The sequence below is a fragment of the Capnocytophaga endodontalis genome (assembly GCF_002209445.1).
Taxonomy (GTDB): Bacteria; Bacteroidota; Bacteroidia; order Flavobacteriales; family Flavobacteriaceae; genus Capnocytophaga; species Capnocytophaga periodontitidis.
Window position 1 is genome coordinate 403,367 of record NZ_CP022022.1, and the last position, 57,671, is coordinate 461,037.

The 57,671-nt window shown below is 39.2% G+C and carries 57 protein-coding genes and 1 pseudogene (2 of these 58 running past the window's edge); 31 read left to right on the forward strand and 27 right to left on the reverse strand.

Features of this window, described 5'->3' with window-relative positions:
• The 12 genes from CBG49_RS01935 to CBG49_RS01990 form a co-directional block, all read left to right on the forward strand.
• On the forward strand, nucleotides 1-92 hold the 3' portion of the coding sequence (locus tag CBG49_RS01935; RefSeq protein WP_088593149.1) for a Sec-independent protein translocase subunit TatA/TatB. It extends 115 nt beyond the left edge of the window; 92 of the gene's 207 nt are visible here — the last part of the coding sequence; its start codon lies beyond the left edge, outside the window; it ends in the stop codon at nucleotides 90-92.
• 60 nt (nucleotides 93-152) lie between these two features.
• Complete coding sequence (locus CBG49_RS01940; RefSeq protein ID WP_088593150.1) at nucleotides 153-587, forward strand: DUF417 family protein; 435 nt, start codon at nucleotides 153-155, stop codon at nucleotides 585-587.
• A 266-nt stretch (nucleotides 588-853) separates the two neighbouring features.
• Entirely contained in the window at nucleotides 854-1,171 is a 318-nt protein-coding gene (locus tag CBG49_RS01945; protein WP_009414299.1) for a heavy metal-binding domain-containing protein, read from the forward strand.
• A 107-nt stretch (nucleotides 1,172-1,278) separates the two neighbouring features.
• Nucleotides 1,279-2,244 (forward strand): A/G-specific adenine glycosylase, encoded by a 966-nt coding sequence (gene mutY, locus CBG49_RS01950; protein ID WP_236854625.1) that lies wholly within the window; start codon nucleotides 1,279-1,281, stop codon nucleotides 2,242-2,244.
• Nucleotides 2,245-2,347: 103 nt separating this feature from the next.
• Entirely contained in the window at nucleotides 2,348-2,809 is a 462-nt protein-coding gene (locus CBG49_RS01955; RefSeq protein ID WP_088593152.1) for a hypothetical protein, read from the forward strand.
• Between the two features lie 151 nt (nucleotides 2,810-2,960).
• Nucleotides 2,961-3,638 (forward strand): hypothetical protein, encoded by a 678-nt coding sequence (locus tag CBG49_RS01960; protein WP_157668347.1) that lies wholly within the window; start codon nucleotides 2,961-2,963, stop codon nucleotides 3,636-3,638.
• A 124-nt stretch (nucleotides 3,639-3,762) separates the two neighbouring features.
• Nucleotides 3,763-4,479, forward strand: coding sequence for a hypothetical protein (locus tag CBG49_RS01965; RefSeq protein WP_088593154.1), 717 nt, complete (start codon nucleotides 3,763-3,765; stop codon nucleotides 4,477-4,479).
• Between the two features lie 163 nt (nucleotides 4,480-4,642).
• Nucleotides 4,643-5,209 (forward strand): hypothetical protein, encoded by a 567-nt coding sequence (locus CBG49_RS01970; RefSeq protein ID WP_088593155.1) that lies wholly within the window; start codon nucleotides 4,643-4,645, stop codon nucleotides 5,207-5,209.
• Between the two features lie 7 nt (nucleotides 5,210-5,216).
• Nucleotides 5,217-5,759 (forward strand): hypothetical protein, encoded by a 543-nt coding sequence (locus CBG49_RS01975; RefSeq protein ID WP_088593156.1) that lies wholly within the window; start codon nucleotides 5,217-5,219, stop codon nucleotides 5,757-5,759.
• On the forward strand, nucleotides 5,756-6,976 hold the full coding sequence (locus CBG49_RS01980; protein WP_088593157.1) for a DUF2931 family protein: 1,221 nt from the start codon (nucleotides 5,756-5,758) through the stop codon (nucleotides 6,974-6,976). The genes CBG49_RS01975 and CBG49_RS01980 overlap by 4 nt, the downstream gene beginning before the upstream one ends.
• A gap of 63 nt (nucleotides 6,977-7,039) precedes the next feature.
• On the forward strand, nucleotides 7,040-7,690 hold the full coding sequence (locus CBG49_RS01985; RefSeq protein WP_157668349.1) for a hypothetical protein: 651 nt from the start codon (nucleotides 7,040-7,042) through the stop codon (nucleotides 7,688-7,690).
• Nucleotides 7,691-7,755: 65 nt separating this feature from the next.
• Nucleotides 7,756-8,424, forward strand: a complete 669-nt coding sequence (locus CBG49_RS01990) for a hypothetical protein (protein ID WP_088593159.1) — start codon at nucleotides 7,756-7,758, stop codon at nucleotides 8,422-8,424.
• A gap of 247 nt (nucleotides 8,425-8,671) precedes the next feature.
• Here CBG49_RS01990 and CBG49_RS01995 read toward each other — a convergent pair whose 3' ends face one another.
• Nucleotides 8,672-9,517 (reverse strand): hypothetical protein, encoded by an 846-nt coding sequence (locus CBG49_RS01995; protein WP_088593160.1) that lies wholly within the window; start codon nucleotides 9,515-9,517, stop codon nucleotides 8,672-8,674.
• 157 nt (nucleotides 9,518-9,674) lie between these two features.
• On the opposite strand from CBG49_RS01995, the gene CBG49_RS02000 reads away from it, so the two are divergent.
• The 5 genes from CBG49_RS02000 to CBG49_RS02020 are packed head-to-tail and all read left to right on the forward strand — an operon-like array spanning nucleotide 9,675 to nucleotide 12,365.
• Nucleotides 9,675-10,097: a single-stranded DNA-binding protein gene (locus tag CBG49_RS02000; RefSeq protein WP_009414311.1), complete on the forward strand. Its 423-nt coding sequence runs from the start codon at nucleotides 9,675-9,677 to the stop codon at nucleotides 10,095-10,097.
• A gap of 56 nt (nucleotides 10,098-10,153) precedes the next feature.
• Nucleotides 10,154-11,446: a gliding motility-associated protein GldE gene (gene gldE, locus CBG49_RS02005; protein ID WP_088593161.1), complete on the forward strand. Its 1,293-nt coding sequence runs from the start codon at nucleotides 10,154-10,156 to the stop codon at nucleotides 11,444-11,446.
• Nucleotides 11,447-11,459: 13 nt separating this feature from the next.
• Nucleotides 11,460-11,798 carry a MerR family transcriptional regulator gene (locus CBG49_RS02010; protein ID WP_009414313.1) on the forward strand — a complete coding sequence of 113 codons (339 nt, stop codon included), beginning with the start codon at nucleotides 11,460-11,462 and terminating at the stop codon, nucleotides 11,796-11,798.
• Nucleotides 11,799-11,849: 51 nt separating this feature from the next.
• Nucleotides 11,850-12,077: a hypothetical protein gene (locus CBG49_RS02015; protein WP_009414314.1), complete on the forward strand. Its 228-nt coding sequence runs from the start codon at nucleotides 11,850-11,852 to the stop codon at nucleotides 12,075-12,077.
• Nucleotides 12,078-12,080: 3 nt separating this feature from the next.
• The gene (locus tag CBG49_RS02020; protein ID WP_009414315.1) at nucleotides 12,081-12,365 is read left to right on the forward strand and encodes a Txe/YoeB family addiction module toxin; all 285 of its coding nucleotides are present in this window, start codon (nucleotides 12,081-12,083) and stop codon (nucleotides 12,363-12,365) included.
• Between the two features lie 190 nt (nucleotides 12,366-12,555).
• On the opposite strand, the gene CBG49_RS02025 is transcribed toward CBG49_RS02020, so the two are convergent.
• The 16 genes from CBG49_RS02025 to CBG49_RS02100 all read right to left on the reverse strand — a co-directional run bounded on the left by CBG49_RS02025 (nucleotide 12,556) and on the right by CBG49_RS02100 (nucleotide 31,763).
• On the reverse strand, nucleotides 12,556-13,950 hold the full coding sequence (locus CBG49_RS02025) for a leucine-rich repeat domain-containing protein (RefSeq protein WP_088593162.1): 1,395 nt from the start codon (nucleotides 13,948-13,950) through the stop codon (nucleotides 12,556-12,558).
• Nucleotides 13,951-13,998: 48 nt separating this feature from the next.
• Nucleotides 13,999-14,907 carry a hypothetical protein gene (locus tag CBG49_RS02030; protein ID WP_088593163.1) on the reverse strand — a complete coding sequence of 303 codons (909 nt, stop codon included), beginning with the start codon at nucleotides 14,905-14,907 and terminating at the stop codon, nucleotides 13,999-14,001.
• Complete coding sequence (locus CBG49_RS02035) at nucleotides 14,904-16,019, reverse strand: DUF4856 domain-containing protein (RefSeq protein ID WP_088595236.1); 1,116 nt, start codon at nucleotides 16,017-16,019, stop codon at nucleotides 14,904-14,906. Before CBG49_RS02035 ends, CBG49_RS02030 begins: the two co-directional genes overlap by 4 nt.
• Nucleotides 16,020-16,023: 4 nt before the next feature.
• Nucleotides 16,024-16,566 carry a hypothetical protein gene (locus CBG49_RS02040; RefSeq protein ID WP_088593164.1) on the reverse strand — a complete coding sequence of 181 codons (543 nt, stop codon included), beginning with the start codon at nucleotides 16,564-16,566 and terminating at the stop codon, nucleotides 16,024-16,026.
• Between the two features lie 186 nt (nucleotides 16,567-16,752).
• Nucleotides 16,753-17,733, reverse strand: a complete 981-nt coding sequence (locus CBG49_RS02045; protein WP_088593165.1) for a DUF4302 domain-containing protein — start codon at nucleotides 17,731-17,733, stop codon at nucleotides 16,753-16,755.
• Between the two features lie 33 nt (nucleotides 17,734-17,766).
• Entirely contained in the window at nucleotides 17,767-18,846 is a 1,080-nt protein-coding gene (locus tag CBG49_RS02050; RefSeq protein WP_088595237.1) for a putative zinc-binding metallopeptidase, read from the reverse strand.
• A gap of 114 nt (nucleotides 18,847-18,960) precedes the next feature.
• On the reverse strand, nucleotides 18,961-20,394 hold the full coding sequence (locus CBG49_RS02055; protein ID WP_088593166.1) for a RagB/SusD family nutrient uptake outer membrane protein: 1,434 nt from the start codon (nucleotides 20,392-20,394) through the stop codon (nucleotides 18,961-18,963).
• Nucleotides 20,395-20,445: 51 nt separating this feature from the next.
• A complete protein-coding gene (locus tag CBG49_RS02060) occupies nucleotides 20,446-23,799 on the reverse strand; it encodes a SusC/RagA family TonB-linked outer membrane protein (RefSeq protein ID WP_088593167.1) in 3,354 nt (1,117 codons plus the stop codon).
• A 2-nt stretch (nucleotides 23,800-23,801) separates the two neighbouring features.
• Nucleotides 23,802-26,114, reverse strand: a complete 2,313-nt coding sequence (locus CBG49_RS02065) for a TonB-dependent receptor family protein (RefSeq protein ID WP_088593168.1) — start codon at nucleotides 26,112-26,114, stop codon at nucleotides 23,802-23,804.
• Between the two features lie 249 nt (nucleotides 26,115-26,363).
• Entirely contained in the window at nucleotides 26,364-26,894 is a 531-nt protein-coding gene (locus tag CBG49_RS02070; protein WP_088593169.1) for a hypothetical protein, read from the reverse strand.
• Between the two features lie 38 nt (nucleotides 26,895-26,932).
• Entirely contained in the window at nucleotides 26,933-27,463 is a 531-nt protein-coding gene (locus tag CBG49_RS02075) for a hypothetical protein (RefSeq protein WP_088593170.1), read from the reverse strand.
• A 236-nt stretch (nucleotides 27,464-27,699) separates the two neighbouring features.
• A complete protein-coding gene (locus CBG49_RS02080; RefSeq protein WP_040361704.1) occupies nucleotides 27,700-28,614 on the reverse strand; it encodes a glutaminase in 915 nt (304 codons plus the stop codon).
• Nucleotides 28,615-28,650: 36 nt separating this feature from the next.
• Nucleotides 28,651-29,424, reverse strand: coding sequence for a DUF695 domain-containing protein (locus CBG49_RS02085; protein ID WP_088593171.1), 774 nt, complete (start codon nucleotides 29,422-29,424; stop codon nucleotides 28,651-28,653).
• A gap of 114 nt (nucleotides 29,425-29,538) precedes the next feature.
• Nucleotides 29,539-29,769 (reverse strand): hypothetical protein, encoded by a 231-nt coding sequence (locus CBG49_RS02090; RefSeq protein ID WP_088593172.1) that lies wholly within the window; start codon nucleotides 29,767-29,769, stop codon nucleotides 29,539-29,541.
• 91 nt (nucleotides 29,770-29,860) lie between these two features.
• Entirely contained in the window at nucleotides 29,861-30,613 is a 753-nt protein-coding gene (locus CBG49_RS02095) for an ankyrin repeat domain-containing protein (RefSeq protein ID WP_088593173.1), read from the reverse strand.
• Nucleotides 30,614-30,788: 175 nt separating this feature from the next.
• Nucleotides 30,789-31,763, reverse strand: a complete 975-nt coding sequence (locus CBG49_RS02100) for a M23 family metallopeptidase (protein ID WP_088593174.1) — start codon at nucleotides 31,761-31,763, stop codon at nucleotides 30,789-30,791.
• A gap of 109 nt (nucleotides 31,764-31,872) precedes the next feature.
• Between CBG49_RS02100 and CBG49_RS02105 the strand changes: the two genes are divergently transcribed.
• Together CBG49_RS02105 and CBG49_RS02110 are read left to right on the forward strand one after the other, a co-directional pair.
• Nucleotides 31,873-32,133, forward strand: a complete 261-nt coding sequence (locus CBG49_RS02105) for a Sec-independent protein translocase subunit TatA/TatB (RefSeq protein ID WP_002681286.1) — start codon at nucleotides 31,873-31,875, stop codon at nucleotides 32,131-32,133.
• 319 nt (nucleotides 32,134-32,452) lie between these two features.
• Complete coding sequence (locus CBG49_RS02110; RefSeq protein ID WP_088593175.1) at nucleotides 32,453-33,244, forward strand: hypothetical protein; 792 nt, start codon at nucleotides 32,453-32,455, stop codon at nucleotides 33,242-33,244.
• A gap of 239 nt (nucleotides 33,245-33,483) precedes the next feature.
• On the opposite strand, the gene CBG49_RS02115 is transcribed toward CBG49_RS02110, so the two are convergent.
• From CBG49_RS02115 to CBG49_RS02125, 3 genes are read right to left on the reverse strand one after another with little or no spacing between them, the layout of a single operon-like run.
• Nucleotides 33,484-34,461 (reverse strand): LuxE/PaaK family acyltransferase, encoded by a 978-nt coding sequence (locus tag CBG49_RS02115; protein ID WP_472266234.1) that lies wholly within the window; start codon nucleotides 34,459-34,461, stop codon nucleotides 33,484-33,486.
• A 39-nt stretch (nucleotides 34,462-34,500) separates the two neighbouring features.
• Nucleotides 34,501-35,034, reverse strand: coding sequence for a DnaJ domain-containing protein (locus tag CBG49_RS02120; protein ID WP_088593177.1), 534 nt, complete (start codon nucleotides 35,032-35,034; stop codon nucleotides 34,501-34,503).
• Nucleotides 35,035-35,051: 17 nt separating this feature from the next.
• A complete protein-coding gene (locus CBG49_RS02125) occupies nucleotides 35,052-35,438 on the reverse strand; it encodes a hypothetical protein (RefSeq protein WP_088593178.1) in 387 nt (128 codons plus the stop codon).
• 188 nt (nucleotides 35,439-35,626) lie between these two features.
• On the opposite strand from CBG49_RS02125, the gene CBG49_RS02130 reads away from it, so the two are divergent.
• The 10 genes from CBG49_RS02130 to CBG49_RS02175 all read left to right on the forward strand — a co-directional run bounded on the left by CBG49_RS02130 (nucleotide 35,627) and on the right by CBG49_RS02175 (nucleotide 49,636).
• Entirely contained in the window at nucleotides 35,627-35,806 is a 180-nt protein-coding gene (locus CBG49_RS02130; RefSeq protein ID WP_009412052.1) for a hypothetical protein, read from the forward strand.
• Complete coding sequence (locus tag CBG49_RS02135; RefSeq protein WP_088593179.1) at nucleotides 35,793-36,350, forward strand: GNAT family N-acetyltransferase; 558 nt, start codon at nucleotides 35,793-35,795, stop codon at nucleotides 36,348-36,350. Before CBG49_RS02130 ends, CBG49_RS02135 begins: the two co-directional genes overlap by 14 nt.
• A gap of 22 nt (nucleotides 36,351-36,372) precedes the next feature.
• On the forward strand, nucleotides 36,373-39,015 hold the full coding sequence (locus CBG49_RS02140) for a transglycosylase domain-containing protein (protein WP_088593180.1): 2,643 nt from the start codon (nucleotides 36,373-36,375) through the stop codon (nucleotides 39,013-39,015).
• Nucleotides 39,016-39,068: 53 nt separating this feature from the next.
• Complete coding sequence (locus CBG49_RS02145) at nucleotides 39,069-40,115, forward strand: endonuclease/exonuclease/phosphatase family protein (protein WP_088593181.1); 1,047 nt, start codon at nucleotides 39,069-39,071, stop codon at nucleotides 40,113-40,115.
• Between the two features lie 9 nt (nucleotides 40,116-40,124).
• Entirely contained in the window at nucleotides 40,125-41,285 is a 1,161-nt protein-coding gene (locus CBG49_RS02150) for a 5-(carboxyamino)imidazole ribonucleotide synthase (protein WP_088593182.1), read from the forward strand.
• Nucleotides 41,286-41,343: 58 nt separating this feature from the next.
• Entirely contained in the window at nucleotides 41,344-42,321 is a 978-nt protein-coding gene (locus tag CBG49_RS02155; protein ID WP_088593183.1) for a FecR family protein, read from the forward strand.
• 209 nt (nucleotides 42,322-42,530) lie between these two features.
• Nucleotides 42,531-46,061 (forward strand): SusC/RagA family TonB-linked outer membrane protein, encoded by a 3,531-nt coding sequence (locus tag CBG49_RS02160; protein ID WP_088593184.1) that lies wholly within the window; start codon nucleotides 42,531-42,533, stop codon nucleotides 46,059-46,061.
• 4 nt (nucleotides 46,062-46,065) lie between these two features.
• Entirely contained in the window at nucleotides 46,066-47,433 is a 1,368-nt protein-coding gene (locus CBG49_RS02165; RefSeq protein ID WP_088593185.1) for a RagB/SusD family nutrient uptake outer membrane protein, read from the forward strand.
• Nucleotides 47,434-47,444: 11 nt separating this feature from the next.
• Nucleotides 47,445-48,338: a glycerophosphodiester phosphodiesterase family protein gene (locus CBG49_RS02170; RefSeq protein WP_225883697.1), complete on the forward strand. Its 894-nt coding sequence runs from the start codon at nucleotides 47,445-47,447 to the stop codon at nucleotides 48,336-48,338.
• Nucleotides 48,335-49,636 (forward strand): MFS transporter, encoded by a 1,302-nt coding sequence (locus CBG49_RS02175; protein WP_009412065.1) that lies wholly within the window; start codon nucleotides 48,335-48,337, stop codon nucleotides 49,634-49,636. The genes CBG49_RS02170 and CBG49_RS02175 overlap by 4 nt, the downstream gene beginning before the upstream one ends.
• Nucleotides 49,637-49,721: 85 nt before the next feature.
• Here the strand turns inward: CBG49_RS02175 and CBG49_RS02180 are convergent, their stop codons facing one another.
• Both CBG49_RS02180 and CBG49_RS02185 read right to left on the reverse strand, forming a co-directional pair.
• Nucleotides 49,722-50,279 carry an RNA polymerase sigma-70 factor gene (locus CBG49_RS02180; protein WP_227002932.1) on the reverse strand — a complete coding sequence of 186 codons (558 nt, stop codon included), beginning with the start codon at nucleotides 50,277-50,279 and terminating at the stop codon, nucleotides 49,722-49,724.
• 88 nt (nucleotides 50,280-50,367) lie between these two features.
• Nucleotides 50,368-51,663, reverse strand: coding sequence for an MFS transporter (locus tag CBG49_RS02185; protein WP_009412067.1), 1,296 nt, complete (start codon nucleotides 51,661-51,663; stop codon nucleotides 50,368-50,370).
• A 688-nt stretch (nucleotides 51,664-52,351) separates the two neighbouring features.
• Between CBG49_RS02185 and CBG49_RS02190 the strand changes: the two genes are divergently transcribed.
• Together CBG49_RS02190 and CBG49_RS02195 are read left to right on the forward strand one after the other, a co-directional pair.
• Nucleotides 52,352-52,834 carry a hypothetical protein gene (locus CBG49_RS02190; protein ID WP_088593188.1) on the forward strand — a complete coding sequence of 161 codons (483 nt, stop codon included), beginning with the start codon at nucleotides 52,352-52,354 and terminating at the stop codon, nucleotides 52,832-52,834.
• A gap of 171 nt (nucleotides 52,835-53,005) precedes the next feature.
• Nucleotides 53,006-53,233: pseudogene (locus tag CBG49_RS02195) on the forward strand (IS1595 family transposase); the annotation flags it as partial.
• Between the two features lie 55 nt (nucleotides 53,234-53,288).
• Here CBG49_RS02195 and CBG49_RS02200 read toward each other — a convergent pair.
• From CBG49_RS02200 to CBG49_RS02220, 5 genes are all read right to left on the reverse strand, one after another.
• Nucleotides 53,289-54,029 (reverse strand): hypothetical protein, encoded by a 741-nt coding sequence (locus CBG49_RS02200; protein WP_088593189.1) that lies wholly within the window; start codon nucleotides 54,027-54,029, stop codon nucleotides 53,289-53,291.
• Between the two features lie 21 nt (nucleotides 54,030-54,050).
• A complete protein-coding gene (locus tag CBG49_RS02205) occupies nucleotides 54,051-54,563 on the reverse strand; it encodes a hypothetical protein (protein ID WP_088593190.1) in 513 nt (170 codons plus the stop codon).
• A gap of 87 nt (nucleotides 54,564-54,650) precedes the next feature.
• Nucleotides 54,651-55,553, reverse strand: coding sequence for a histone deacetylase family protein (locus tag CBG49_RS02210; RefSeq protein WP_088595238.1), 903 nt, complete (start codon nucleotides 55,551-55,553; stop codon nucleotides 54,651-54,653).
• The gene (locus CBG49_RS15985) at nucleotides 55,553-56,875 is read right to left on the reverse strand and encodes a hypothetical protein (protein WP_227002933.1); all 1,323 of its coding nucleotides are present in this window, start codon (nucleotides 56,873-56,875) and stop codon (nucleotides 55,553-55,555) included. The genes CBG49_RS02210 and CBG49_RS15985 overlap by 1 nt, the downstream gene beginning before the upstream one ends.
• Nucleotides 56,876-56,967: 92 nt before the next feature.
• Nucleotides 56,968-57,671, reverse strand: partial view of a YggS family pyridoxal phosphate-dependent enzyme gene (locus tag CBG49_RS02220; RefSeq protein ID WP_088593191.1) — the 3' portion only. 25 nt of this gene lie beyond the right edge of the window; only the last 704 of its 729 coding nucleotides appear in the window; the start codon falls outside the window, past its right edge; its stop codon occupies nucleotides 56,968-56,970.

A 57,671-nucleotide genomic window follows, 5' to 3' on the forward strand; every position in this document is an offset into this window, starting at 1 on the left:
GTGGCATCCGCGAGTTCAAAGATGCCGCTAAAGACCCCAACGAAAAGAAACCCGAAAACACTGAGAAATCAGAAATTGAGACGTCAAAATAATTTCATATAACTCAAATTCAATAGGTATCTCAGTAATTTTTACTTAAAAAATCGCAAGAAATGAAAAATAGTAGTATCTCCCTATGTTACAAAATAGGGTATTACATCAGTCTTTTTGGAGTGGCAACTATTCTACTTTGGATAGGCGCATTCAAGTTTACACATGCCGAGGCAGAGGGAATTAAATCCTTGGTAGAACAAAGTTTCCTGCTATCATGGCTTTATAAAATTCTAAGTTTGCAAGGAGTTTCCAATCTCATCGGCGTAATAGAGATAGCTATAGCAGTAGCACTGATAATAGGGATATTCTCTCCGATAGTGCGTAAATTAGCCTTTGTAGGTTGTACAATTACTTTTCTTATTACTTTGAGTTTTCTTTTTACTTCTGCTAAAACCTTTTACTATATAGAAGGAGTTCCCGTTACTGATTTCTTTATTTTAAAAGATATTCCTATGTTAGGCTTTGGAATGATAAGTATGAACAAGCCTAAGTAGCTTCTTTAAAATGGAAAGAAGGATATTGCTGTGGCAAATATAGTCATAAAAAATATCAAGTCAGAAAAGATTTTTATGGATTTGATACAGAAAGTCCTACTGCAGGAACACTATTTTATGCAAAAAGTCCGCAAAGCTATGAAATCCAGTGAATTGCACAAATTGAATGATAGCGTTTAGGTTGATGAATTTACCATAGACCGATATTTAGCGGAATACAGTTTTAGAATTAATTGCTCACAAAATAAAGTTTACAATTTAACACTATGATTTTAACAACAACCCCCACTATCGAAGGACAACCTATCAAACAGTATTTAGGTATCGTTACCAGTGAAACTATCATCGGAGCAAATGCTATTAAAGATTTTATGGCTGGACTTACCGACTTCTTCGGCGGACGCTCCTCTACCTACGAAAAAGTCCTTATCGAAGCTAAAGATTCAGCCCTTGCTGAACTCCAACAACGCGCTGCCCAAAAAGGCGCTAATGCGATCGTTGGCATCGACCTCGATTATGAAACCGTAGGCGCTAACGGCGGTATGCTAATGGTTACTGTTAGCGGTACAGCTGTAGTTATCTAATTAGCAAATTCACCAATGAGTAGCAACACTCTCTAACACCTAAAACCTAACCCCTGAAACCTATTTCCGACAAATTAGAAAATTGGTATGCCACCGCCCAGCGCGAATTGCCTTGGCGTGGCACTACCGACCCCTATAAGGTGTGGCTCTCCGAAATTATCCTCCAGCAAACACGTGTGGTACAAGGGCTGCCCTACTATCAGCGCTTTATTAGCAACTACCCCACCATCACCGATTTGGCAAAAGCCCCCGAAGAAGAAGTCCTCAAATTATGGCAGGGCTTAGGCTACTACTCCCGCGCCAAAAATCTGCACCACACCGCCCAATATATCGCTATCGAACTGGGCGGTATCTTCCCCAAAACCTATAAAGAACTCGTAAAGCTCAAAGGCATAGGCGACTATACAGCCAGTGCCATCGCCTCTTTTTGCTATAACGAACCCTGCCCCGTAGTCGATGGCAATGTATACCGCGTACTCTCACGTGTGTTTGGCATCGCAACCCCTATCAACAGCACTCAAGGAGCAAAAGAGTTTAAAGCCTTGGCACACGAGTGTTTAGACAAAGCCAATGCGGGTGTTTACAACCAAGCAATAATGGAGTTTGGCGCACTGCAATGCACTCCCCAGAGTCCCGATTGCGCTAATTGCGTATTGCGCGACCATTGTTGGGCATTCCACCATAACAAGGTAAACGAATTACCCGTAAAACTCAAGAAAATCACTATCAAAAAACGCTATTTCAACTACCTCGTATGGTTAAACCCCTACGGACAAACCCTCTTGCAAAAGCGTGAAGGCAAAGATATATGGCACGGACTCTATGAGTTCCCGTTACTCGAAACACACACACCAGCCACTGCCGACACCATAGCTGCCGCTCACCCCACAGCTACCGTGAGTTTATACAACGAAACACCTGTAATCCACAAACTCACACACCAGCATATCTACACTTCTTTTTGGATTATCACCACCCCCGAACCCCTTGACAACAGCATACCCATCACCGATATACACCGCTACCCCGTATCGGCACTCACCGCAAATTTCATCACCAAGTTTTGGAAGTAGAAAAAATAGAAATTATTTTATACCTTTGTAGGCTGAATAAAGTCCTATTTTTTTATTTGATGGTCATTTGATAGAAATGTAAAAATATTAAAACTTATACTCTATGAAATTAACACTCTTACTCGTTATTGCTTGTATTGCCAATACCTTTGCCCAACTCTCACCACAAGCCTTAGACTCCTTACAGCAAGTGAAGTACATCAAAGCAAAGTATGTATTGCTCGCCAATCAAAACATCTCTTCAGCTCCAAGCAGACTCTATACGTTAAAAGGTGAGAAATATTATGGCGAATATGTAACCAAATACAACCACCGAGGCAGCGCTCTGGAGTTTTACAGCGGAGGTTCAGAAGGTTATATATCTCACAAACGCTATAATACCTATGGCAAAGACCTGCCTTTTGAAGCCGATATGTACGAATTCTATATCAAAATAGACAAAAAGCACGGCACTATCATCGACAATGGGGAAACACATCGCAATTTCCACTTCATCAAAGGCGAAAAGAAAATAAAAGTCCCCACCAACTCCCAAGGTCGCTTTATCATTTATGAGTATTTATGATAATCAATCACTTTTAGAGTATGTTGTGTAGGAAAGCCAGCGATAGCTGGGTATGTGCTGCAAACGCCCCCTAAAAAACAAGCCTATTTATTCGAAATCTATTTTCGTTTAACTATAAATCAAGAAGTATAACTCTAAAAACCTTATAAAGATGATAAATCTTCTAATTAAATTTGTTTTTTATTTCTTTATGATGTCTGCTTTTTTTAAGAGCATTTATCCTATCAAATTTGATAAGGAATTAAACAAAGGAGTAAAAATCGAAAATATAGATACTATTTTTGCTCCTAAGGATATTTTTAAATATAATTGCAACTATGATGTAAAGCAATATGAAAAGCGTTATAATTATCATATTTCTAAATTTTACATTATAGGAGATGAGAATGTATTGTCTAACAATGATAGTTTAGCCACATTAACCCCTTTTTATATTGAAGGTTTGGGAGATTGTTACCCTGAGAAAATCCACAAAAAATTACTTATTATACAGCGTAAGAACATAAAAAACCAAAATAAAACAAAAATCTACAATGATGTCTTATATCCTGATATACATCAAGAAATATCTAAATATAAAGAGGGATTTGTAATAGAAGTTTATATGTCTGGCGTTAGTGGTTTTCGGTCGGATACTTATGTAAATTCTCAATATTGTATAGACAGCATTCATATTGAATCGTGGGGAAATCATCAATATGAAAAGACTTATAAATACAAGAATTTTTCATTGGATAATTTTACCTATCATCACATTGATAATCTACGCAAAAAAAACGACAAAATGGATAATATAAGGCGTAAAAAAGAAGGACTTCCTATATTATAGAATTGGTTATACTAAATCCACATCGCCACACCCCCGATAATCAATCACCTTTACAGTGCGTGGTGTACAGGCGTTTTGCAAACGCCCCTTAAAAACAAGCCTATTTTCGTTTAACTATAAATCTATGAAAAAGATTTTTTATATATTAGTAAGTATTGCTTTTATAGTTTTGGCTATTATTTTTATAAGCAAAAAGAATTCAATAAAATTAGATAACAATACCTACAAGAACCTTATTCTTGCAACTAAAAAAGTTAAATCAAACGATAAATACGATACGATTATAACTCCAAAAGATTATGATTGTAAGGAAGATTTTCACAGATATTCTAATTACCAAAAAAGATTTAATCTTTATATCTCTACTTTTTATGAAATTGATGAAGCTATAAAAACCCCCAATAATGATAGCATTGCTATATTGAGACCTTATTATTCTACACTTGGAGCAACAAATTGCCTTCCTAACAGAGAGTATGAATGGTTACTTTTGGCGAAAAAAGGCAATGATGAAGCTAAGTATAAAATCTATAAACAAGTTTTATATTCTGTTGGTTATCATAGTGTTCATTCATTATCAACTTATGAAAATGGATTTATAATAAATGTAGATATGTCTGGCAATAATTATTTTGGTTCAAAAATCTATGTAAATTCTCAATATTGTATAGACAGTATTCATATAGAATCGTGGGGACATCATCAATATGAAAAGACTTATAAATACAAGAATTTTTCATTGGATAATTTTACCTATCATCACATTGATAATCTACGCGAAAAAAACGACAAAATGGACAATAAAAAACGCAAAAAAGAAGGACTTCCTCCTATATTATAGTAAATCAATCTCTTTTAAAGTGCGTGGTGTACGGGCGTTTTGCAAACGCCCCCGTTAAACCCTAATATACAAAGTGATATGCAAAATATTTTTTTGTTTTTTCATTAGGTTCTTTACTGCTTTTTATTATCTTTGCACTCAAAACAAAAATACTTTATTAGATATGAAAAATAACCTGTTTTTAACTATTTCCCTGCTCATAGCATTCTCTTGCTGTGCACAAAATAGTATTAGAAGAGTGGATGATAATTATTATTTTATAGAAATTCCTTCTGAGAATGGTAATTTTGACTGTAGAGAAGATAGTACAAAATTGTGTAATAGGTATTATGTGCTTGAAGAAACTTTCTTTAAAGATAAAATAAAACTTTTTATGGCAGAAGATAATGACTATTTCAATGAGAAATCTTCTCCCTTTGCTCTCCTTGATGCAAATCTTAAAGAAGAGCTTTTAAAGTTAGGTAAAAAGAGAGCAAAAATTCAGTTTAACGACCAATTTGTTATTTTAGATACTACACACATAGAGACTATTCAAAAATGTGTTCCTATGCAAATTAAGTATCAAAAACGTAAGGACAAAACGCTTGTAAAAATAGCATTTACAAATGTTTCTCATTCAACTTTTGGAAATTATGAGTATTATATCTATCTTGAATATAAGAATAATAAACTATCTCTTTCAAAGATAGAGGAAATACCTTTTTCTGAATTGAAATTACATAAGTTTTAACAAGAATATGAGAACAATCACAACATTAGTATTCGTTTTTATCAGTACGTTTTCTTTGTTTTCACAAACATCAATAGAAAAACGCATTGATTATTGTAGAATTATAGGAAAGCAAGATAGCGTAGTGTATTATGTTTCCTATATGAAAATGGGGAAAGATAGCATCAATGTATTTATAAAGAGCGATAATGTATTAGAACAGTTCTTAGGAAGACCAAGTACTGACAAAGAACTCAAACAGTTCAGAAAGGATTTCTTAAAATTGGAAAAACAAAATCCTATTATAGAAATTAATAGACAACAAATTCCTTTAAATGTAAAATTATTAGAATCTATAAGAACTTGTACCCCAACCTTTATTCTTTATAAGAAGAAAGGAGATAAAATTTTTGTAAGAATCCAATTAGAAAATTTTTCTTATGCAACTGCAGGTGAATATGATTATTTTATTAGTTTAGAATTTAAGGATAATAAGTGTATTTCCTCAAAGATAGAAGAAGTGCCTTGGTCAAACTTAAATAAATATAAAAAAGGTGAAAAACAGCAATGAAAAATATAATCATAACCCTATTAGTTTTATTTTCATCATTAACTTCTTGTAAGGAGAAAGAAAAAGAAAATATAAATAAAAAATATCATTGGGTCGCTTATGTAAAACCTGTATCAGGATATCCTATAAGAGTTTATCGTGGAGTAGTATATGGAAAAGATGGAGCTAGTAGGTTCGGAAATGGACAATCTAATCTATTTGAAGATGATGAACCTTTCCCTCATTTTTCTATAGGAGCAGGTACATCAGGTGTTTTTGGCTCCTCAGAGGAGGAGGAAGCTAAAGGGGTTCCTACTCACTTAGATGTTTCTTGGCTTTCGTATGTAGAAAAATGTCAATATCTCTTAGAAAATCAGCCTTTAGACAGCGTTAAGATAGCAGAACTTTTAAAAGATAAGGTGTATACTCTTTCTCTTAATGAGAATGATACTGCTCCAAAAATAGAAGAGTATAATATATCTGTAGGTTTAGCCCCTGGGGGAGTGGTTTTTGTTTGGTTACACAACTATGGTAGGGTTGTAGAAGTAGGGCGTTACCAAGCAAAAAAGACAAAAGATATTGATTTTGTAACTAAAGAAGAAGCAAGTCAATATTATAAAAGAACAGGAAATGTTGTTTTGGATGAGCATACTATAGAAAATAGAGATTATGCTATAAAATTAGGACTCCCAAAAGAAAAAATACGAATGCAGTATCAACAGTGTGGGACACCTGTTACTGAACCTCTTGTTATAGATGATGTTTTTAAGATTCCTTATGGATTATGGGATACCTTTAGAAAACGTTATCCTTGGAAGATGACACTTATTACCAAAGACAGAACAAAATTCATTCACTCTTATTATTACCAAGGTCTTAATCGTGAAATAGAAGAATTATTTGGCGAAAGAATATGGGGTGAAAATCAAATAGAAAAATATAGTATCCCTGAAAAATTTCGATACACAACCATTGCTCAAAGGTCAGTACCCTTTGTTGTATATATTAAGTTTTATGATGAAAAAGGCATTATTTATAAAGCTTCTATCAAGTTCAATGTAAAAGAAGCAATGGATGTTTTTGAGAAAGCATTTAAGGGGCAAGAAGATAAGGCAGGAGAACTTATTATAGAAGTCAATGAAACAAAGACAGATATCAATGTTCGTTTAAAAGTGGGAAAAAGAGAAGTAGAGATTTGCAATGGTAGTTTTTCTATATCTGAAGATGATGAATGGTAATTATAAAAAATAATTTTCAAGATATTCCGGCTGGTTATGATTTGATTAAAAAATATATTTCAGATGAAACATCTCATATCTTTATTATGTTTGCTAACAATAGCTTGTAATCATCACAAAAATCTTGTTGATACAGAAAATTTTGTAGTAGATTATGATCGTGATTCTATTTTCTATCTCTTAGATGTAAAAGAAGATGATCACAATAGTAAAGAGAGGCTACTTGTAACACGCCAAATTATGGCAGGTGATTCTATTTTTGGATATAATGGATTACAACAAAATAGGGATAGAGCGTGGGATTTCTACTATGCAAATGGAGAGGAAAGTAGGTTTCGCCCGCGTTATCTTTATACTATTTTTATCGAAGAAGACAATGTTTATAAAGAAATTGTACAAATAGGCTATGTTGAATTAGAATATACAATAATCCTCAGACAAGGATATGTTTATGACCGTTTTAACAATAGACCTGAGGATTGTTGTAGTCAAGGACAATATTTGCGAATAATGAGAATGAATGAAAATGATATGAATAGCAAGAGTATAAATGTTTGTTATAATAACGGAAGATGGAATGTTTTTTCAGAAGAAGAGATAAAAGTAGATTATTTCAATGAAAAACAAGATAGGAAAGTTCAATACTATATAGATTCCACTTGTGCTGGAGCTGAAGAAATCAATAATGTTTATGATTTATCTGATGGATTCTAAAAACCTGAAAAAAGTTTTAGAATAAAACTGTTTGAATATGAATAACTATAAACACAATTGTTCAGATGAAACATCTCATATCTTTATTATGCTTGCTAACAATAGCTTGTAATGACAGAAAAACTACAAATACTATCGTTTTTGATGATGAAGACAAAAAACTAACTAAAGATACAACTTACATCAGTGAAGTTTTATCGTGGCGTTCAGAATATGACAATAAATCAACTGGAAGACCTACTTGCGAAGAGGATTTAGTAAAACTAACAGTGAATGACAACTACCCTCATTATTATTTAGAGTACAAAAAACAACGCTATCCCTTATATAGTTATGCTGAAATATTAAGTGTACCTATAGTATTTTGGTATGATTTATTTGAAAATAGAGGCAAAAGTTGTTCTTTTGTGTTTTTTAATGGCAGCAATATAGCAGAAGGGCGATATAGTTATACCATTTTTGATATAGCTTCTAATGATTCTTTAACAGTTTCTGGGTTTTACAGAATCAATGAACGAGTGCCTGCAAATAGTAAGCAAACAAACAACGACACTCTTGCTATAATGGAATATGCAAAAATATCGTATAAAGCAACTGATTTTCTTTCCTCTTCTGATAAATTTCCCGACACAAAGGCAATTCACTATTTTTTAAGAAATGATAAATGGACGAGCCAACCAAAAAACAAAGAAGAATATCTGATAATGAAACATTATGAATTTGTAAAGGAATAATTTTTCTATCATTGTAATTGAATGTTTTCAACTTCTCAGTCTCAAGTCTCATCTTATAAATAACATCTACTCTCCACAACAAAACACCAACTTACAACCATATTTGCACCCCATTCCGTGTCAAAATCCGTGTAATTCGTGCAATCAGCTTTATTTGACTAATAAATATTTAACCATACATTTCTCACATCAAACTCACCTTAATTAAGTTTGAGAGTGATGCCTAAGATGAACTACAATTAGGATTTCAATAGTAGGTTATTTCTCTTTTTACAGCAGCCATTGCCTTGCCGTTCACCACAAAGCGCTTTTCCGTCCAATTGCCTTTTGCATCCCATTGATATTCATAGCTACAACGCGTAGGGGCTCCTCCATCAATAACCGTTACTTGTTCTGTTGGGAAACCCATTTTATCAGTATAAGCAAAAGTTCCCTCTAATTTATAAATTGTACTACCGTTTTGGGTTACTTCAGTAAGTTCCTTTACAATTTGGTTCTGAGCATTATAAGTAAGGAACGTGTTAATCACCACACTCCCGTTCATTCGTTCTTTGATGTTGGCAGTTATTTTGCCAGCAGCGTTGTACTCAAAACGCTCTTTTTGGATAATATCCTTCTCATTAGGAAAATAATCAGTGATTTCTATAGGGCGTTTACGCTTGTCGAACACATATTTGGTAGGATAAACCGTATGCATTTCGGCAACGACAAATCGTTTGGCTATTGCCTCAGTTTTTTCTTTGTTGTACACCAGTGTACGTACCTCATTAGCAAGCAGATTGTTTTTGTTAGTAATCTTCACTTCAGTTAAAAAACCCTTCTTATCAAACGAAAACACCTGTGTACCATCTTCTTGACCATCATCTTTATATAAAGTTCTACTAACAACTTTTCCTTGCTCGTCAAAATACACTTTTTGGTGTTTGTACAAATCGTTGTTTTGGTCTAATGTAATTTCAGGGTTTAAGGACTCAATTGTAGTATAGAGCATTTTCACTTTGCCCTTGAGCTGAAAAGGCACTTCTTTCGTAAACGACTGAGCCGAAAGCGCCCAGCAACAACACAAATGTAAAAAGAGAAGAATTATTTTCATTTTATGAGGTATTATCAAGCGACAAAGATATTGAAAAATTCACAAATTAGCAAATCAATAAAAAATAAATTTCATCTCCAAATTTTGGTAAGTAGAAAAAAAGTTGTACTTTTGAAAAATATTTTGATTATCAACTCTATATTTATATATTTTATCAATGAACGGAACTTTAAATAAAGTTATTCTCATAGGTCGTATGGGAGATGTTGTAAAACTTACGTATTTCAGCGAAGGCAACTGCATCGGTCAGTTCCCCTTAGCCACTGATGATGAGTATACTAACCGCGCTACTAACGAGCGTATGAGCAGTACCGAATGGCATACCATCATCGTGCGCAACAAGCTCGCTGAACTCGTAGAAAAATACACTCACAAAGGCGATCTTATCTATGTGGAAGGGCGCATCAAAACGCGCAAATGGCAAACGGAAGACGGCGTAATGCGCTATATGACTGAAATCCACGCTACCGATGTAACTTTCCTACCAAACCCCAAACGCGACGGGCAACCTAAACCCGCCCCAAAAACGGCTGAACCTAAGGCGTATGAACCGCCCGTAAGTACCCAGCCGCCTTTCTAAATGTGTAACGAAATAATAATATTTTGGAAACAGAACCTTTGTCGGTACTCCCTTTGATGTCCTTTTTAGACATCAATTGGGGGCTCATTATTCAATTTGTTGTATATATAGTATTATTGCTGTGCTCGGCTCTCATCTCAGGAGCCGAAGTAGCCCTCTTTTCGCTCACCCCTGCCGAGATAAATACCCTCCGCGACGAAAAAACCGCTACCAGCAATATCATCGTCAAGCTCGTTGATAACCCCAAAAAACTATTGGCAACGGTGCTTATTGCTAATAACTTGGCAAACATCTCCATCGTACTCCTCTTCGTCGATTTAGGTAACTTCCTCTTTGGCGGCATCACCACCCCTTGGGTGCGTGTCGTGCTTGATGTGGGGGTAGTTACTTTTGTACTCTTGCTCTGCGGCGAAATCCTGCCTAAAATCTATGCCAATCGCAACAACATACAGTTTGCACAGCGCGTCGCCTACTTCATCTATACGCTCGACACTTTCTTTACGCCCATCAGCGCACCGATGAAAGCCTTTACGGTATGGATTCAGAAGAGTTTAGGCAAACAGAAAAGCAATATTTCAATAGGACAACTCTCACAAGCCTTAGAACTTGCCTCGGAAGAAGATACCACCAATGAAGAAAAGAAAATATTGGAGAGCATCGTATCGTTTGGCAATACCGAAACGCGCGAAGTAATGGTGCCCCGCGTAGATATCTTTGCCCTCAGCGAAGATCTCTCTTATCAGGAGTTGCTCAACGAAATTGTAGTCATAGGCTATTCGCGAATCCCCGTATATCGCGAGAATTTAGACAATATCACAGGGGTGATTTACATAAAAGACCTCTTACCTCACTTAGATAAAACCGACTTCGACTGGAATAGTGTAAAACGCAATGCCTTTTTCGTTCCCGAAAACAAAAAACTTGACGATTTGCTCAGCGAGTTCCAAGAGAAGAAAATACACCTCGCCGTAGTGGTAGATGAGTATGGCGGCACTTGTGGAGTGATTACCTTAGAGGATATTATCGAAGAGATTGTAGGCAGTATCAACGATGAGTTTGACGACGATGATATCACCTACTTCAAAGTAGATGATAACACCTTTATTTTTGAAGGAAAAACAGTGTTAAAGGATTTCTACCGCATCCTCGATTTCAACGATGAAGAAGAGGCTCTTTTTGACGAAAAACGCGGTGATGCCGAAACTCTTGCCGGCTTCCTTTTAGAGATAGCAGGTAATTTCCCTCAAAAAGGCATTCCCATTCTTTTCAACAACTACAAATTCATTGTAGAAGCCTTTGATAAAAAACGCATCAAGCAAATCAAAATCATCAGAACCCCTAACCCCTAATCCCTATCCCCTAATGCCTAATATTGACTTACCCGAAAAACTCTATTATAGTATCAACGAAGTGGCGCAGGCATTTGGCGTAAATGCCTCGCTGATACGCTTTTGGGAAAAGGAGTTTGAGATTATCAGTCCGCGTAAAACAACCTCAGGCAGTAGGAAATTTTCAGCAGACGACATTCAAAAACTCAAGCTGATTTATCACTTAGTAAAAGAGCGCGGCTTTACCCTTGAAGGAGCGCGCCAACGCCTGAAAGAAGAAAAACAAAAAACACTCGATAATTTCGCCCTTATAGAGAAATTAGAACATATCAAGCAAACACTCATCAATATCAAAGAGAGTTTAGGGGAATGAAACATTATTGATTGAAAAATAATTATTACCTTTGCAAAAAAATAAACATTTATGGATACAATCAGAATAAAGTTCAATAATGAGACAGACTTTTACATTTTTGAGCCATTGTTCAAACAGTTCAAAGTAAAGGTTTATAATGACACAAAGGACATTAAAGAAAAAGACGACTCTTTAATGACCAAGAAGGAGTATTTTGAAATGATTGATAGAGCAAGAGCTGGAAAAAAACACGAAATCAGTCGTGAAGAAATGAGAAAGATGCTTTTAGAAGGGTAGAAAATGGAAGAGGAAACTTACAAATTAAAATACTCTGATGAGTATCTAAACCACTTAGAAAAACATCTAAAATCTGGACAGAAGAAACTACTTGTTAAAATAGACAGCTTACTTGATGAATTAGAAGTTCATCCAACGACAGGAACAGGACAAGTTGAACCACTAAAAGGGTATGGTGAACGCAATGTTTATTCTCGTAGAATAGACAAAAAACACCGATTAACTTATGAAGTTTTTGAAGAAGAAAAGTATATTGAAGTTCTAGCTGCATACGGGCATTATGAGTAAACTGTATAGAAGTTTACAAAATTTGTATAGAAAATCAATTTCATTAAGAATGTACCTGCTCTATATGATGAACATTCAAACAGATGTCCAGCAAGTAAAATAGAAACATTAATAACTATTTTTTAAGCCCTTAAGAAACAGAAAACGGAGCCGCAGGATTGCGACTCCGTTTTTTATTTGATGAATTAGATTATTGTTCAAGCTCTTTGATTTCTTTAAATTTATTCTTCCAATTGACTTGTGCTTCATAAGCAGTTTTAGCTCCTTTAGGAACATAAAGAATTGCATTGGCATTAATATTATCAAAAGTATTAGCCTTTATATTAGGTGGTGTAATAGATTTTACAGTTACTTTTACAAGTTTATCACACCCCATAAAAGATGAACGTCCAATAGAAGTGACAGTAGAAGGAAGTGTAATTTCAGTAAGACCTGAAACTGCAAAAGCATTTGTTCCTATAATTTCAATTTTATTGCCAGAAAAAGTTTTAAGACTTCTTGTATTTTGAAAAGAGCTTACTCCAATTATTTTAATATTATTAAAATCTACAGAAGTGATATCTCCTTCAGCCATAAAAGCACTCGCCTTTATACTTGTTCCTGCATCGGGTATTTTGATAGCTCCTTTAGCAGTAGCTCCTGCTTTGAGGGTTACTACACCGTCATTACTTACTTCAAAAATATCGTCTTTAGCTTTTACGGTTACAGTGATAGCTACTGTTTTGTTTTGGCTGTCTTTAAGAGTGATAGTGGCAGTACCTGCAGCTACTCCTTTGATAATCACATAGTGGTGAGTATCCTTTTTACCTGCTACTTTTTCAGTTTTCTCTTTTACTTCAGCAGTTGCAATATTATCAGCTGAAGAAGTAATGGTATAATTAGGGTTACCAGTGTTGATACGGATTTCTACTGTAGCTTCGGTTTCTACCTCAGCAGCAGTTTTAGCAATGGTAAGCTCGGCAGCGGTAACAGTTACTTTGAAAGAGGTAGTTTGATTGTTAGTATTATCTTTTACCGCTACTTGAGCAGTACCTACATTGAGGGCTTTTATACGTAGGTTTTTACCGTCGGGGTTACCATTTACAATGCGGTCTTCTACAGTGATACTCACACTTCCCGCAGGACTGATTGTGAAAGAAAGATTGATATTGCCATTGTGTTCGGCATTGAAGATTCTGTTCACTTCTTCTTCTCCGTTTACAAGGGTGAGTGTTTGTTTTTCTACCGAAAGTCTTTCGCTAGGGTCAATATTGCTTTCAACAGTTACGGCTATAGCAGCTTTTTGTCCTTTAGCATCGGATACTGTGAGAGTGGTTTGTCCTTCGGCTATTGCTGTGATTTTCACGTTGTTTTGCTCAATTGCTGCTGTAGCAATGTTTTTATCGACGCTCTCTACCTTATAACCGCCATTGCCCGCTGTGATGCGCACGATAGCGCTTTCAGTTTGCTTTACGGTTACTGCCGATTTCTCTAAAGTAAGTCGCTGAGGGGCTTGTTCGCCACCGTTGTTGTCATCTTTTTTACAAGCTGTAAAAAGAAGGGCTATCAAGGCAAGCCCTAAGGTTAAAAATCTGAGGTTTTTCATAAAAAATATATATAAAATTAAAATTAGACTCTATGGGTTTGTTTTTTGTCAATTGTAATAGGGCACTACTATTTTTAAGGTTTTACCGCGCAAAACCACTTGTTGGGTAGCGGTGCGCACTTCTTCTACGTAAAATTTAAGGTTTTCACGAGTAGCTACTCCGCCTAACTTCTTGTATTCGATAAGCAAGTTGATATGAGTGCCCGCTACCGGATTCTCAATAGGTGGAATTTTGTAATACCAATTGTTAAGCGCATTGACGTTTTCTTTTCCCGAAAAGAAAGTGCCTGTAGTGCGCTCACTTACAATACGCGCTGGGGTAATAGCTCCGTTAAGCGAACGACTGGTATTGTAGTATACTCCTAACTGATTGAGAAAGCCTTTTTCGTCTATACAACGCACTTTCACTTTCAGCTCTTTTGGGGCGAGTCCTGCTGAGGTAGCGGTTAGGGTGGCTACCCCTTCGGCTTTGCCTCTTATCTCTACAATCCCACTACTGCCGTTCCAAGTAACTTTCATCACCTCATCGGGGTCGGTAGTGGTGAGGCTCACAATATCACCGCCTCCTAAGCGTATGGTTTTATTGATATCGGTAGGGGCAAGGGTTACTTCTTCAGCTGAAAAACTGAGTTCGTTAGGGCGGACGTTAATCTCCAAGCGCGCGGTTTGGTCGTGTGAATGAATGATTGCATAAGTAGTTCCTTGTTCTTGAAAACTCTTTATTTTCAGGGTATCCTGACTGATAGAAGCACTTGCCAAACGACTATTCGCAACATTCACCGTATACTTGTGGTTGCCCCCTGAGAGCAAGAGATCGTGCTGACTCTGAGGGTAGAGTGTGAGCTGAGTGAGCGAACTGCTCTCGGTGCCTATTTTGATAGGCTCGGAGGTATCTGTTTTATCTTCGCAGGCGCATAGCACTATGGCAAAGAGGCATAAGAGTATTTTTTTTGTCATAACTGGTAACGTTCAGCGATTTGTTGTGTGATGTTTTTAAGTGACCCTACAATTTCGGCAGGGGCTAACAAGCGGGATCTATTCCAGAGTCCGGTGCCTGCTATAAGTTGGTTTTGGAGGGCTTTTACTTCGTCGTAAGTGAAATAAAGACTGCCATCGGGTTTGCGAGTGAATTGTAACGCGTATATAAAGCCATAGCCTTGCGACAAGTATTTGAAAGCTTGCTTAGGCGATTCGCTGTAATTGGCAAGGGTATTTGCCCCCGTAAGGGTATGAATGGTGCGAATAGCCATCACTTTGGAGAGTTCTTTGCGAATGATGCGCATTTGCTCATATAAGGCTTCATAGCGATAGCGCCCTAACTCTATGCGCCCTTGTACAAAAGCATTGCGGATTTTGCGCTCAGCACCTGCCAAAGCCGCTACTCCATCGGACTGGGTGAGCGATTGCAGATGCAGGAAATAGCCATAAGCCAAATCCCAATGATGTTCGAGTTGGGTGTAGTTCTCACCGGCGGGCAAGACTACGTTTTGATGTTCGCGGCGCAAGGCAGCATCGGAGAAAAAACGCTCGTCTAAGTGGTACAAGAGGATTTTATCTAAATAGAGTGCTCCGTTTATAGTGTATATGAATACTTGTGCAGGGGCAACACCTTTTTCGTCAACATACACGCGATCGGCATCGCCTACCCTTCTGCCAGCATCACCCGAAACGCCTTGTTGGGCTTCGCGTAGCGGAATGCTTTTGGCTACGAGAAAGAGATTTTTTACATCTTCTCTCACTTGAGCAGTAGCAGCCAAAGGTGAGGAGGCTACTTCATCAGCGGGTTTTACGTAGGAAGTCCCCTCATTGTAATAACGCAAAATTTCGTCGTAAGTAAAATTAGAAATAGCACCGTTGAGCAAACGCCTTTCGATAATATCCAAAGGTTCGCGCAACAAGCTCACGCTGTGTTCATCAACACTCGACTGCCCATTGCGGCTGAAAGTGTAGGGGATATCGGCTTGCGGACGCAAGATATTAGCAGTCTCCACTGTCTCACCTTCGCCTTTTTGGCAAGCTATTGCAATCAACAGCAGTGAAAAATATGATAGTATATGTTTTGTTTTCATCATCTTAAGGCAATACTATATATTCGCAATAAGGGGTTATATTATCGGTACCATCGGTGTTTTGGGCTGCGATGTACTGCAAGGTGGGGATATTCACCACTCCTTGGGTATCGACAGCGGTGAGCTGGGCACTCACGCGTGATTCTCTTTCTCCCCCTCCATACACGCCGAGATACAGCGGATATCCTGAAGGGAGGGTAAAGGTAAGCGTTTGTGTAGTAGTGGTGGTACTGAGCACCACGCGCTCTTTATTGGCATTTACATAACACACATAATAACGCGGCTCGCGGGTATTACCTTCTCCTCGCTGACATTGATAAGTGAGGGTTACCGTATACTCACGTGCTTCTTGGGGGGCATCAATACTTGGGTATACAAAATGTTCGATATCACATTGTTTATGTACGAGGTCTTCGTAGTTGATGGTAGGTTTTTCAATTCCTTTGAAAGGGAATAGCTTTTGGTAATCCTCTGGAGCAGGATCTTCTTCTTTGCTATTGCAGGCTATGAGTAACAAGGCTGCAATGATAGTGTTTAGATATTTCATTCCAATTAATTAATTTGTCAATTTGGTACGAGCTGCACGAGCTTTTATTTGCTAATTTGCCCCCGAACCCCCGAAGGGGGACAATCCTCTAAAAGTGATTGTAATTTGGTGATTACCCACAAACATACTCTGCTCAGAAAGAGGACAATCCATACTCATTAGCTAATTTACTAATCTGCTAATTTTTTAATTCTCAAATATTTCAGCAGTGTAGCCAGTGGCAATTCCTTTGCTATCGCGATGATGGGCTACAAAGCGGTTGCCTTCTCTTACAAAGTCGTAGAATATAATCGACTTGTTGTAGCGCAAGCCTGCTCTAAAGGTGAGTCCGCTTTCAGTGCCTACATAGCCCGAGCCTATAAACTGACTTTTATACCTGCCTGTGGAGGGATCTTCCTGCGGATTAGTGCGGTACTCAAATACGTAATACCTATTGGCAACAAATCCCTCTAAAAAAGGTGTGTTGAGCCCGAAATTATTGCCTTTTAGGTATACATCACTTTGGTAGTAGATTTTGCTACCCCGCTTGATTACTATTTGAGGGTTTTGCATCTGCTCGAAAAAGAGTCGGTTGTTATAGGCTTTTTGCAAGAACTGTCGTTGATCGTCGGCTGTTTTGAGTTTTTCAAACACTATGTACTCGCGGGCAGGGTCGGCATACGAGGCTGTTTTGAAGACCATATTCTGCAAGGTGTCTTTGCCTACATACAGCCAATCGGCAGCCGCGCGAAAGCGGTTGTTTACCAATTGGTGAACGTAGTTATAGGTAGTGAACGAGAGCTGTAACTGCGCCTCTTGGCTAAGGGTGTATTCACTTGTTTTGACGGTTTGCAGCGTTTCGCTATGGGTGTCGGCTTGTATAGCTACTGTATTGTCTTTGTGAAAGGTCATCAGGAAATAGAAACCGCCAAAACCTTGGTTTAAGAGTTTTTCTACATAACGTGAATCACTTCGTTTTTCAGCTTTGGTGGGGGTGGCAAACAGCAATGAATCAGTACGGGGGAAGTAGAGCACTTTCCACCCGTGAGGAGCCTCGGTAAGTTCTTTTTGCAAGGCAATGCGCTGCTGGAGCATTCGCTCTGAGGGCGATTGCTCAAAAACATTGTGGTCTTTTTGGCAAGATGCCAAAAGAAGCGCAATAAGTGCTGTTGTTAAAAGATATTTCATATATGATTCATTTATTTTATAGACTCTTCATTTTTACCTATTATTAAAACGGTTGAGGCGTTGGAGGCTTAAGAGTTGTAAACGCTTCAAGCTGAACCCTACTTTTTTGTTGAAATAATCGGCGATAAAAGCTTCTTTTTTCAGTAGGTTGTTATACGATAGCACTGCGCGTTGTGCTTCTTCATCAGTGCTATCTACAGGAGTCTTCGCAATATTTTTAGCTATCTCTATCTGGGTGTTGAGATTGGTGAGGGGAACGCTTATCATCTCGGCAAAATCGTTTTCGGCTGAAAGCATTGCTTGAAAGGTGATAAATCCGTAGTGATTGGGCGTGCTTTGGGTAAAATTACAATAGTAGCATTCCTCATCTATACCTGCTTGGGTATGTGCATTTTGGCATTGGGTAAGCGATGCAAAATACTGAAAAGGCAAGGCACTGGTACAGATATTCCTATCGCGCTTTTTGGGGTAATACTGCAAAGCATAAAGGGCAGTATCATCATTAGGGAAGCCGTATAGCTGTTTGTTAGAACTCGCGCGATAATCCTTCTGACTGATATTCAAAAACGCCTGACGGTCGTAAGGGTATAGCTCATCGCCCAACAAGCGAGCGAATTGGTGATGTACAATGCGCATCAGTACATATACTTTATTCTTGTCGCGTGGGTCGAAATTATTGATGTTATACAAATGGAATTCACGCCCTACCGCACTGCTATTGATGAGTTCTTGTCCGTTGCCATCAATGTTTTTACCGCCGTAGAGATATATTTTTAAAGGAGCTTTCCCTTTCCAGAAATTAGCCCCTCCTAAAGAGGGCTCACTATAGAGTTCGAGCCATAGGTATTTAATAGCCTCGAGTACCGGTTTTACTTTGCTTACTTCGGGCGGATAGGTATAGGTGCCTTTAGGGGCAGTGTTTTTGTCCCAACGGTATTCCACAGCAATGCCATAAGGCAAGGTGATATTGGTTTCTATCCACTTGTCTAAATCGGTATAGGCTTGCTGAGCGGTTTCGGTTTCTACAACGCTTTGTGTAGAAAGTTTTTCACGCTGACAGCTCACTATAAGGATTAATACCGTAATGAGTGTTATTTTTAAAAGGTTTTTCATATAAGTTTTATTTATTACTTGTCGTGAATGAATAGCCCCCGTTCCCCCGAAGGGGGACAATCCGCAAAAAAGATGCTTTATTTATTGTAACACTTTTCACTATTCACTTTTCACTTATCTCGGGTTTGCAGGCAAACCGCGGTTGATGGCTTCTATGGGGAGTTGTATCACTTTGCGCAAATCCTCTTTTTGGAGGGGTTCATTAGTGCGATTTACAGGGGTATAAAAACGCCTAATATCTAACCAACGCATTCCCTCGTGCATAAATTCCCATTGACGCAGAAAAGCGATATTCTTGATTGCTCCTAACTGACGAATGCTAAGCCCATAGAAAGGCGAGTAGTTGCGATAATCGTCATCGGTAGAGGCGATGAGGTCTTCCACGGTGATATTGCGAGGATTATCGAACTTTATTTTTTGAAATTCGCGATATTCTAAGAGCAGTTGGTTGTAGTTTTTGAGCATTGCATAAGCTTCCATACGGTTGAGCATCACCTCATCGGTGGTGAACAGTACGTTCGACACGTACAAATCAGTAGGTTTGCTACCAGTGCTACCAAAGAGCGACAACTCATCAAACTTGGCGATATACATCCCATTGTACACGGGAGTAGGCGAGGTTGCTGGCGTGTAGTAGGCAGCGTTATTGTTCATCAGTTGGGTAGTAAATCCGTACTTAGCTGTAGGGAGCTCTCTTGCCCAACGCGATTGCACAGTGGTGATGAGCAGGTTAGCTTCTTCCTCAGGCTGTGTATAACGCTGATAGAGATACGGGCGGTTATTGAAAGCATACACATCGTAATAGTCTTTTTTCCAGTGACGCAACTGTGTTTTAGGTTGCGTAAGTACATAGTTGGCATAGTCTATCACGGTTTGCCATTCGCCTTTAAACAGATAGAAACGCGAGGCAAAAGCATAAGCAGCACGCTTGTTGAAATGAAACTTAGGTTTGGCGTAATAGGCATCACTCACTAAAGAAATACCCAACTTGAGGTCTGTTTCTATCTTCTGATAGACCTCATACACAGTGCCTCTATTGTACTGTACCAAAGCGTTTTTCTCGGGCGTAGTGAGGTAAGGAATCCCCATATCGTTTTTAGAGGCTTCGCCTTTGTAGGGCTCTGCCCAAATATTCACGAGCATAAAGTGCAGGTAAGCCCTGAGCAAGAAAGCCTCGCCATAAAGTGCTTTTACGCGTTCGGTTTTGGGGTAACGGGCTAAAAGTTCTAAGGCTTTATTGGCTTGTGCAATGCCTCGGTAGCAACTATTCCAATAGAACAAAGGCGCATCAAGGTCTTCTTGGTCTTCATCTTCCCAGCGGTACATCGCTTCGTTCAAACGGGTATGCACACCATTTTCGCGTTCGGCTACATTATCGGTGCGGGTTTCGAGGAAAGGGAAATAGCTCGCATCGGGGTAAGCCCCCGTAAGAAGCTCGGCTATTTTTTCTTCCGAATCGAGGGGAACATTTAGAGAGGCATCGGGGTCTTTGTCTAAATAGTTGCAACTTAGCAATAACAAAGAAAATATGTAAATTAAATGTTTCATTCAGTTTATAAGTTAGTATCTGTTAGCTATTAACTGTTACTTGTTACCTAATTAAAATCCTATTTGGAATGACAAGGTATATTGTTTGGGGGTAGGTAATGATACCCCTCCAGACTTGTAATACTCAGGGTCTTGACCGTTAAGTTTGCTATCGGAATAGATAAGGAATGGATTAGTGGCTTGCGCTCGCACGGTGAGGCTGTTCATACCATAGCGTTCCAAAGCCTTTTTGGGTACGCGGTAGCCCAATGATATGCTCTTCATACGCACAAAGCTGCCGTCGGCTACGCGATTTTGAGAATAGTTGTATGTATTATAAGCGCGCTCTATATTCTCCTTGCCAATGAGGTTAATAAGACTCTGTGAAGGCAATGAGGGCACCTCGGTACGGAGTTCATCGTAAGGATGCAACCAGCGATTGTAATATTCTTTAGAAAAGACATTCAAATCGCCAAAAGCGGGATCGAAAGTAGGGTTCAAACGGATTTTATTCCCCGCTTGAGCCGAAATAAAGAAAGAGGCTTCCCAATTTTTATAAGTAAAAGTATTAGAGAGCCCTGCAATCACATTGGGTTCTACCGAGCCGTGATAGATAAGGTAAGATTTTGAGTACTGCGCGTCGAGAAAATCAGCACCTACTACATTGGCATTCGCGCGGTTGTTGAGCGGATAGAGTCCGAAATCAAAGGTAGGTAAGCCTTGATGGTTCACCCCTTGATAGTTGAACGAAAACAAAGATCCTTTAGGGTAACCCACGATATTGCCGCGCCCTGTACCCGATACCATATCGAAAGTGTTAGGGGTGTTGAGCAAGCGGGTAATCTTTTGGTTCATATAGCTGAACGAGATAGTAGTTGTCCATTGGAAATCTTTCTGCTGTATGTTTTTGGTATTCAGAGAGAGCTCTATGCCGCGGGTGCGCATATCGCCAAAATTCGCGTACTTATAGTATTCACCGCCTATGCCAGAGGTGCGAATCAGGTCGATAAGGTCGAATGAATTGCGCTGATAAATATCTACCGACATACTGATGCGATTGTTGAAAAATCCTGCATCGACACCAAGGTTCAGCTCGTACATCTTCTCCCAAGTGAGGTCGCGGTTCTCTAAGTGCTGCAAGCGCAAAGCGTTCTCTCTATCACTAAAGCGGTAACGGTTTTGCACATAGTTTTGGAATACACTATAAGAATTTATCGCTTGCTCGTTCATTTTGGCAGTAAGTCCGTAGCTGGCTCTCAAATCAAGGGTACTGATGTTTTTGCTTTCAAAGAAAGGTTCATCGTCTATATGCCATTTCAGCCCCACATTCCACGTAGGCAACCAGCGAGAGCGCGTACCGCGACCGGCAGTATTAGACCCTTCGTAGTTCAGCACGGCATTGGCAATATATCTGCCTTTATAACCATAAGTCGCACTGCCCGAAAAGGTAATGCCTCGGTCGTACTTTTCGGTAAGCGCAAAATAGTTGTTGCCCTCGTTGAGGAGCTTTTGAAAAATAAGCGGATTGGTAAACACCTGATTGCCGCGGTCATACTGAATGCCGTAGCCTTGGAAAGGCGTAACAGTACGGTCGGCATAGCGGATTTCGGCAAAGCCAAAGGCTTTGAGGTCGTGATGCTCGTGCAAGGTGCGATGATAATCAACAGCGAATCGCCCCATATAGCTTTTGAGAGAGGTTTCAGTTTTGTTAAAAATACCCCCATTGGTGAGCGCTATTTGCGGAGGTGCTAAAGGATTGTTCTTATTTTTGAGCAAATAGATATTATCATTGGCTACCTGAGGGGTTTCATTGGCGCGAAACGCCTTGATAACATTAGAATTTTCGGTGATGTAATGTGATGATTGGGTTTGTGCTTGGCGCGCTGATACTAAGGCAGTAACTTCTAAATGCGGATTGAGCTTGTAAGAGGTTTCGGCTTGTATTTTGAAGTCGAGTACATCGATTTTCATATAGTTGTTGCGATATTCCTCCAAAATATTGAAAGGCGCCCAATTGTTGCGGTAGTACTCCAAATTGCCCTGCGCATCTTTAGGTCTCAAGGTGCGTGAGGTACCTAAAGCATACGAAAAGGGGTTGATATCAAAATCGCGCTCGAAAGCACCTACCGCTGTGTTTTTACGCTGTGCAAAAGTGCCAGGGGCTTTCTGACTGCGTAAATTCCCCACGGCAGTAAAGGTAGCTTTTAGTTGGTCGTTGATATAAAAAGTATTTTTGAGGTTAGCAGTAATGCGTTTCACATTATCGGTAATCGTCCAGCCACTGTCGTGATAATAGCCCAAAGAAGCATAACTTGTACTGTTTTTGCCTCCTCCGCTAAATGTAATAGTGTGGCTGCGTATAGGGTTGATAGAAAAAAGATGTTTGAACCAATCGGTATTGGCGTATTCGCGTTCTCTCATAAAGGCAGCTTGAGCTGCTGGCGTATTGGGGTAGTAGTAGTTGCCAGTGTTGGGATTGATGGTACTCACGCCCTTATACCATTGGTAGTAAATGCCACTGCGCCTGCCGTAGAGGGTGTTTTGCAAATTGAAATAGCCTTTGCTGTTCATCTCTTGCAAAAGTGACATCGTTTCTTGCGAGTTCAGCAAGTCAAAATCTTTATACGACGGAATGGTGCGGAAGCTCTGTTCGTAGCTATAAGTAATGCGGTTAGGCGTATCGCGTTTGCCCGATTTGGTTGTAATAACAATCACCCCATTGAGGGCGCGCGCTCCATACATAGAAGTAGCCGATGCATCTTTCAGCACTTGTATATCCTCTATATCAGTAGCGTTGAGTCCGGCAATAGCCGAGCTCACTAAGGTAACCGCATCACCCGAAACCAATTGGTCAAGACTGAGGGACACCAAATCTTCATAAATTGCCCCATCGATTACCCAAAGCGGTTGTACATTTCCTATGATAGAAGCCCCCCCGCGAATGTTGATGCGCGGCGCCGAGCCAAAAGAGCCCGTTACATTTTGGATAGAAAGCCCAGCCACACGCCCTTCGAGCATACGCGATATATCGGCAACACCTTCCATTTTGATATTGTCCATTTTCACCGAAGCAGCTGCCCCTGTAAATACACGGTTTTGTATTTTTTGGTAGCCCGTGAGTACTACCCCCTCTAAGGCTTGGGCTTCTTCTTGGAGTATGATTTGCAGGGTTTCCCCTTTGATTTTGAAGCGTTGGGTTTTCATTCCCACATAACTCACTTCAAGAGTTTGCCCTACCTGCGCTTTGATGCTGAAATGCCCCTCCATATCGGTACTGGTGCCTATATGTGATTCTTTCACCACTATCGTCGCGCCCAACAGCGGAGTGCCATTGGTTTCTTTTACCGTTCCTTTGAGGGTAAAGGTTTGAGCGCTAGCAGATAGGCTTACGAGGAGAAAAAGAAATATGTATGACAGTTTGTTCATCGTTAATTTACTTTGTAAATGATACCGCCAAAAATACCTAAAGGATGCCCTGGGCGCAATCCTGAAGGGTGACGGGATACCAAATAAGTGCGATTGGTAAGGTTGATAGCATTTAGGGTGAGGGTAAAATGGCGTGCAAAATGCGCTTTAGCAGCAACATCGATAATGGTATAGGCAGGAATTTTATGGCGTTCGGCAATAAGTCCTTGTCCTGGTTCAGTGCGCACAGCACCATTATAGCGAATACCTATATTCAGTTCGTATTTTTTGTACTCGGCTCCTATACTCAAGTTGAGGCTATGGCGGTTGATATAAGGAATTTCGTCACCAGCAATCACTCGCCCCCAAGAGTTGCTCTCGAAAGAGTTTTTCATCTCGGTATCGGTGAAGGTGTAGGAGAGTTGTAAGGGGGTTTTTATAGGAGATTCCTCAGGGAATGGCTGATATTGTGCGATAAACTCAGCTCCTTTCACAACAGCTTCTCCCACGTTGAACTGTTCGAGGGTACCTGTGCCGCCCATAGCTGCAAGGTCGCTGCCCAACATATTGCTGTAATGGTTGTAAAAACCTATCACTTCAGTTTTTAGCTGTTTGTAATTCACACGCAAGCCCACTTCAAAGTTGATACTGCTTTCGGGTTTTTGGTTTTCGGTGAGTAGGGTGATATTGCCATTCCTGTCCATCACGCGCTTTTCTTTACTTACCCCTGGAGGTGAAAAGCCCTTGTGTACACCAGCAAAAGCAGACAACCAATCGGTGAGGTTGTAATGCAACCCCAAACTGGGTATTACGGCATTGGCTACATTAGTGGTTTCTATGCGTTTTTGCCCTGTACGGCGGGTATCGGCAGTAGTATAATCTTTTTCTAACAATTCTATATGCTCAAAACGCAAGCCCGCAGTTACAGTGAGCTGTTTGTAAGTCAGTTTAGAAAGCCAATAAGCCGCTAAGGCATTGGCACGGGTTATCTTATTTGACTGACTACCCTGCACCCCTTTCCAAAGGAGTTGCATTTGCTGTTTTTTCATTGCATAGATATCATCCCACTGGTTGCGGTCTTCTTCATCGGTGTGGTAACGCAGCCCCCACTCGTTGTCTAAATAACAATTGTCCCATATCGCTTTGTATTCAGCTTTGGTTTGCACGCCACGAGAGAAATAATTGCGGTAGTTGGCGCGCACAAAGAGTCCAGGGTTGTCCTTCAAGCGTTCGTAGTCGTTGTAGAACACGCGACTATCGGTTTTACCTGAAAGTATATCAAAATAAGGAGCATTAGTTTCGGGGTCGGAGAGAATTTGCCCAATGGTGCGTTTTTCGTTGGCTGAAGTGCCGTATTTCACCGATTCAAGTTTGTACCAATTGCGGAAGAAGGTATTGTAATAGAAGTGAGTAGTAAATTTTAGTCGGTTAGAAAACTGAAGTAAGTAAGTGCCCACCCACTGAGTGTGGCGAGTTGTGAGGTGGTCTTTTTGAGAGCCTACATAGCGCAGGAAAGGCGTTCGGGCAAAATCGGATTGCGTAAGACCTACATAAGTTTCATTAGAATCCTCATCGGCATAGCCCGCTTTCAGCTCAAAAGAGTGGTTAGCCCCTTCGGTTTTAGCCGTATTCACTTTGAATTTGGCAACCCAATCGTTGCGTTTGAAGCCTGCATTTTGTTTGTTTTCAAAATGTTTGAAGCCATCGGACTGGTAGCGGAGGTATTCCACCATATAGCCAAAGTGTTTTTTACTGTCGCCTATATTGATGTGCGTTTTAAGGGTATTGTTAGTTCCACCGGAAGCACTTAGCTTGGCTGAAAATTTGGTTGGGATAGCCGTGGATACCATATTGATAGCCCCACCAGTAGTAAACGGACCATATTGCACTTGGCTACTGCCTTTCACCACTTCCACCGCTTGCATACGAGCTGCATTAGGAAAATAGTAAGCCGCAGGGGCAGCATAAGGAGCAGGAGCTGCCAAAATACCGTCCTCCATCAAGGTGATTTTCTCACTTCGCTCTGCTTTAGTGCCTCGCAAACTGATGTTAGGTCGCAAGCCATAACCATCTTCTTCGTACACATTCACCCCAGGGACAGCTTTGAGCATACGGTTGATATCAGTATAGCCCATTTTTTGGATTTCTTGAGGAGAGATGTAATATGCTGAGCCTGTACGGTTGCGCGCCTGAAACTTGCTACCTAATATTTGCTGAGCCGATACCGTTACTTCGTCTAATTTTTGAATGGTATCTTTCTGTTGTTCATTTTGTTGAGCAAAAGCAAAGGAGGTTGATAGCCAAGATAAAAGTATAAAAACACCTAATGCTTTCATATAGAAATCTTAAAATCGGGCGCAAAAGTACGTATTATTTATAAATAAAACAAATAAGGGATTGGGAATTACGAGTTACGAATTACGAATTACGAAGAAAATCGGCTATCTATAAAAGTTTTATTTTATAAGAGGATGTCCAAAAATGTTTTATTTTATAATAAAAAATTAAAGACTTTAGCTACTATTTTTGTGGGAGATTAAAAATATTTTACTGATTGTTAAATAATTACTTACGCCGAACTCACGTTACTTAGGGTTATAATGCCCTTCATTTTTATAAATAATCCAATTAGAACGCTGAATAAACTTTTCATCTCGATTCACATATTTGAACCAAATGGCAGCACGCATTTTTATGTTGGGTTCTGTTATTTTAAAAATTTCCTCACATTCTCTCATTACAGCCATAGAAGAAAGTGTTTCTATTTTAGCATTAGGAGCTAAAATAGTATCATATTCTCTTATGTTAATGGGACGCATAGGTGGAGCTAGACAAGTCATTTCTCTTATAGTATCATTTGCCTGAAATTCTAAAACCAATATATCTGTACCTATCACAAACATATTTGTGGAAATAGGTTCGTCTAAGTAATTAGTAATTGTTAGTTTTGCCTCTTTGTTATTGATTTTATCTAATTGTACCACCACTTCTTTTTTTAGGTGAGGAGCAGGAGTAATAATCACATTTTCTTGTTGCTTAGGTGTGTTGTTAGTGCAATTAGCTCCCCCTAATAGTAAAAACAGAAGTGCACTAAATTTATTTATAGAATTTTTCATATCCGAAGCTGTTTAAATAAAGTAAAAGTCCACATTTGTTATTTTTGAGGCATATTCAATTCTTCTTCTGTAAAAACATCTTGATTCAAATAATATTTACCATCAGAATAAAGATAATATCTGCAATTTTTCCAAATGAGTTTATATTTATTGGGGTCTTTGCTAATAATATGTAATTCCCATCTGTCTGACCACTCTTTTAATAGGTATAAGAATTGCTTATCTTTTGAAAAACCTGTATCTGCTAATTTTTCATACGTATCTCTATCTACAATGTCCTTTATTTTTAATTTATCAGAGTTCATAGCATAAAGCTCTGATATGTATATTGGACGAGAATAGTAAAAGATCATATTGTTAGTTCCTTGTATATACAAATTCCCTTGTTTATCTTCAAAAAGATTATCTTTCACTTGCTTATAATCTTCTGTTATCTTTATATATTGACAACCTTGACTGTCTATATATACATCATTTTCAAAAAAACTATTACCTACTTTTTTTATATTTACATTTTTAGAGCAAGCTATAAATATTAGTAATAAAAGGAAAAATACAATTCTTTTCATAGTTCTATTTTTATATAGTCAAACAAAAAAAATTACCAACAGATTGATAATCAGAGTAGTCAACTTTGCCTAAGTTTCCAGCCTGTGCGGCTCGCACCTTTGGCAAAGTGTAGCGATAAGAGGATGTTCGAAAATGTTTTATTTTATAAGAGAGTGTCCAAAAAGTTTTATTTATGTGGGCGTTTGCAAAACGTTTTATTTTATAAGGGCGTTTGCAAAACGCCCCTACAATGTAACTAAAAAATAGAGGTATGCGTTTGGGCGGTAAACATTTCTAAGAACTTCATTCCTCTATACGAATTGCCTTTGTCGTTGAGTTTGGGACTCCATACCGCTATGCTGTAATGATTGGGCAATAGGGCAACAATCCCCCCTCCTACTCCACTCTTCCCTGGTAAACCTACTTTAAAAGCAAACTCCCCCGACTCGTCATAAAATCCGCAGGTTTGCATTATGGCGTTTACGCGCTTGGTACAGGTTTCGGTAAGGATTTGTACGCGGTCGTGCATACGGATACCATCGTTGGCAAGAAATGAGAATATATACGCCATCGATTTGCAAGTGAGTTCCAAAGAACAGAGTTTGAAATAGAAGTTAAGCACCTCGATAGGGTCGTTTTCTATATTTCCGAGCGACTTGATGTAATAACACAAGGCAAAATTGCGATACCCTACTGATTTTTCCGATTCGGCTACTAAAATAGAATAGTTGATGCTATCGTCGTTAGCTAATTCACGTACAAAAGTAAGAAAATCGGCTTCGGCATCTTCTAAAATAGAGAGCAAAATATCACACACTACTATCGCCCCTGCATTGATGAGCGGATTACGCGGAATACCATTATCGGCTTCTAATTGGACGAGAGAGTTGAACGAGGTACCTGAGGGTTCTACATCTACACGTTTCCACAATTGGTCGCCTATAATGCTATACGCCAAAGAGAGAGCGAGCACCTTGGCGATACTCTGCGCCGAAAATTTTACATCGCAGTCGCCTATGCCATAGGATTGCTTGTTGAGGCTATAGAAATAGACTCCAAACTGCTCGGGGTTTACTTGTGCTAATTCGGGGATGTAAGTAGGGACGGTACCAGCATTTTCGCCCTTTAATACTTCCTCATAAACAGCATCGATTATTTTAGAATATTTCATTTTTCAATTAACAATTGACAGTTAATAATTAATTTTTTATTGTACATTTACACAGCCCCAGCCGTCGTAATTACCTTCAAAAGGAGAGGCGAGTTCTAACAAGTCCCATACGATATCATCGATAGCCAACGGACTGTCCTCACGGGTGGCTTCTACCATATAGGGATATTCTTTTCCTTCTGCTTTTCGATCTTCCACAAATTCATCATCGTTAAAACGCACTTTAAAACCTTTGTCTTCAGCTTCTTTGGCAAAAGCCTGTTGTTGATCCGCTTCTTTGAAGTAGATAAAATGGTCGATTTCGCGAGGCACTTCCATCTTATCGCCATTCTTTTCGAGTTGCATTAGCACTTTGCGGTTTTGCATCGTTTGGTAAGAAAACTCATCAGGGTAGAGGAAACCAAAATAATCTTCCCACTCGGGGTCTTCGGCTATATTATACCCCGACTGATAGCCCTCAAAAGCTTGTAATGCTTCTTCACAAGTTTTTGCCAACGCCTCAGCATTTTGGGTATAAAACCACAATTCTAAAAACCCTTCCGATTTCACCACCCCTGCTAATACAGCCCCTGTAGCTCCCGCTTTTTCGCCTATAGCGTCCTCTATATCACAGAGGATAGGATATTCTTCATTGGAAGAAAGTCCGTCGGGTCTAGGGTTTTGCATTTTGATATAGAACTGCAAGCGCTGTGTGAGTCCTTCAAGAGGTGCTATATCAACTAAGGCTAAGTTGGTGCGTATAGAGGCAGGAGCGCCTTCAATACGGCACATAAAGAAATCCCAATTTTTGGGGAGATTTTTATGAGTCATCTATGTTTAATTTATTATTAGTTGCTACTATAAATATGGTTTTGCCTAAGGCGCGTGCCTGAAAAGGCTTGTTGTACGATGTGAATGAGGTGTTGAGGGTTGCTCATCATAGATTTATTTATCAGTAGGTTGATTTGACAATACTTTGCGCAACTCTTCTATATTAGGTAATACACGCTGAAACTGTTCAGGCATTTCGGCAGCCGTAGCTACCGAATTTGTTTCTAATTTGCCAACCGCGGTTGGCAAATTAATAAAGTCTTTGTTATCAGGTATTTGCAATTTGGAAATTGCAATTTCCAAATTAGTATCTAACTCCTGCCACGCCTCATAAAAGGCGCACATATTTTTAATTTCAATTCGCTACAACCTCTAAGTCCTGATGGTTCTTTGTGGAGTTTTTGGGAGTATTCATCATAAAGATTTGCTGATTTTCTCATTTGCTGATTACTTTTTCTATTGTATATAAGTTGTTTTCATCTAACAATCTATCTAAAAAAGAACTCTTGAGAAGGTACGTACTGCTTTTCTTTATTATTTTTATATAATCCTCATTTTTCAAATCTACAAATGAAATTTCGTTGTTTTTTTCTCCTTTAAAAACATATTCCTTATCATTACTTTTATCATAAGTTTCTATCTGTAAATGAGCAATATTATCATCTATTTTTACTAAGATTTTTCCCTGAGCACGAGGGTCTGCCTTTTCTTCTTTTAAATATAAAAAATGACCTGAGTATGTTGCCAACCAATCTGAAGAGTACTTAATTGCATCTTGTTTTATAAGATACGAAACAATCTCTTTGTCTCCTATTTTACGAGCTAATCCAAGAGGTGTTAGTCCTTCTTCTGTATATATTTGATTTATATCTACTTTGTTTTCTACAAGATATTTAACAATAGGCAAATGACGATTTTCTATAGACACAAACAAGGCATCATATATCAAATAATCATCTTTTTTTTCAAATCTACTATTTGCTCCTTTAGCAAGAAGTTGTTTTACATTGTCTAAATTTCCTCTTTTACACTCTATACCCAGCTGAGTATATTTAAATACATTTTCTTTGTGATAAAAAGAGTCAATAGCAATTGTATTTTCTTTGATATCAGCAACATAAGTTTTCTTATGTTGCTTACAAGCTGTTATAAAACTGCTAAGAATAAAAAGAAATAGTATTTTTTTCATCTAATTATAGATTTTTGATTTCAATTTGCTAAAGCCTCTAAGTTCTAGCAGTTCTTTGTGGAGGTTTCTGGAGTATTTTTTAGAGGTTGTTTGGAGGTAAGAATATCTGACAAGTCAGACTCCTCTGACGAGTCTGAAACCTAACACCTAAAACCTGACACCTAACCTCTAACCCCTAATCAAGCGATTGGTTTTCTTGGGTAGAGACGTGTAGCATATCGGCGTATTCGCTGGGGGTGAGGTTGCCATAGTAGAAGTGAATAGGGTTGATATGTTCGCCATTTTTGATGACCTCATAGTGCAAGTGAGGTGCTTCAGACCTACCTGTGCTTCCTACTTTGCCGATGAGGTCGCCGCGCTTCACGTGCTGACCGGCGCGCACATTGTAGGCAGAAAGGTGCCCGTAGAGGGTTACATAGCCATAGCCGTGGTCAATGCGGATGTGGTTACCATAGCCTGAAGCGTTGCTATCGGCACGGACTACCACGCCATCGCCAGCAGCATATACAGGAGTGCCTTGAGGAGCAGCGAAGTCCATACCATAATGGAACTTACGGGCTTTGGTAAAAGGGTCGGTGCGCCAACCATAGCCTGAAGCCATATGTTTTAAATCTTTGTTGTTGATAGGCTGAATAGCGGGAATAGAAGCGAGGAATTTTTCTTTAGCCTTAGAGAGTTTGGTAATCTCATCAAGCGATTTAGATTGTACAACCAACTGTTTGCGCAACACATCTAAACGCTCATTGGTGCTGGCAACAAGTTTAGAGTTGCCAAATTTTTCGAGGTCTTTATAGCGGTTGGGGTTTTTAAGGCTCTTGCGGATACTATCGGGGATGATAGGAGCGTTGAAGTATAGACGGTACATATTGTTGTCGCGTTCTTGGATATCGGCAAGCACCTCTTCCGCCAATTCCATTTTTTTGTTGAGGATTTGGTAGTTGGTTTCATAGGCTTTTATCTCGCGTGCCAACACCACCTCACGAGGGGTGAAAAACAGACGTGAGTTAATCATTACCAAAGAAAATAAAATCCCAAAGAGAGCTGCTGCCGTGAGGAATATCAGGGCATTGCGCACCTTTGTACGCTTGCGATTGCGAATGCGTTTATACGAGAGCGTCTCGGGGTCATAATAATATTTTACCTTTTTCATACGGGCAAAAGTATAAAAAAAATATGATATTTACTATTTTGTGACAAAAAAAATGTAATTTTGCTCCGCATTTGCCAATTTGCTAATTTACAAATTTGCTAATTATATTATGGGTATTTCAGAGATTATATTTATACTTTTTATGGTTTTAATACTTTTTGGGGCAGATAAGCTCCCAGAGGTTGCACGTGGTTTAGGCAAAACAATGCGTCAATTGCGCGATGCTACTGATGAGATTAAAACTGAAATTCATCATCATATCAATCACACGGGAATAGACACTACTATCGTAGAAGACACCCAAAAAGAGATTGAAGAACTTAAAAAAACAATTGACAATGAAGAATTGACAATGAACAATGAACAATAAACCTACATTTAGCCAAAGGTGCGAGCCGCACAAGCAATAAATGTAACTTAAAAACCTCCGCTTGTAGTACAAACTGCAAGGGGAGGTTTTCTGTTAATAATTAATTAGCAATATAAATTAGGATATAAAGATATTTTTTATTACCTTTGCCCCGATGTCAGGTTTCAGGGTACAGGGGTCAGGGGGCAGGAGTCTGACTGGTCTGACACGTCTGACTTGTCCAATAAATCATAAACAACATTTTTAACCCCCTCTTAACCAGATTGACCCTCTCTCTTTGGGAGAGAGGGAACGGCAGAGAGAATAATACAAATATTATATGAAAAAACTAATTTTTTCGGCATTCATTGCCACAGCATTATGCCTTTCCTCTTGCGGGAAAGACGACGACAACGGCGGAGGTAGCACTTCACTCACTGGGGATTGGTATCTCTATATGCTATATAATATGGACGAAAATATAGGAAAATACAATTGGCGTTCCCCCAACCAATGTGCAGAACAAACACGCTTTGAGATTTCCGATAAAGTATTTAAACACAAACGTGTTTATGAAGAAGGAGGTACTTGTAAAGAAGATTTTGTATATTACGATTACACCACTTCCAACGGTGTTTTTAACCTAACTGTGAGAGCTGATTCTCCTGCCGACAGAAAAGGAAAAACCGTTACTGTAGATTACAAAATGAAAAACAAGGAGCTTATCATTACTTCTAAAACTAGTAAGGGTTATTATGAAACACGAATGCTCCATAAAAAAGGAGTAAACTATAGTTATCTCGACCCTTTTGTAGGATACTGGCGAATGACTAAAGCTACTGTAGGACAAACAGAAGCTATTGTACAAGATGGCAAATGTTTGAGCGGAACTGTAATAGCTAGCTCTATAGGATTTACGTTGTATCTTAATGTGCCTGACCAGAGCGGGCGATGCCAAAAGACCGTCACAACCTGCGAATGGGTAAAAGAAGGTGGTAAATATTACGATATTACCGATCCTCAAAAGAAAGAGGAGTTAGCGTTTGTCTTTTCAGATAACAACACCAAGCTCTCCTACAGTACACCAAGTGATAAAGGCTTAATAACCATATATCTTACTAAGGTGAGATAGTTACTAATTGCGAATGACGAAATAGTTACTTTACTTAAAAAAAAATTCCCTTGCAGTTTTACACTGCAAGGGAATTTTTCTGTTAAAATAAGGGTTGTTGTTTTGAACTTCTAAAATATCGAATCTCTTTAAAAACATCGTCATTGCTTGTAACCATAAAAATAATTAGCAAATTAGCAAATTTGTCAATTTGCCAATGAATAGAACGCAACCTTTACTTAAAAATTACTCTTCACTTTTCACTTTTCACTATTTTCGCTCATCACTAACAGATTGCACCCTCTGATATCGGCATTGTCGAAGCGCCCTAATACTTCAAAAGTACCATCGGGGTGTAGCTTTCCTAAATCTTGGGTAGCAATAAAACTACACGATTCTCTATTAGCCAAATCGATGATATTAAGTCCGCCGGTTTTGCCAGTAGGCAGATAACTAAGCGCATCATTGGTATCGCGTATAAGCACTTTGAGCCAAGGTACACACTTATAAATACCCTTACCAGCAGAATAGGCTTGCGAGAGCAGTTCGGTCATTCCGTATTCGGAGTGAATCATTGCCACCCCAAAACCTTGGCAAAGTATAGCGTGCAACTCTTCTCGCACGAGTTCTTTACGCCGACCTTTCATTCCGCCAGTTTCCATTACAATAGTATTTTTTAAGGAAAAAGTATGCTTTTCAACAAGGTCGAGTAAGGCAAAGGATACCCCTATGAGCAGTACTTTCTTGCCCGAAGCATCGAGGGTTTGCAAACGCTCAGCTAAGAGGTCGTATTCATTGAGATAGAAACCGCTATACTCACTACCTGAGCGCTCAATAAGGTCGGCTACCATAGTGATGAGCGAAGAGCCCGTGCGCTCTAAATACGAAGGGAGGAGAGCTAATACCACATAATTGCGGATATCGCCATAGAAGTATGCAAATCCTTTGCGAAAGCTCTCTTTGTAGATACTGAGGTCTTTCACATAATGTCGGGAAGTTTGTGCGCCTGTGGTGCCACTGCTGGTGAAGATTTGCTGGTGAGGCGCGTTGCCACAATACACTTTATGCGTTTTGAAGCATTCAATAGGCAAAAAAGGGATATGCTCGAGAGCAGTTACTTTTTCGGGAGTGCGCTGTAATAGGGTACAAAAACGGTGGTATACCTCGTTATTTTCGTATTGATAGCGAAAAGTATCCAAGGCAGTAGCCGTAAAATCTATGTTTGTTGATAGTTGAATCTTATTACCTGTTACTTGTTACCTGTTACCTGTTACTTGTTAACTGAGGAACATCATTGCCACAACAACTCCTGCGATAAAGAGCAACAGAGCTATAAATGTTACCCAATTGATATATTTTTTGCGTGGAGAAGCGAGAAAACTGTCGTATTGTTTACGTGCTTGGAGGGTGATATCTCGTTTTTTGAAATACATATCCACCAAGGTGTGCATATCCTTAATTTCCTCAGGGCGAGGTTGTGAAGGTTGCTCGGGCTGTGAAAATTCATCAGGTTGTGAAGTTTTTGACGCGTTGTTAGAAGATTTATCCGCCTTTTTCGATTCTTTTTTAGTATTTTTATTGTTATAGCTATTTTGGCGCGCCAGCTGATCGTCGTATTCTTTGCGTTTATAGCTATCCGAGAGCACATCGTAGGCCTCTTGGAGGTCTTTAAATTTTTCTACGTAAATAGGGTCACCCTTGTGTTTATCGGGGTGATTAGCTTTAGCGAGTTTGCGGTAGGCGGTGCGTATTTCTTCAGTAGGGGATTCAGGGGTGAGTCCCAGCACTTGGTAGTAATCTTTTACTGTCATAGTCCTGTTATTTGGAGTTATTTATCATTGGTTTCCCAGCCTATAAGTCGGCCGCTCTGAAAGCTAAGCACGACAGATTTGTAGAACCAGCGTTCGGTAGGGATGCCGTGGAACACTACGGGCTGGACGCTCACAGGGCGACCGATAGCCATTTTCACGAGATAATCGGGCATACTTTCTTTGTATATACCTTTTTCAATACTACTAACCGTTGCCTCACCAAAAGTTTTTTTGATGACTTCCATAATGGTTTCTTTAGTTCGTTTTTCATCGATAAGGGCATTTTGCCATTTTTCGCGTAGTTCATCTTTTGCTTTTTCGCGCTTAAGATTTGCAATTCCTTGCATAATAAGCAGATAAAGCAGCACAACCACGCCTAAGGAAAGAAGTACATAGTATATCATCACACTTATTTTTATAATCCTTTATTACTGAAGCGGCAAAAGTATAAATTTTTTAGTAAATAACAAAAAACCTATATCAAAAACTTTTTCTCGCTAATCTCTCTCTGCACCCAAATTTTATTCTCCATTACTTGGTAATTATTAATTAATTTGTACTTTTGCATTGTTGAACAATTATTTTTATAAAAATGGCAAGAGAGATTAAACCTACTCCCGTGTTAGAAGGACAAGATGTAATTAATTTTTACAAAAAATTAGCTTCTTTTAAAGATGATGTAAAAAAGTTAGGAATTACTCGTGAAAAAATAGAAGAAGAAGCTAAAAAATTTAGAGCTTTGTTTAAAACAAACAACTATGAAAATAGATAATTTTCAAGAAGTATCAGTTTTATTACTTACAGAAACTCATACCATCAAACCTTTTGATTGTGAAGACGACGATTTAAACGATTTTTTATTTAACGAAGCTATTCTTTATAAAAAAGAACTATTAGCAACTACTTTTGTTATAGAAAATAATGAACGTACATTAGGATACTATAGTTTGCTAAATGACAGCTTACAACTAAAGGAAGAAATGTTCCCCTCTGTAAGTCAATACAATAAATTTCGAAAGGGACTACTACCTTATCCTAAAAGACATCTAAAAAGTATTCCTTCCTTAAAAATAGGTCGTTTAGGAATTGATAAAAGTTGTAAAGGAAAGGGATTAGGAAAAATGATATTGTTTTCTATAATAAGTAATTGCCTAAAGTTTAATGAAAATCAGGCTTGTAGACTTATCACTGTCGACGCTTATAATCAAGCCATTCCTTTCTACCAAAAAATGGGTTTTAAATTTCTTACTAAAGAAATTGAAAATGAACACACACAATTAATGTTCTTTGATATAACTACATTTATTAATAACTAATCTGTAGTTCACATATATCTATATGAAAATAAAAAATATATCATTCAAAAAACTTATTACCCAAGGGCTGCTCCTGATAGCTTCCCTCCTTTCTCTAATGATGGAAGGGATTTTGGCTTTAGGTTCTATGGTATATAAACTACTGCGTTACTGCCTCAAATACACTTGGTATGCCCTTGTATTACTGCTTATTGGCATTCCCTATTTATTTTATAAACTCTTCAGCGGCAAGCGCGAAGGCAAACAACCCCGAACCTACAAATTCTACCTCAAATGGGCAGGTATTGCTGTAGGAGCAGGGGTAGCAATGTTGTTATTGCTCTTCTCTTTAGTATATTTTGGTGTTTTTGGCAAATTACCTACCGAACAAGAACTCAAGGAGCTCCGCCAAGCTGAAGCAAGCCTCATCTACGACGACCACGGTGAATTCTTAGGAAAATTCTACATTTTTGACCGCACTAAAGTTGAATATTCCGATTTTCCTCCTTACTTGGTAAATGCCCTCATCTCCACCGAGGATGAGCGTTTTTACAGCCACAGTGGCGTGGATATGCGAAGCCTCTTTAGGGTATTTTTCAAAACACTGCTCTTGCAAGATGATTCTTCGGGCGGGGGTAGTACCCTTACGATGCAGTTGGCTAAAAACATTTTCGGGCGTGGCGAGCGCTATGGAAAACTCTCAATGCCCGTGCATAAAATCAAAGAGATGATTATCGCCAGCCGTATTGAGAAAGTCTATACTAAAGAGGAAATCATCACCCTCTACCTCAATACCGTACCTTTTAGCGACAATACTTACGGTATAGAGGCTGCTGCTCATCGATTTTTCAACAAACACACCAAAGAACTCACCCTCAACGAAGCTGCTACCTTAGTAGGATCTCTCAAAGCTAATAAAAACTACAATCCGCGTACCTCGCCCAAGCGAAGTGAAGAACGCCGCAATGTGGTATTAGCAAAAATGAAAAAAAATGGACTCCTCTCCGATAAAGACTTTGAAGTCCACAAGCAAGACAGCCTGAAAATTAGCTATAACAACATCGAAAACGAAGGTCTCGCGCCTTACCTCCGCGAACAAATACGCTTGCAACTCCCCGAATTGTTGAAAGACGTTAAAAAAGAAGACGGTACGCCCTATAATATCTACAAAGATGGGTTGCGCATCTACACCACTATCGACCGTACTATGCAGCAATATGCCGAGGCTGCCGTGAAAAAACACTTAGAGCGCCTACAAAAAGATTTTGAAACTGCTTATGGCAAAAACCCTCCTTGGAAAACCGATAACGACTGGCTACTCCAAGAAGCTAAAAAACTCCCCGCTTATAAAGAACTAAAAGCCCAAGGTCTCAACGATGAAACTATTTGGAAAAAACTCAGCGAGAAAAAACCTATGGACTTGAGTTTCTACACTCAGGACGAAGTGCAAAAACACAGTACCCTCGATAGTTTGTCGTTTTATATCCGCTTGCTCAACACAGGTTTTGTGAGTGTGAATCCACAAACGGGAGCTGTAAAAAGTTATGTAGGAGGTGTTGATTTTGAGCACTTCAAGTACGACCACGTGTTGCAAAGCAAACGCCAAGTTGGGTCTATTTTTAAACCTATTGTCTATGCTACTGCCTTAGAGGTAGGAATGCCTGTATGCACTCACTTCTCACCACGCGCCCTCACCTACGCCGATGAAAAATTCTGGACTCCGCGCAACGCCTCTAAAACCGACGACGACCCTTATACCTACTACTCTGTAGGCAAGGCGCTTAAAGAATCACTGAACACTATTGCAGTACAAACGCTCTTCTATACAGGACTCAACAATGTCATCAGGAAAGCGCGCGCAATGGGTATCCAAACAGCCTTGCCACAAGTGCCCTCTATCGCCTTAGGTTCAGCCGAATTATCAGTGATTGAAATGGCTAAAGCTTATACCACCTTTGCCAATAACGGCGTACCCTCACAACCGTATTTTATAGAAAAAATCACCGACAAAAAAGGAAAAATTATCTGGCAACACAAACCTAAAAAAGAAGCCGCTGCTATCAGCCAAACCACTGCCCAACAGATGATCCAATTGATGCGCGCTACAGTGAATGAAGGAACAGCTGCCAGAATGCGCGGACAATATGGGCTCACTAATGACCTTGCCGGTAAAACAGGTACAACCCAAGATAATAAAGACGGTTGGTTTGCAGGACTCTTGCCTAACTTGGTGATGATTGTTTGGGTAGGCAACGACCAGCAGATAGGCTTCCGCGCTACCTATTTGGGGCAAGGAGCTAACTCAGCACTGCCTATTGCAGCCCTCTTTGTATCACAACTCAACCGCAACAAGCAGTTCAACGCAATCACCCGCGCTACCTTCTCCGTCCCCGACGAGATACGCGAGGAGATAATCAATTGTGAACCCGTGGTAAGAGAAGGTTTCCTCGACCGTCTCCTCAGCAATAGCAATGCTGTAAAAGATACGATTAGAGCAGGCGAAGTGCATTACCGCATCTACGAGCGCAAAGGCAAATTAAACGATATAGATAATGGTGAGGAAGAAATTTCTATAGACGATGTGGTAAACCCTTCGGCAGCAGCCAAAAACACCGCCTCCTCCACCCAACAACAAGAAGAAGACAAACCTAAAAAGAAAGGCTTTTTCGGGAGAATATTTCAATAATTTACCGATTTGCTATTTTGAAACTAAACAGCTAAAAAAACACCAAATTATAAATGAAAAGAATTGTAACTTTAACGGTATCGCTTGTACTTTTAGCGGTACTCAATGCCGAGGCTCAACAAAAAAAATTTAGTGTGAGAACGATTGCTTTTTACAACGTGGAGAACCTTTTCGACACTATCAACGACCCTAATAAATTCGACGACGATCGCACCCCTGAGGGCGCCGACCGCTGGACTTCTAAAGTCTATAACGACCACGTGCAGAAAATTGCTAAAGTCATTTCCGAAATCGGTAACGATGTAACCCACCACGCCCCCGATGTAGTAGGACTTGCCGAAATAGAAAATGAAGCTGTTGTACAAGACCTTATCAATACCGAGTATCTCAAACGTTACAACTATGGCATCGTGCATTACGATTCCCCCGATGCACGTGGGGTAGATGTAGCGCTCATCTACAAAAAAGGCGTGTTCAAGCCCGTTTCCTCATTTGCACACCCTCTGCACCTCACTAAAGACGACGGCAAACCCCTCTACACTCGCGACCAACTGCTCGTAAGCGGTGAGTTAGACGGCGAAATGATACACTTTATCGTAAATCACTGGCCCTCACGTTTAGGAGGAGAAGCCAAAAGCCGCCCCAGTCGCGAAAAAGCAGCCGCTCTGAACAAGCAAATCATCGATTCTCTACTCAAAAAAGACCCTAACGCCAAAGTTATTGCGATGGGCGACTTCAACGACGACCCTATTAACTCTGGCTTTAAAAATGTACTCAAAACAAAAGGCAAAAAAGAAGATGTAAAACCAGGGGAACTGTTCGACCCTATGGAAGCGATGCTTAAAAAAGGTATGGGTACTCTCGCCTATCAAGACGGTTGGAATCTTTTCGACCAATTCTATTTCACTTACGACTTGCTCAAAGAAGACAAGAGCAGTTATTGCTATTGGAAAACAGGCATCTTCAATCGTCCTTATTTGGCAAACCCCAAAGGGCGCTACAAAGGCTATCCTTTCCGCAGTATGAGCAACGGCAACTACACTTGGGGCTACTCCGACCACTTCCCCATATATATGTATTTGATTAGAGAATTGAAATAAATCAACCTTATGCCTCACTATTTTTCATCAAACTTTACTTTAGGAATCCTTGGTGGCGGACAGCTCGGCAAGATGCTCCTCACCGAAACTCGCAAATTCGACATCACCACTAAGGTGCTCGACCCCTCTGCCGATGCCCCTTGTCGCATTGCCTGCAATACCTTTGTACAAGGCTCTCTCACCGATTTTAATACCGTCTACAACTTTGGTAAAGAGGTAGATGTACTCACCATTGAGATTGAGAATGTGAATGTCGATGCCCTTAAAAAACTACAATCCGAAGGGGTAAAAGTATACCCCTCTCCTCAAACTATTGAGTTGATACAGAACAAAGCTACCCAAAAACAGTTCTACGCCACTCACAACATCCCTACCGCCCCTTTTCATCGCTTTGAGAGCTTAGCCAATTTGCAACAAGCCGTAGCAAACCAACAAATAACACTGCCTTTTGTATGGAAATCAGCGCGTTTTGGTTACGATGGCAATGGCGTGAAAATCGTACGACAATTGCCCAACCTATCCCTTCTACCCGAAGGAGAGTGTATCGCCGAAAATTTAGTGCCTTTCGCTAAGGAATTAGCCGTGATCGTCGCCCGCAATGTGAGCGGTGAGGCAACCACTTACCCCGTGGTAGAAATGGAGTTTCATCCCGAAGCCAATCAGGTGGAATATGTGTTATGTCCAGCGCGTATCAGCGAGGAAATCGCCCAAAAAGCACGTGCAATAGCCGTACAAGTAGCCCAAGCCTTTCAGGTAGTAGGACTTTTAGCCGTAGAGCTTTTTCTAACGGCTGAAGACGAGGTGTTAGTAAACGAAGTAGCTCCACGCCCGCATAACTCAGGACATTACAGCATAGAAGCAGCTTACACCAACCAATTTGAACAACATTTACGCGCCATTTTAGACCTCCCATTAGGCAACACCGATAGCAAAGTAGCAGGTGTAATGGTAAACCTCGTAGGGGCTGAAGGCCACCAAGGCGATGTGATATACGAAAATATAGAACAAATATTAGCAATGGAAGGCGTTACCCCTCATATCTACGGCAAACGCCAAACCCGTCCGTTTAGAAAAATGGGACACGTAACCATTGTAAATAAAGACATTGAAAAAGCCCGAGTCATTGCTGAAAAAGTAAAACAAACGATAAAAGTAATCTCTATCCACTAACCCCTTTTTATGTGTGTCCCCTCCCCTTTTTGGTATTTATAACTGAAAAAGAAAAAATATGAAAACTTATACTTTCAGAAATATCATCCGTAAATTCCTGCAGGGCAACACCTCAACAGATGAAAACAAAATACTAAAAGACTTTGAAAATAAGCTTTTAGCAAAAAATACCTCTGAAGTTTTTGCCCACACTTCTGCCGATACCGTGCATAGTGAGCTTTCCCAGCGAATCACTAAAAAGCTCTCCCCGCAACCCTTCTACTACCGATGGTCGGTGGCAGCGGCGGCAGTATTATTGCTGATAATAGGTATTGCCAATTGGAGCTGGTTCTTCTCCTCACCTAACCCTACAGCGATGAGCACCCCAATCCAGTGGCTCAGTGCATCGGCTACTAAAGGTAAAACCTTAACCCTCACTCTGCCCGACGGATCTACTGTTACCCTCAACAGCGGCAGCAGTTTGCGATATCCTTCAGCTTTTACAACTGAAAAACGCGAAGTACAATTGGACGGTGAAGCTTTCTTTGAGGTTACTCATAATCCACAAAAACCTTTTATTGTAAAAACTGAAAAACTCACCACCGAAGTATTAGGTACCAGCTTCAACATTGAGGCTTTTCCTTCACAAAATGAAGCAAGAGTAACCCTTGTTACCGGCAAAGTAAGGGTGCAAGCAGGGGCACAACAATGCGAACTACTCCCCTCACAACAAGCTGTCTTCCAAAAAACAACTCAACAAATGCAAGTGCAAAACGTCGCTACCAACGACTTCATCGACTGGAAAGAGGGTATTTTGCGCTTCCGTGAAAGCTCCTTACCCACTGCGGTACAAAAAATTGAAAAATTCTACGGTGTGCAAATACGCTTAGAGGTAGAAAACGCTGAACACTGCCATTTATCGGGTACTTTTGTAAAAGAAGACTTAAATGTAGTTCTCAAACAACTCATCTTTATCCATTCAGAACTCAGCTACGAATATATCGACAGCCAACATTTAGTACTCAAAGGAACTTGTAGCACAAGAAGCAGCTACTAAGGTTTCTTACTTCCTATTCTTAAAAAACTGCCTTCTCGGGCAGTTTTTTTATTTTTTATGTGTGTATTGCTACTTTTTTGGTATTTATAAGTGAAAAAGGAAAGAAATGGAAATGCTTTCCTATTCAAATATTAAAATATATCATTGAATATCAGCACTAAAGCATTTTAACAGTTTTATCAAAATAAGAACCTTATAAACTATTTTTTATGAATGTAAAATTTCGCAATCAAACCACAAAGTGGCTTTTAGCTATGGCTTTCTTGTGTTGTCCTTTAGTGATGAATGCGACCCCTCACCAAGAGGTTCAAAACACAAAAATTCAGCTAAATTTAAAAAAAGCATCTATATTAGATGTTTTAAAATCAATTGAAGCTCAAACACAATTGAGCTTTGTGTACAACAACGAACTGAAAGCACTACAAAAACGAGTGGATTTTAGTTATCAAAGCGATTCAGTAGACAGTATCTTACAAAAGTTAGCTACTGAATACGGGGTGAGCTTTCTGCGTATTCACAACAGTATTTCGGTGAAAGTGAACGCCCCAAAGGCAACTGCCGATAGACGACCTATAAAAGGGACGGTGGTAGATGAAAAAGGAATACCTATTCCTGGAGTAAGTGTAGTAGTGAAAGGCACTTCCATAGGAGTAGCTACCGATTTTGACGGCAACTTCTCTTTAGAAGTCCCTACTGATGCTCAAACCCTCGTATTTTCTTCTATCGGCTATCATTCACAAGAAGTGACTATCGGTAAAAACACTCAATTTAAAGTTGTCCTCAAAGAAGATACGACTGAGTTAGACGAAGTAGTAGTAGTGGGTTATGGTGTACAAAAACGCGGTGATGTAACCACCGCTATTGCCAGTGTAAAAGCAAAAGATTTAGAAGACAAAGCGGTTAGCTCGGTAGCCGAAGCAATGGTAGGAAAGATGCCTGGAGTACATATCGCTCAGAACACAGGGGCGCCTGGAGCTAACTTGCAAGTACGTGTACGCGGGGTAGGCACCATCACCGCCGGAACTGCCCCTCTATATGTGGTAGATGGAGTGCCTTTAGCTAAAGAAGACCTCAACACTTTCAATAACAACGATATTGAGTCAATTCAAGTACTCAAAGATGCCTCTTCAGCAGCTATTTACGGTTCTCGTGGTAGTAATGGGGTGGTGCTCATCACAACTAAAAAAGGTGCAGAAGGCAAACCTTCCTTCTCTTACAATACTTACCTCTCTATTCAAAACGTCTCTAAAAAAATTGACCTTCTTAATGCCTACGAATATGCCGATTTAGTAAAAGACGCACGTAACAATTCGTATGCAGACCGTATGGAATCTATCAATAAACGCCGTGCAGCACGTAGCCAAGCGCCTATTAGCTTTTCATCAGCCGACGATAACGCCACTCGTCTTAAAAATACTAACAACGACTATAACACTATTATCCCTGTAGAGCTACAACCTTATTTACAAGGCGTACAAGGGCTCACCGATACCGATTGGCAAGATGAGATTTTCCGTACAGCAGTAATGACCAACCACTCTGTTTCAATTTCAGGAGGAACTCCTAACCTAAAGTACTATTCCTCTTTAGATTACCTCAACCAAGACGGTATAGTGATAGGTACCAACTTTGAACGTATAGGCTTACGCCTGAATTTAGATGGCAAAACAGGAATTTTTAAATTTGGAGCTTCTCTCAATCCTTCGTTTGTAAAAGAAGATAAAGTAAATGCAAATGGCGCCTACAACGAAAATGGTGGAGGGGTGATTGCCTCAGCTTTGCACTACGCACCTATCTTTCCTGTATACAACCCTGATGGAACCTTTAGTTTTGCTCAAAACGAATGGAGTGCCAGCACTACTACAATGGTAAATGGCGTAAAACGAATAGGTAATTCACAAACTCAAGCGTGGAATCCTGTTGCCTTAGCGCGCCTTACTTCAAACCAAACAAAAGCAAACCGCTTGCTTGGTAAAGTATATGCTGAGGCTGAGTTTCTAAAAGGTTTATCCTACAAAATGGACTTTGGCTTTGATATTTTCTCCGATGCTCAAAGCACTTTCAAACCCTCTACTATTCCACTTTCTAATACGGCAGGTAATCCGCCTTCAGAAGCTGAAGCGACTTCTCAAACCTCTCAGCGCTATAATTGGGTATTTGAACAAACCTTGAACTACAACAAAAATTTTGGCGAACATCACCTCAATGCTTTAGGAGGTTGGACAATGCAATACCAACGCGATGAGAGCAATTATATGTTTGCTAATGGGTTTATCTCCAATAGTATTCAAACCCTCAATGCTGGTACTGTAACACGAGGGAACTCTCAGGCTTCAGAATGGGCTCTACTCTCTGCTTTAGCACGCTTACAATATTCTTACAAAAGCAAGTATATGCTTTCAGCTGCTCTCCGTGCCGATGGAGCTTCTCGTTTTGGGAACAACAACAAATGGGGCTACTTTCCATCACTTTCAGCAGGTTGGCGCGTTACAGGTGAAGAGTTTATGCAAAACGTAAAATTCCTTACCGACTTAAAGCTCCGTGCCAGCTATGGGCTTACAGGTAACTTCCGCATTCCTAACTACGGAGCTCAAGGCGAATTTAGCTACTACAGCTATGTATTAGGAGGTTCTTCACCAGCAGTAGTAAAGGGGATGGGAGCCAGTGCATTACCTAATCCTAATTTGCAATGGGAAAAAACCGCTCAATTGAATGTAGGTTTTGATGCTTCTCTTTGGAAAGGACTCCTCAATCTCGGTCTCGACTTATACAATAGTAACACTTACGATTTGTTGTTGAATGTACCTATTCCACGTACTACAGGTTTCGCTACCCGATTAGAAAATATTGGTAAAGTAAACAATAAAGGAATAGAAATCAATCTCTCCAGCAATATCAATTGGGGCAAATGGAACTTCGAGCCTTACTTCAACTATTCTAAGAATATCAATACAGTGAAAGAATTGGGGCCAGGCAATGCTGATATCATTTCTTCAGGTTCGATTGCTAACGCTTATTTTATCACTCGTGTAGGAGAGTCTATCGGTTCTTATTACTTGCCTGTAGTGGAAGGCGTATTTAAAAACCAAGCCGAAGTAGATGCTTCTTTACACTATATTGACACTCCCAACAACTACGATTACCAAACCTCTCGACCAGGTGACTTCAAATTTAAGGATGTGAATGGTGATGGACGCTTAGATATCTTAGATACCGACCGTGCCATCGTGGGTAACTATCTCCCTAAATTCACTTATGCTTTTGGTACAGGTATCAGTTACGAAAACTTCGACTTCAAAATAGATTTTCAAGGTGTATATGGCAACCAAATTCTAAACCTCTCCCGCCGTTATTTCTACAATCACGAAGGAAATATGAACAACTATCGCGGAGCTCTCAACCGTTGGAAATCAGAAAGTAATCCAGGTAGTGGGATGAATGTGCGCGCCAATCGCGTGAGCAAAGGTCAAAATGGAGTAACCAGCACTTGGCACGTAGAAGATGGATCATATTTGCGTATCAAAAACATTACTTTGGGCTACAATCTACCTAAAAACATCAGTAAGTATTTTAGTAATGTACGCCTATATTGCAGCATTCAAAACTTGTATACTTTTACAAATTACGAAGGTTACAACCCCGAAGTATCTAACCGTACCGATGCTACTACCAGTGGTGAGGATTACGGCGTATATCCCTTGGCTCGTACCTTCACTCTTGGTTTAAACTTAAAATTCTAACACGATGAAACTAACCTATATATTATTTGGATTAGTAGCTTTATGTTCAGCTACTTCTTGTAACAAATTTATAGATCGCGAGCCTATTTCAAAACCTACTGAAAAAACTGCTTTTAAAGAAGTAAAAGATTTTGAGGGAGCTGTTATAGGTGTCTATGACGAATTGCAATCTAAAGACCAATATTCAGGGCGTTTTCTTACTTTAATGGAGGTACGCGCTGACAATGTGAGTGATGAAAATTCAGGTGCTGCAGGAGGCGTAAACTACGAAATAGAAACTTTTGCCGACACCCCCGCTAACGGAAATTTTAAAGCCACTTGGCTTTCGCTCTATCAAGTGATTGCACGAAGCAATACTATCTTGGAAAATGTTGATAAAATAACAATGACTACTGTTGAACGTACAAACATTGTAGGTCAAGCCTCCTTTTTACGCGCTTTAGCCTATTTCAACTTAGTGCGTTTGTGGGGAGAAGTACCTATTATCACCAAAGTACAAACCGTAGAAGAAGCACGTAACAACCAACGCAACTCTATTAGCGATGTGTATAGTCTTATCATCAGTGATTTGCAAAAAGCAAAACAACTGCCTACCCGTTGGGCTGATGCCGAGCGCGGACGTGCTACCGCTTATGCGGCTCAAGCTCTTTTAGCTAAAGTGTATCTATATCAAAAACAATACAGTGCCGCCTTAACAGAACTTACCCCCTTAGTTACTGCTATCAATGCAGGAAGTGTTATCGGTTTAGTACCCTCAAACGAAACTTTTCCTAACAATCTTAAAACTAGTAAGGACGTGCTTTTTGCTGTACAATACCTCAAAGGAGGAGTAGGTGAATCCGTACACCAAAACAATCGTTATCGCAATCAAGATAGCAGCAATGTAATAGCACTTCCTCAGTCGTTATTTGAAAGTGGTGATAATCGAAAAAACTTAGTAGCTCCTACCTCTAATGGCAATCGCCCTGGTAAATTTAATGCTGACCGTATTGGTAACGAAACCAGCAGCGACTTTCCTATTATTCGCTGTGCCGAAGTAATGTTACTCTATGCTGAAGTTGCTAACGAACTCTCTTCAGTTCCTACTCAAGCTGCTTTAGATGCCCTAAACGCCGTACGCAGCAATGCTAATATCGCTACTAAAACCTTATCCGATTTCCCTACTAAAGAAGCTTTCCGTACAGAAGTGTACTTGCAACGTCGATTAGAACTCGCTTTAGAATGCGACCGCTGGTTCGACCTCATACGCACAGAACAGTTTAGCACTGTTTACCCCAGCGTACCTGCCTATCGACAACTGTACCCCATCCCTTCAGTAGAAATTGAAAACGTAAACAACAAAACTGGTTGGCAAAACCAAGGATATAATTAAAATTTTTTAAAATGAAAAACAGATTTACATTATCTTTACTCAGTATGCTATTATGCATTGTTTTTTCGGCAAATGCACAAAACAAAAAAAAATTGTCTCTCAAGAATTTTCCTCAAGACAAAGTGATGGTCGTTGCTCATCGTGGCGATTGGCGTGAAGCTCCCGAAAATTCTATTTGGGCTATTAAAAAAGCCTACGAGGCTGGGGCAAATATGGTAGAAATAGATTTAGCTATGACCAAAGACAGCGTACTTATCTTACTACACGACCGCACCTTAGACCGCACTACAAACGGAAAAGGAAGCCCTATTGACTACACCCTTGCCGAAATCAAAAAACTATATTTAAAAAACGGTCACGGATGTCCTACCAAAATGCGCATACCTACTCTTGAAGAAGCTTTACAAACCGCCAAAGGAAAAGTATTCTTAAACTTGGACAAGGGTTTTAAGTACTTTGATCTCGTTTATCCGTTAGTCAAAAAATACGCAATGGAAGACCAAGTGCTCTACAAAGGTGAAGCAACCTACGAACAGTTCAATGAAAAATATGGTAATATCAAGGACAAAATTTGCTATATGCCTATCATTCGATTAGAAAAAGGACAGGGTTGGGATATGATTAAAGGCTTTGAAGACCACTACCCCGTTTACGGCTTTGAGTTTACTTTAGGAGAAACTGAAGAACATTTGATCGACTTCAGCCCGTTGCGCAAAAAAGGGTATCGCGTATGGGTCAATTCACTTTGGGACGAACTCAGTGGAGGCCATAGCGACGATAAATTCTTAGAAGATCCTAACGTTTATCAGTGGTTTATTGAAAAAAAAGTAAATATTATTCAAACTGATAGAATTAAAGAACTCGTCGCTTTTCTCAAATCTAAGAAATTACATTACAAACAATGATAAATTACTTCAAAAAAAGTGCTCCTCAGCCACTGCAAGGCACAGCTGAGGAACAATCTAAACGCTACCAAAAACTGCGTTGGTACATCTTTTTCTCAGCAACCTTTGGCTATGGTTTTTACTATGTGTGTAGATTAAGTCTCAATGTAGTCAAAAAACCAATCGCTGATAGTGGTTTTCTCAGTGAATCGCAATTAGGAATTATAGGTTCAGCTTTGTTCTTTTCCTATGCTTTTGGCAAACTACTAAATGGTTTTTTAGCTGACCATAGCAATATCAAGCGTTTTATGAGTGCAGGACTACTCATTTCAGCTTTAGCTAACCTTGTGATGGGTTTTACCAATGCCTATTTGTTTTTCATCATCTGTTGGGGAATAAATGGATGGGTACAATCTATTGGGGCAGCGTGCTGTGTTGTGGGACTTTCGCGTTGGTATAAGAGTAGTGAACGAGGCAGTTTTTACGGCTTTTGGAGTACGAGTCACAATATAGGAGAAGCACTTACCTATATCCTCACTGCCGTAGTAGCCTCGTATTGTGGGTGGCGTTGGGGTTTTCTCACAGCTGCTATAGTAGGCTTTATAGGAGTAGCAATTTTGTACTTTTTCTTTCACGATAGCCCCGAGAGCATCGGGCTACCCCCTGTAAATGAACAAGTCGCTCAAGAAAAGAAAAGTGTATGGGGCGAACAATTAGGGGTAATAAAAAATCCTTATGTATGGCTATTAGCCTTTTCTAGTGCTTTTATGTATATCTCGCGCTATGCGGTTACCAGCTGGGGACCCTACTATTTTCAAGCTGCCAAGCACTATAGTCTTACAGAGGCAAACCTCTTGGTTTCTATCAATGCAATATGTGGTATTTTAGGCACAGCTTCTTCAGGTTTTGTGTCCGACAAGTGGTTTGGAGGTCATCGCAACAAACCCGCACTTATCTTTGGACTGATGAATATTACCGCCCTCTCACTAATGCTCTTTGCTCCTCAAAGCTGGTTCATTGATGTACTCAGTATGGTAATTTTCGGTTTGGCAATAGGAGCTCTCATTTGTTTCTTAGGAGGACTGATGGCTACCGATATCGCTTCTAAACAAGCATCAGGAGCTGCTTTAGGCGTAGTGGGAATAATGAGCTATTTAGCCGCAGGTATTCAAGATATTGCTAGTGGTTACCTAATAGAAGGAAATAAAACTGTACTAAATGGTGTAACTACTTACGATTTTAGTGCTATATCTATATTTTGGGTGTCAGCAGCAGTGCTTTCAATGTTCTTTGCATTACTCACTTGGAAGAAAACATAATCTTTTATCCTTCATTACTTTATAAAGAAAAAACACTGACCTCAAAAAGCCAGTGTTTTTTTATACTTATCGGTAAATTATCTCACTAAAAGAACGCGCCCAACACCTCTCTCAGTTTTTTGAGGGCAAAAGTAATTTGGTTTTCTACTGTGCGTTTGGAGATGCCGTAATACGTAGCGATGTCGCTGTTACTCATTCCTTCTTCTCGACTCAAACTGAAGATTTCACGACATCGCTTGGGCAAAGATTTGAGTACGCGGTGAAGTTTACCCTCGGTAGCGGTGAGATTTTCTTGTAGGGCTATAGGTTCGTCAACGGTGAGTTCATCGGTGAGGAGTTCTTGTATAACCTCTATTTGCACTGTGTTGAACTTGCGGTCGCGTAAATAGTTGTACACCTTGTAGCGGACAGCTTGTCGCAAATAGGCATCGATAGCAAGGTTTTGTATTTTTTTGCAGCGTTTCCAATAGTCAATCCACACCTCTTGAACTATATCTTTAGCTATATCTTCGTCCATCACCACCGATTGTGCCCATACGTACAGAGGTTTCCACAAACTATCAAAAAGCTTTTGAAAGGCAGTGTTATCTCCTTGTTGTATGCGCTGGTGCAAAGAGGCGTAATATGTAGCGAAATCGTTCATTGGTAGGAGGTTGTTAAAAAAACAAAACTGCCCAAAGACCATTAAGGTGCTTTTGGGCGTTTTTTTAATTATAGTACAATCATTTTCGTTAGTCTACTTTGATATCGGTATTTACGTTTTTGCTACCTACAAGTGCGTAGAACAATAAGTAAGCAAGAGCAATTACTATTACCCAGTAACTTTGCATATAACCTACTACATCGGCTACAGCTCCTTGGATAGCTGGCAAGATACCACCACCACATACCATCGCCATAAAGATACCTGAAGCGGCAGCAGTGTATTTACCTAATCCTTCGGTAGCGAGGTTGAAGATACCTCCCCACATTACTGAAGTACACAAACCACAAAGTACAAGGAACATTATACTCATTGGCACTTCGGCTAAACCAAAAGATATATCCGATTTGAACACAGGCATATTTACTACTTGTGTATCAGGGATTACTATAGCTAAGATTACAAAAAGGATACCTAAAGAAGATACAAAAGTAAGCATCCCTTTACTTGAGAATTTAGCTCCTAATGAACCTCCTGTCAAACGACCTATAAACATCAAAAACCAGTAAGTACCTACCACCGAACCTGCTGTAGTAGTATCAATACCTAAACCATTGGCTTCATTACTACCGGTCATAAATAAATTGGCAATATTAGGAATCCCTACTTCAATACCTACATAGAGGAAAATAGCAATCGCTCCTAATATAAAGTGGCGGAATGACATAGGGCTGTGAGCGTCTTTTACAGTAGCTACATTGGCTTGAGCTGCGTGAGGTTCGGGTATTTGCATAGAGAAAAGTACGATAAATGCTAAAGCAAAAATACCCATTGCTAAGAAGAGTGCAGGGTTAGCATCGGCAATTGAAGTGCCAGCGCTAATAGTACCAATGAGGTAACCTACCAATACAGGTACAATGGTTGCCCCAATAGAGTTGATAGCCCCTCCAAACTGCAAGAGTTGGTTACCGCGTTTACCGCCACCACCAAGAGTGTTGAGCATTGGGTTTACTACCACATTGAGCATACACATAGAGAACCCCGAAATAAAAGCCCCTGTGAGGTATACGGCAAAACTACCTGCAATACCTGAAAGGAAAGTAACGCACACTCCAGTAAAACCTACCACAATAGCGGTTAAAGCTGTTTTTTTATAACCAATGCGTTGCAACATTTTCCCTGCTGGTATACCCATAAAGGCATAAGCAATGAAGTTGGCTAAGTTCCCCAATTGTGACTCGAGGTTGCTCGCCATAAATTGGTTTTTCACAATAACCCCAAAAGGGTTTTGCAAGCCTGTTACGAATGATATCATAAAGAATAAAGCGAACATCATTGCAATAGGCAATACGTAACTTTTGTTTTGTTGATTTTGGTTTTCCATTATTTTAAATTATTTATTTTTAATTAGTTAAAAAAGGTAAGAGATAAGAGGTAAGAGGTAAGAATGTGTTACCTATTCCCTGACACCTATTCCCTGACACCTGATGCCTGATTTTGACGGCAAAAGTAAATAAACCAAAATTAAAACGCAACAAAAACGAAGACTTTTTTAAGGTTTATTTATGATTTTTTAAAAGAAGTAACTGTTAGGCATTAGGAATCAAGAGGTAGGAAGAAATGGGAGACAAATGTATGTTAGCAATAATTTTAAAAAGTATAACATTATTTTTCAATGAAATTCCATAATTTTTTCATTTCTTCTCTCTTTTTAAAACAATAGTGTCAATTCCTATACAAGGCTTTAGACCTCCTAACCTCTCTACATAGTATTGGCACATCCGATTGTTTTGCTTTTTTAATCCTATCAATATGTAAAACAGAATGTTTGTTCTTTTTTATTTTTCTTGTTTGAGGTGTCAAAGTATTTTTATATATTTGCACTCTGAAAATTAATGTATTATGGAATTATTTAAGGAACAAAGCCTCTTAGAGTTTACTGAACGCTTTAAAACAGACTTAGTAATAATGGGAAGAATTTTCCTACATTACATAAGGTAATACATCAAGTAACGTTTCCCAAAGTCAATTAGTGTGTAGCTAAATAGACACCTCAATTAAAATAATTGAATATGAAATTGTTAAACATTATAATAGTCTTTTTTAGCATTTTCTGTAATGCTCAAAACAAAGAACTGATTAGTAAGACGTACTTAAAATTACAAAACGATAGCAAATCTTTTGAACAATTCGTTTTTTATGGTTTTTGTAATTGTAATGATACTTATTTACACACAGAAACATTTGAAGATAACTACACAACCACATTTAATCATCTAGAACCATTACCCCGATTTTTCGAAAAAGAAGAAATAAAGAAGGTGTTAGAGACTTATCACAACAAATACAAAAAGAGATTTGAAGGTGTTCAGAATAGTTATTATAATGGTTATTTGATAGTGTCTAAATGTTATAAATTATATAATGTGTCAAATAAAAATTTAAAGAAAGCCTATTACAACCTACTATCTAATGATAGATTACAAAAAGAATGGATAGAGGATTATATGAGAGATTATTTAGATTATTATTTTATTAAAGTTCAAACTGAATAATAGATTGGAAATGTTCAAGCAACATTGTTATCAAGCGAGCAATGGGGAGATGTATTAAAAATTTGAGGTATCAAAATAATTTCATATATTTACACTCTGAAAATTAATGTATTATGGAATTATTTAAGGGACAAAGCCCTTAGAGTTTACTGAACGCTTTAAAACTGACTTAGTAATAATGGGAAGAATTTTCCTACATTACATAAGGTAATACATCAAGTAAAGTCTTGGATAAGAGGTATATATTCTTGGGTATCAGAATTTAACATAGACCGATATTTAGCGGAATACAGTTTTAGAATCAATCGCTCACAAAGCAAAGAGACTATCTTTAACAGTTTAATAAAAAGAATGCTTGAAAGAGAACCTATTTTCCAACCTCTGTTAATATGCCATTAACTTGACACCTCAAAATAAAAATATTATTTTCATTGGGTTATTTTTTAACTACAAATTAAATCACCTCATAAGTTTCTGTATACTTTCTTGTTTCTCCTCCTACTTCCTTTATAGTCGTGATGATTTTACTTATAATATTATTGTTATAAAAATACTCTCGAGTGTAATGAAAATCTTTGTAAATAGGATTCGTCATTTTGGGGTCTTTCTTTAGGAGAAGTTCTAAACGAATGGGTTTCTTTTTTTCATCAAATTTAATTTTAACCCAAGCAATGTTTTTATAATTTCTATCACTTTCAAAAGGTAGTCCTGTATTTGAATAGTAATTAGCATAAGAAGAACGCCTAAAAAGAGCTGTTTCAAATTTTAATTGATTGTCAAAAAACAATTCATTAGCTTTTATTTTTCGTTCTCCTATTAAGTTTTTTATTAAGGCATTGTCATAAAATAAATTATCCCAACCGTCAATAGAATTTATGTGTTGTAATAAAAAATATTCTCCTTTCAGCCTTTTAGGATTTTCATAATCTATTTGATCAGAAAGTTTGTACCCATACCCATCAGAAATATATCTCTTAATGCCTGTTTTATAGAATGCAAGCGAATCGCGAGAAATATCTTTTTTATCTAAAGATAAATACACACGTGCATATTCTTTCCCCTTTGGAGTAAGATAATACAAAATTTGTTGTTCCCATCCTTTCTCATCAGTATATCTAACTATTTTGTTTTGAGAATAGGCTAAACCTAAAGAAAAGAAGAAAAAGAATGTTGTTAAGGCATAAAGATTTCTCATTTTTTAATTCTTTTTTCAATATTATTTTCTGACTTCCAAAGGCTTTTTTCCTTCTATAAACCTATAGATATCTACACGACCTAAGTTGAGGTAATCTTCCATAAATAGTTGAATTTCTTTATCTTCTATATAATTATTCTGGTTACTGATAGTTTGTATATAACACTGTTTAAGTTTTCTCTGGTTATACAAAAGAAAACACTGATTGAATTTTTCAGTATTGTTTTTCAAATCCTTCAACTTACTCTCATAAATAGCAAAAGTGTTTTTTAGCACTTCTTTATTTAACAAACGGGTAAGCGCTGAACAGCTATTGTAGTAATCTATATATTCAGCAAAAAACAAATCTTCTTCATTTTCTAAAACACTACTAATACAATGGCACAGCCCTAAATATTTAAACTCTCCAAAAGATTCTTTATCTTTTTTAAATTTTGTAACAACCTTTGCGAATAAATCATTCTCTATTCTTGTAGTTTGTGCTTGTATTTGAGTATGTAGAATTATCAATAATAAAAGTAGGATTGTTCTCATTGTTTTCTTATTCTAATAGGCTTTATCAAAGGTGCGAGCCGCACAGGCAATTAAACTCTTCTTATGTCTTATCTCTTACCTAAATAATCACTCGTAAATACCACTCGCTATGGCAAAGGTTTGGGTGTGTGCTCGTAAAATGGAGGTGAGTTGTGGGGAATACCCTCCTCCCATTGAGCATTGTACGGGCAGGTGATACCGATGACACGTTTCAAAAACAAGGCGATCGCGTTCACCGCAACCTTCTACAGTAAGTGATAACTTGCCTAACTTATCGGTTGCTAGCACATCTACCCCTGCTTGATAAAACACAAAATCGGGTTGATGGGCTTCTATGAGCTGTGGCAAAACGCTGCGCAATATATCTAAATAGGTTTTGTCATCTGTGCCATTGGGCAGGGCTATATCTTTATCCGATTGCTCCTTTTCAAAAGGGTAATTAGCTTGTGCGTGCATTGAAAAGGTAAAGACTTCGGGGGTATTTCTAAAAATTTCGGCAGTACCATTGCCTTGGTGTACATCTAAATCTACAATGAGCACCTTTTTCACCGCTGTGTGGTGTAGCAAATAAGCGGCAGCAATAGCTTGATCGTTGAGCATACAAAAGCCTTCTCCGCGGTTTGAAAAAGCGTGATGGGTGCCTCCTGCTATATTAAAGGCGATTTCTCCCGTACGCAATGCCCACAAAGCACCTTCTACAGTACCTTGTACTAAGGTAAGTTCGCGATCTACTAACTGCTGACATTGTACAAAGCCAATGGGTAGCGCTTCTTTATGTGAAAGTGTTAGGTGTAAGAAATTGTGTAAGTAAGGTTGTGTATGCACCAAAGCCGCTGTAGCTTGGGTAGCTTTTTCGGGGGTATGAAAGTTGGAGGCGCTTGCAATGCCTTCATAGAGGAGTTGTTGAGGCAAGAGGGCATACTTTTCCATCGGGAAACGATGGTTTTCGGGCACTGGGTGATTGTATAATGGGTGATAGGCGATGTACATTATTTTTGTTGCTTTTTCCATTCTTCTTCACTTAAGGGGTGATAACCCGGACCGCAACTGCCTTCGTATTCACATTCTGATAAATAATATTCGGCATAAGCAGCTTTATCCCACCATTCTTTAAATTTTGGCAGACCGAAATATTGTTTTTCCTTTAGCCAACGGTCATCTCCATTTAAAAAATAACGCAATCGCCCCATCGGAAAATAAATGATTTTATAATGATAATCTTCTCGGCGGTAGTTATCTAAGTCGTATTGTTGGGCAAAATAGGCTATATGGGCTAAAATTTGGATGTATTCATTTTCAGTGAGTTGTTCTTTTTTAGATTCTTCATCGGCGGACATATCGTTCCCTAAATAGTTGATATAACCATCCAAACCATCAGATATTTCGGCTATTGCTTCTGTACTATATAGGTTTCTTAAAATTTTAAAGGTATTCAGATGTATTTTCACGCCACCAGTCTTGCAGTTTTTTGTCCAAAAAAGTCTGCCGTAATCTTGAGGGTAATCCTTTTCGTAGTGAGTATTTTTGATTGCCCATTCCAAGAGTTTTTCATCTTCAGTATAACCTATTTTTTTCACCAATTCACTCATAAAATAAGCATCGTTTGCTATAAGCCATTGGAAAGAAGCCTTATCATCGTTGAATAGATATTTGTTGCGATGTACTAATTTATCAATATTTTTCTCGCGTCGCTCTTTCAAATCGGGAATTTGTTGCCATTGGTAAACTTCATAACGTTCTTCACCATCTTTGTCTTTTAGAAGGCGTGGCATTTTTTGTTCTAAGGCGTATAAATCGGGGTAAAGCGCTTGGTAGTCTATCAGTTCTGGAATAGCGTAGAGTTCGGTTATAAAATGTTCTTTTTTGCTGAGATAGTACGAATAAGGGGTAATATCTACCGACTTGTCATTTCTATAGTAGTTGATTTGCTTCTCACAAGGGATTTCGGTTTGCACATACAAGAAAGAAGTAAGTAGTTTAGGGTCTATTGTCCTGCCAAAAATCTTCTGTACACGTGCTATAAATTCCGGTTCTGTAGGAAACTGATAGCCTTTTTTCTGCAATATTTCTTTTACCAAAGGAAAAGTAACTTCCAAATCGTTTTTGCCGTATTTATAGAGTTCTGCATCAAAGGAACCGTCTACAAGTACTGAAATTCCGTTTTCCAACTGGATTTTCAAGCAGTTGTATAAGGCGGGAGTTTTTTCAAACTGAAAGTTGATAGTCTCTTCCTGAGATGTAGTGCCAGAAGGCTTTTTTTGCTCACAAGCTATGGCACAGCAAATGAAGATTAAAAAAATAAGGTGTTTCATAAAATTAGCAAATTAGAAAATTAGCAAATTAGTAAAGGTGCGAGCCGCACGGGCAATTAAGTACTTTGCTAAAGTGTAGCGCCCCCTGCCACCTACGCCTTCTCATTCCAATAATAGCTATCTGGGTAGATGCGCTGACCGAAGATAGCGGTACCTACTCGCACGATAGTAGCGCCTTCCTCAATAGCAGTTTCGAGGTCGCCACTCATTCCCATTGAAAGCTCTTGGGGGTCTACATTGGGGAGGTTAAGGGCAATAATATCCTGCTGGATGCGTTTGAGGAGTTGAAAGCAGGCGCGCACCTTTTCGGTTTCGGCACTAAACAAGCCTATTGTCATCAGTCCTTTGATATGGAGGGTAGGCAGGGTTGCCACTTGCTTTACAAGGTTGAGCACTTCGGAAGGGTCAGCACCAAATTTACTTTCCTCATTAGAAGTATTCACTTGGATAAAGATATCGAGTTCTTTGTCCTCACTGGCGAGGCGATTGTGGAGTTTTTGGGCTAAATCAAGGCGATCTACCGACTCTACACAACTCACCTCATAGCGCAATATTTCTTTGATTTTATTGGTTTGCAAATGACCGATAAAATGATTCGTATGAGGGGTATCTTTCAAGGCTTCGTACTTCTCTTTGAGTTCCTGCACTTTGTTTTCGGCGATGAGGGTATATCCTGCCTCAAGTGCTATTTTGATGCGTTCAGGAGTTACAGTTTTGGTGGCTAAGAGGAGTTTTACCTCCTCGGGTTTGCGACCTACCTTAGCACAGGCTTTGGCGATGCGTTGTTGTATTAATT

Bases quoted from the DNA above. Each gene is read 5' to 3' on its own strand.
- CBG49_RS01940 (WP_088593150.1), top strand. From the start codon at position 153: ATGAAAAATAGTAGTATCTCCCTATGTTACAAAATAGGGTATTACATC.
- CBG49_RS01945 (WP_009414299.1), top strand. From the start codon at position 854: ATGATTTTAACAACAACCCCCACTATCGAAGGACAACCTATCAAACAG.
- CBG49_RS01955 (WP_088593152.1), top strand. From the start codon at position 2,348: ATGAAATTAACACTCTTACTCGTTATTGCTTGTATTGCCAATACCTTT.
- CBG49_RS01960 (WP_157668347.1), top strand. From the start codon at position 2,961: ATGATAAATCTTCTAATTAAATTTGTTTTTTATTTCTTTATGATGTCT.
- CBG49_RS01965 (WP_088593154.1), top strand. From the start codon at position 3,763: ATGAAAAAGATTTTTTATATATTAGTAAGTATTGCTTTTATAGTTTTG.
- CBG49_RS01970 (WP_088593155.1), top strand. From the start codon at position 4,643: ATGAAAAATAACCTGTTTTTAACTATTTCCCTGCTCATAGCATTCTCT.
- CBG49_RS01975 (WP_088593156.1), top strand. From the start codon at position 5,217: ATGAGAACAATCACAACATTAGTATTCGTTTTTATCAGTACGTTTTCT.
- CBG49_RS01980 (WP_088593157.1), top strand. From the start codon at position 5,756: ATGAAAAATATAATCATAACCCTATTAGTTTTATTTTCATCATTAACT.
- CBG49_RS01985 (WP_157668349.1), top strand. From the start codon at position 7,040: ATGAAACATCTCATATCTTTATTATGTTTGCTAACAATAGCTTGTAAT.
- CBG49_RS01990 (WP_088593159.1), top strand. From the start codon at position 7,756: ATGAAACATCTCATATCTTTATTATGCTTGCTAACAATAGCTTGTAAT.
- CBG49_RS01995 (WP_088593160.1), bottom strand. From the start codon at position 9,517: ATGAAAATAATTCTTCTCTTTTTACATTTGTGTTGTTGCTGGGCGCTT.
- CBG49_RS02000 (WP_009414311.1), top strand. From the start codon at position 9,675: ATGAACGGAACTTTAAATAAAGTTATTCTCATAGGTCGTATGGGAGAT.
- gldE (WP_088593161.1), top strand. From the start codon at position 10,154: ATGTCCTTTTTAGACATCAATTGGGGGCTCATTATTCAATTTGTTGTA.
- CBG49_RS02010 (WP_009414313.1), top strand. From the start codon at position 11,460: ATGCCTAATATTGACTTACCCGAAAAACTCTATTATAGTATCAACGAA.
- CBG49_RS02015 (WP_009414314.1), top strand. From the start codon at position 11,850: ATGGATACAATCAGAATAAAGTTCAATAATGAGACAGACTTTTACATT.
- CBG49_RS02020 (WP_009414315.1), top strand. From the start codon at position 12,081: ATGGAAGAGGAAACTTACAAATTAAAATACTCTGATGAGTATCTAAAC.
- CBG49_RS02025 (WP_088593162.1), bottom strand. From the start codon at position 13,950: ATGAAAAACCTCAGATTTTTAACCTTAGGGCTTGCCTTGATAGCCCTT.
- CBG49_RS02030 (WP_088593163.1), bottom strand. From the start codon at position 14,907: ATGACAAAAAAAATACTCTTATGCCTCTTTGCCATAGTGCTATGCGCC.
- CBG49_RS02035 (WP_088595236.1), bottom strand. From the start codon at position 16,019: ATGAAAACAAAACATATACTATCATATTTTTCACTGCTGTTGATTGCA.
- CBG49_RS02040 (WP_088593164.1), bottom strand. From the start codon at position 16,566: ATGAAATATCTAAACACTATCATTGCAGCCTTGTTACTCATAGCCTGC.
- CBG49_RS02045 (WP_088593165.1), bottom strand. From the start codon at position 17,733: ATGAAATATCTTTTAACAACAGCACTTATTGCGCTTCTTTTGGCATCT.
- CBG49_RS02050 (WP_088595237.1), bottom strand. From the start codon at position 18,846: ATGAAAAACCTTTTAAAAATAACACTCATTACGGTATTAATCCTTATA.
- CBG49_RS02055 (WP_088593166.1), bottom strand. From the start codon at position 20,394: ATGAAACATTTAATTTACATATTTTCTTTGTTATTGCTAAGTTGCAAC.
- CBG49_RS02060 (WP_088593167.1), bottom strand. From the start codon at position 23,799: ATGAACAAACTGTCATACATATTTCTTTTTCTCCTCGTAAGCCTATCT.
- CBG49_RS02065 (WP_088593168.1), bottom strand. From the start codon at position 26,114: ATGAAAGCATTAGGTGTTTTTATACTTTTATCTTGGCTATCAACCTCC.
- CBG49_RS02070 (WP_088593169.1), bottom strand. From the start codon at position 26,894: ATGAAAAATTCTATAAATAAATTTAGTGCACTTCTGTTTTTACTATTA.
- CBG49_RS02075 (WP_088593170.1), bottom strand. From the start codon at position 27,463: ATGAAAAGAATTGTATTTTTCCTTTTATTACTAATATTTATAGCTTGC.
- CBG49_RS02080 (WP_040361704.1), bottom strand. From the start codon at position 28,614: ATGAAATATTCTAAAATAATCGATGCTGTTTATGAGGAAGTATTAAAG.
- CBG49_RS02085 (WP_088593171.1), bottom strand. From the start codon at position 29,424: ATGACTCATAAAAATCTCCCCAAAAATTGGGATTTCTTTATGTGCCGT.
- CBG49_RS02090 (WP_088593172.1), bottom strand. From the start codon at position 29,769: ATGTGCGCCTTTTATGAGGCGTGGCAGGAGTTAGATACTAATTTGGAA.
- CBG49_RS02095 (WP_088593173.1), bottom strand. From the start codon at position 30,613: ATGAAAAAAATACTATTTCTTTTTATTCTTAGCAGTTTTATAACAGCT.
- CBG49_RS02100 (WP_088593174.1), bottom strand. From the start codon at position 31,763: ATGAAAAAGGTAAAATATTATTATGACCCCGAGACGCTCTCGTATAAA.
- CBG49_RS02105 (WP_002681286.1), top strand. From the start codon at position 31,873: ATGGGTATTTCAGAGATTATATTTATACTTTTTATGGTTTTAATACTT.
- CBG49_RS02110 (WP_088593175.1), top strand. From the start codon at position 32,453: ATGAAAAAACTAATTTTTTCGGCATTCATTGCCACAGCATTATGCCTT.
- CBG49_RS02120 (WP_088593177.1), bottom strand. From the start codon at position 35,034: ATGACAGTAAAAGATTACTACCAAGTGCTGGGACTCACCCCTGAATCC.
- CBG49_RS02125 (WP_088593178.1), bottom strand. From the start codon at position 35,438: ATGATATACTATGTACTTCTTTCCTTAGGCGTGGTTGTGCTGCTTTAT.
- CBG49_RS02130 (WP_009412052.1), top strand. From the start codon at position 35,627: ATGGCAAGAGAGATTAAACCTACTCCCGTGTTAGAAGGACAAGATGTA.
- CBG49_RS02135 (WP_088593179.1), top strand. From the start codon at position 35,793: ATGAAAATAGATAATTTTCAAGAAGTATCAGTTTTATTACTTACAGAA.
- CBG49_RS02140 (WP_088593180.1), top strand. From the start codon at position 36,373: ATGAAAATAAAAAATATATCATTCAAAAAACTTATTACCCAAGGGCTG.
- CBG49_RS02145 (WP_088593181.1), top strand. From the start codon at position 39,069: ATGAAAAGAATTGTAACTTTAACGGTATCGCTTGTACTTTTAGCGGTA.
- CBG49_RS02150 (WP_088593182.1), top strand. From the start codon at position 40,125: ATGCCTCACTATTTTTCATCAAACTTTACTTTAGGAATCCTTGGTGGC.
- CBG49_RS02155 (WP_088593183.1), top strand. From the start codon at position 41,344: ATGAAAACTTATACTTTCAGAAATATCATCCGTAAATTCCTGCAGGGC.
- CBG49_RS02160 (WP_088593184.1), top strand. From the start codon at position 42,531: ATGAATGTAAAATTTCGCAATCAAACCACAAAGTGGCTTTTAGCTATG.
- CBG49_RS02165 (WP_088593185.1), top strand. From the start codon at position 46,066: ATGAAACTAACCTATATATTATTTGGATTAGTAGCTTTATGTTCAGCT.
- CBG49_RS02170 (WP_225883697.1), top strand. From the start codon at position 47,445: ATGAAAAACAGATTTACATTATCTTTACTCAGTATGCTATTATGCATT.
- CBG49_RS02175 (WP_009412065.1), top strand. From the start codon at position 48,335: ATGATAAATTACTTCAAAAAAAGTGCTCCTCAGCCACTGCAAGGCACA.
- CBG49_RS02180 (WP_227002932.1), bottom strand. From the start codon at position 50,279: ATGAACGATTTCGCTACATATTACGCCTCTTTGCACCAGCGCATACAA.
- CBG49_RS02185 (WP_009412067.1), bottom strand. From the start codon at position 51,663: ATGGAAAACCAAAATCAACAAAACAAAAGTTACGTATTGCCTATTGCA.
- CBG49_RS02190 (WP_088593188.1), top strand. From the start codon at position 52,352: ATGAAATTGTTAAACATTATAATAGTCTTTTTTAGCATTTTCTGTAAT.
- CBG49_RS02200 (WP_088593189.1), bottom strand. From the start codon at position 54,029: ATGAGAAATCTTTATGCCTTAACAACATTCTTTTTCTTCTTTTCTTTA.
- CBG49_RS02205 (WP_088593190.1), bottom strand. From the start codon at position 54,563: ATGAGAACAATCCTACTTTTATTATTGATAATTCTACATACTCAAATA.
- CBG49_RS02210 (WP_088595238.1), bottom strand. From the start codon at position 55,553: ATGTACATCGCCTATCACCCATTATACAATCACCCAGTGCCCGAAAAC.
- CBG49_RS15985 (WP_227002933.1), bottom strand. From the start codon at position 56,875: ATGAAACACCTTATTTTTTTAATCTTCATTTGCTGTGCCATAGCTTGT.